The sequence below is a fragment of the Kordia sp. genome (assembly GCF_965283645.1).
Taxonomy (GTDB): Bacteria; Bacteroidota; Bacteroidia; order Flavobacteriales; family Flavobacteriaceae; genus Kordia.
On record NZ_CBDIPG010000001.1, the window covers coordinates 230687 to 288357 of the forward strand.

Annotated in this window: 49 protein-coding genes (2 of these 49 running past the window's edge); 33 read left to right on the plus strand and 16 right to left on the minus strand. The window is 31.7% G+C overall.

Annotation, left to right across the window (positions count from 1 at the left end):
• The 6 genes from ACQ654_RS01055 to ACQ654_RS01080 form a co-directional block, all read left to right on the plus strand.
• Positions 1-17, plus strand: partial view of a cold-shock protein gene (locus ACQ654_RS01055; protein ID WP_430408454.1) — the 3' end only. The gene continues 175 nt to the left of window position 1, outside the view; only the last 17 of its 192 coding nucleotides appear in the window; the start codon falls outside the window, past its left edge; its stop codon occupies positions 15-17.
• Between the two features lie 177 nt (positions 18-194).
• Entirely contained in the window at positions 195-659 is a 465-nt protein-coding gene (locus ACQ654_RS01060) for a cold-shock protein (protein ID WP_430408455.1), read from the plus strand.
• Positions 660-822: 163 nt separating this feature from the next.
• Positions 823-1872: a helix-turn-helix domain-containing protein gene (locus ACQ654_RS01065; RefSeq protein ID WP_430408456.1), complete on the plus strand. Its 1050-nt coding sequence runs from the start codon at positions 823-825 to the stop codon at positions 1870-1872.
• Positions 1873-1970: 98 nt separating this feature from the next.
• Complete coding sequence (locus tag ACQ654_RS01070) at positions 1971-2405, plus strand: nuclear transport factor 2 family protein (RefSeq protein WP_430408457.1); 435 nt, start codon at positions 1971-1973, stop codon at positions 2403-2405.
• Between the two features lie 3 nt (positions 2406-2408).
• A complete protein-coding gene (locus tag ACQ654_RS01075) occupies positions 2409-4568 on the plus strand; it encodes a DUF5916 domain-containing protein (RefSeq protein ID WP_430408458.1) in 2160 nt (719 codons plus the stop codon).
• 442 nt (positions 4569-5010) lie between these two features.
• Positions 5011-5898: an EamA family transporter gene (locus ACQ654_RS01080; protein WP_430408459.1), complete on the plus strand. Its 888-nt coding sequence runs from the start codon at positions 5011-5013 to the stop codon at positions 5896-5898.
• Between the two features lie 7 nt (positions 5899-5905).
• Here the strand turns inward: ACQ654_RS01080 and ACQ654_RS01085 are convergent, their stop codons facing one another.
• Positions 5906-6751, minus strand: a complete 846-nt coding sequence (locus tag ACQ654_RS01085; protein ID WP_430408460.1) for a fatty acid desaturase — start codon at positions 6749-6751, stop codon at positions 5906-5908.
• Between the two features lie 158 nt (positions 6752-6909).
• Between ACQ654_RS01085 and ACQ654_RS01090 the strand changes: the two genes are divergently transcribed.
• Positions 6910-7350 (plus strand): PaaI family thioesterase, encoded by a 441-nt coding sequence (locus tag ACQ654_RS01090; protein WP_430408461.1) that lies wholly within the window; start codon positions 6910-6912, stop codon positions 7348-7350.
• 365 nt (positions 7351-7715) lie between these two features.
• On the plus strand, positions 7716-10637 hold the full coding sequence (locus tag ACQ654_RS01095; RefSeq protein WP_430408462.1) for a S8 family peptidase: 2922 nt from the start codon (positions 7716-7718) through the stop codon (positions 10635-10637).
• Positions 10638-10749: 112 nt separating this feature from the next.
• On the opposite strand, the gene ACQ654_RS01100 is transcribed toward ACQ654_RS01095, so the two are convergent.
• The 3 genes from ACQ654_RS01100 to ACQ654_RS01110 form a co-directional block, all read right to left on the minus strand.
• Complete coding sequence (locus ACQ654_RS01100) at positions 10750-11394, minus strand: thiamine phosphate synthase (protein WP_430408463.1); 645 nt, start codon at positions 11392-11394, stop codon at positions 10750-10752.
• A gap of 65 nt (positions 11395-11459) precedes the next feature.
• Entirely contained in the window at positions 11460-12071 is a 612-nt protein-coding gene (locus ACQ654_RS01105; RefSeq protein WP_430408464.1) for a DEAD/DEAH box helicase, read from the minus strand.
• Positions 12072-12192: 121 nt separating this feature from the next.
• Entirely contained in the window at positions 12193-14226 is a 2034-nt protein-coding gene (locus tag ACQ654_RS01110) for an ATP-binding protein (protein WP_430408465.1), read from the minus strand.
• A 199-nt stretch (positions 14227-14425) separates the two neighbouring features.
• Between ACQ654_RS01110 and ACQ654_RS01115 the strand changes: the two genes are divergently transcribed.
• Entirely contained in the window at positions 14426-16864 is a 2439-nt protein-coding gene (locus tag ACQ654_RS01115) for an FG-GAP repeat domain-containing protein (protein WP_430408466.1), read from the plus strand.
• 63 nt (positions 16865-16927) lie between these two features.
• Here ACQ654_RS01115 and ACQ654_RS01120 read toward each other — a convergent pair whose 3' ends face one another.
• Positions 16928-18700, minus strand: a complete 1773-nt coding sequence (locus ACQ654_RS01120; protein WP_430408467.1) for an ABC transporter ATP-binding protein — start codon at positions 18698-18700, stop codon at positions 16928-16930.
• Positions 18701-19041: 341 nt separating this feature from the next.
• On the opposite strand from ACQ654_RS01120, the gene ACQ654_RS01125 reads away from it, so the two are divergent.
• Complete coding sequence (locus tag ACQ654_RS01125; RefSeq protein WP_430408468.1) at positions 19042-19599, plus strand: porin family protein; 558 nt, start codon at positions 19042-19044, stop codon at positions 19597-19599.
• A 191-nt stretch (positions 19600-19790) separates the two neighbouring features.
• On the opposite strand, the gene ACQ654_RS01130 is transcribed toward ACQ654_RS01125, so the two are convergent.
• Positions 19791-20351, minus strand: coding sequence for a DUF4494 domain-containing protein (locus ACQ654_RS01130; protein ID WP_430408469.1), 561 nt, complete (start codon positions 20349-20351; stop codon positions 19791-19793).
• Positions 20352-20916: 565 nt separating this feature from the next.
• Between ACQ654_RS01130 and ACQ654_RS01135 the strand changes: the two genes are divergently transcribed.
• The 3 genes from ACQ654_RS01135 to ACQ654_RS01145 all read left to right on the plus strand — a co-directional run bounded on the left by ACQ654_RS01135 (position 20917) and on the right by ACQ654_RS01145 (position 25995).
• Entirely contained in the window at positions 20917-22770 is a 1854-nt protein-coding gene (locus ACQ654_RS01135; protein ID WP_430408470.1) for an OmpA family protein, read from the plus strand.
• Between the two features lie 347 nt (positions 22771-23117).
• Complete coding sequence (locus ACQ654_RS01140) at positions 23118-24572, plus strand: FAD-binding oxidoreductase (protein ID WP_430408471.1); 1455 nt, start codon at positions 23118-23120, stop codon at positions 24570-24572.
• 154 nt (positions 24573-24726) lie between these two features.
• Complete coding sequence (locus ACQ654_RS01145) at positions 24727-25995, plus strand: M18 family aminopeptidase (RefSeq protein ID WP_430408472.1); 1269 nt, start codon at positions 24727-24729, stop codon at positions 25993-25995.
• Between the two features lie 21 nt (positions 25996-26016).
• Here the strand turns inward: ACQ654_RS01145 and ACQ654_RS01150 are convergent, their stop codons facing one another.
• Positions 26017-26733 carry a LytR/AlgR family response regulator transcription factor gene (locus ACQ654_RS01150; RefSeq protein ID WP_430408473.1) on the minus strand — a complete coding sequence of 239 codons (717 nt, stop codon included), beginning with the start codon at positions 26731-26733 and terminating at the stop codon, positions 26017-26019.
• Positions 26726-27787: a sensor histidine kinase gene (locus ACQ654_RS01155; protein ID WP_430408474.1), complete on the minus strand. Its 1062-nt coding sequence runs from the start codon at positions 27785-27787 to the stop codon at positions 26726-26728. The genes ACQ654_RS01150 and ACQ654_RS01155 overlap by 8 nt, the downstream gene beginning before the upstream one ends.
• 197 nt (positions 27788-27984) lie before the next feature.
• Between ACQ654_RS01155 and ACQ654_RS01160 the strand changes: the two genes are divergently transcribed.
• The 5 genes from ACQ654_RS01160 (at position 27985) to ACQ654_RS01180 (ending at position 32849) form a co-directional block, all read left to right on the plus strand.
• The gene (locus ACQ654_RS01160) at positions 27985-28350 is read left to right on the plus strand and encodes a MotA/TolQ/ExbB proton channel family protein (RefSeq protein ID WP_430408475.1); all 366 of its coding nucleotides are present in this window, start codon (positions 27985-27987) and stop codon (positions 28348-28350) included.
• Positions 28351-28387: 37 nt separating this feature from the next.
• The gene (locus tag ACQ654_RS01165) at positions 28388-29602 is read left to right on the plus strand and encodes an alpha/beta hydrolase-fold protein (protein ID WP_430408476.1); all 1215 of its coding nucleotides are present in this window, start codon (positions 28388-28390) and stop codon (positions 29600-29602) included.
• A gap of 481 nt (positions 29603-30083) precedes the next feature.
• The gene (locus tag ACQ654_RS01170; protein WP_430408477.1) at positions 30084-30779 is read left to right on the plus strand and encodes a hypothetical protein; all 696 of its coding nucleotides are present in this window, start codon (positions 30084-30086) and stop codon (positions 30777-30779) included.
• Position 30780: 1 nt separating this feature from the next.
• Positions 30781-32466, plus strand: a complete 1686-nt coding sequence (locus ACQ654_RS01175) for a hypothetical protein (protein ID WP_430408478.1) — start codon at positions 30781-30783, stop codon at positions 32464-32466.
• Entirely contained in the window at positions 32463-32849 is a 387-nt protein-coding gene (locus tag ACQ654_RS01180; RefSeq protein WP_430408479.1) for a hypothetical protein, read from the plus strand. The genes ACQ654_RS01175 and ACQ654_RS01180 overlap by 4 nt, the downstream gene beginning before the upstream one ends.
• Positions 32850-32878: 29 nt before the next feature.
• On the opposite strand, the gene ACQ654_RS01185 is transcribed toward ACQ654_RS01180, so the two are convergent.
• Positions 32879-33079 (minus strand): hypothetical protein, encoded by a 201-nt coding sequence (locus ACQ654_RS01185; protein ID WP_430408480.1) that lies wholly within the window; start codon positions 33077-33079, stop codon positions 32879-32881.
• A gap of 138 nt (positions 33080-33217) precedes the next feature.
• On the opposite strand from ACQ654_RS01185, the gene ACQ654_RS01190 reads away from it, so the two are divergent.
• From ACQ654_RS01190 to ACQ654_RS01215, 6 genes are all read left to right on the plus strand, one after another.
• Complete coding sequence (locus tag ACQ654_RS01190) at positions 33218-33439, plus strand: helix-turn-helix domain-containing protein (protein ID WP_430408481.1); 222 nt, start codon at positions 33218-33220, stop codon at positions 33437-33439.
• Between the two features lie 1034 nt (positions 33440-34473).
• Positions 34474-35643, plus strand: coding sequence for a tetratricopeptide repeat protein (locus ACQ654_RS01195; RefSeq protein ID WP_430408482.1), 1170 nt, complete (start codon positions 34474-34476; stop codon positions 35641-35643).
• Positions 35644-35782: 139 nt separating this feature from the next.
• Positions 35783-36166 (plus strand): BlaI/MecI/CopY family transcriptional regulator, encoded by a 384-nt coding sequence (locus ACQ654_RS01200; RefSeq protein ID WP_430408483.1) that lies wholly within the window; start codon positions 35783-35785, stop codon positions 36164-36166.
• The gene (locus ACQ654_RS01205; RefSeq protein WP_430408484.1) at positions 36159-37490 is read left to right on the plus strand and encodes a peptidoglycan DD-metalloendopeptidase family protein; all 1332 of its coding nucleotides are present in this window, start codon (positions 36159-36161) and stop codon (positions 37488-37490) included. The genes ACQ654_RS01200 and ACQ654_RS01205 overlap by 8 nt, the downstream gene beginning before the upstream one ends.
• 96 nt (positions 37491-37586) lie before the next feature.
• Positions 37587-38525 carry a peptidoglycan DD-metalloendopeptidase family protein gene (locus ACQ654_RS01210; RefSeq protein WP_430408485.1) on the plus strand — a complete coding sequence of 313 codons (939 nt, stop codon included), beginning with the start codon at positions 37587-37589 and terminating at the stop codon, positions 38523-38525.
• A 132-nt stretch (positions 38526-38657) separates the two neighbouring features.
• Positions 38658-39458, plus strand: coding sequence for a LytR/AlgR family response regulator transcription factor (locus tag ACQ654_RS01215; RefSeq protein WP_430408486.1), 801 nt, complete (start codon positions 38658-38660; stop codon positions 39456-39458).
• Between the two features lie 44 nt (positions 39459-39502).
• Here ACQ654_RS01215 and ACQ654_RS01220 read toward each other — a convergent pair whose 3' ends face one another.
• Entirely contained in the window at positions 39503-39697 is a 195-nt protein-coding gene (locus ACQ654_RS01220) for a hypothetical protein (RefSeq protein ID WP_430408487.1), read from the minus strand.
• A gap of 247 nt (positions 39698-39944) precedes the next feature.
• On the opposite strand from ACQ654_RS01220, the gene ACQ654_RS01225 reads away from it, so the two are divergent.
• Entirely contained in the window at positions 39945-41054 is a 1110-nt protein-coding gene (locus ACQ654_RS01225) for an acyltransferase family protein (RefSeq protein ID WP_430408488.1), read from the plus strand.
• A 7-nt stretch (positions 41055-41061) separates the two neighbouring features.
• Here the strand turns inward: ACQ654_RS01225 and ACQ654_RS01230 are convergent, their stop codons facing one another.
• The 3 genes from ACQ654_RS01230 to ACQ654_RS01240 form a co-directional block, all read right to left on the minus strand.
• Positions 41062-41724, minus strand: a complete 663-nt coding sequence (locus ACQ654_RS01230; protein WP_430408489.1) for a DUF4386 domain-containing protein — start codon at positions 41722-41724, stop codon at positions 41062-41064.
• A 238-nt stretch (positions 41725-41962) separates the two neighbouring features.
• Positions 41963-42844 carry a hypothetical protein gene (locus ACQ654_RS01235; protein WP_430408490.1) on the minus strand — a complete coding sequence of 294 codons (882 nt, stop codon included), beginning with the start codon at positions 42842-42844 and terminating at the stop codon, positions 41963-41965.
• 4 nt (positions 42845-42848) lie between these two features.
• A complete protein-coding gene (locus ACQ654_RS01240) occupies positions 42849-43331 on the minus strand; it encodes a T9SS type A sorting domain-containing protein (RefSeq protein ID WP_430408491.1) in 483 nt (160 codons plus the stop codon).
• A gap of 236 nt (positions 43332-43567) precedes the next feature.
• On the opposite strand from ACQ654_RS01240, the gene ACQ654_RS01245 reads away from it, so the two are divergent.
• The gene (locus tag ACQ654_RS01245) at positions 43568-45196 is read left to right on the plus strand and encodes a tetratricopeptide repeat protein (protein WP_430408492.1); all 1629 of its coding nucleotides are present in this window, start codon (positions 43568-43570) and stop codon (positions 45194-45196) included.
• A 136-nt stretch (positions 45197-45332) separates the two neighbouring features.
• On the opposite strand, the gene ACQ654_RS01250 is transcribed toward ACQ654_RS01245, so the two are convergent.
• Entirely contained in the window at positions 45333-45968 is a 636-nt protein-coding gene (locus ACQ654_RS01250) for a peroxiredoxin-like family protein (protein ID WP_430408493.1), read from the minus strand.
• Positions 45969-46201: 233 nt separating this feature from the next.
• On the opposite strand from ACQ654_RS01250, the gene ACQ654_RS01255 reads away from it, so the two are divergent.
• Together ACQ654_RS01255 and ACQ654_RS01260 are read left to right on the plus strand one after the other, a co-directional pair.
• On the plus strand, positions 46202-48706 hold the full coding sequence (locus ACQ654_RS01255; protein WP_430408494.1) for a T9SS type A sorting domain-containing protein: 2505 nt from the start codon (positions 46202-46204) through the stop codon (positions 48704-48706).
• 27 nt (positions 48707-48733) lie between these two features.
• Positions 48734-49120: a hypothetical protein gene (locus ACQ654_RS01260; protein ID WP_430408495.1), complete on the plus strand. Its 387-nt coding sequence runs from the start codon at positions 48734-48736 to the stop codon at positions 49118-49120.
• 143 nt (positions 49121-49263) lie between these two features.
• Here ACQ654_RS01260 and ACQ654_RS01265 read toward each other — a convergent pair whose 3' ends face one another.
• Together ACQ654_RS01265 and ACQ654_RS01270 are read right to left on the minus strand one after the other, a co-directional pair.
• Positions 49264-51207 (minus strand): leucine-rich repeat domain-containing protein, encoded by a 1944-nt coding sequence (locus tag ACQ654_RS01265; RefSeq protein ID WP_430408496.1) that lies wholly within the window; start codon positions 51205-51207, stop codon positions 49264-49266.
• Between the two features lie 86 nt (positions 51208-51293).
• Positions 51294-53270 (minus strand): alpha-ketoacid dehydrogenase subunit alpha/beta, encoded by a 1977-nt coding sequence (locus ACQ654_RS01270; RefSeq protein ID WP_430408497.1) that lies wholly within the window; start codon positions 53268-53270, stop codon positions 51294-51296.
• Between the two features lie 347 nt (positions 53271-53617).
• Between ACQ654_RS01270 and ACQ654_RS01275 the strand changes: the two genes are divergently transcribed.
• The 5 genes from ACQ654_RS01275 to ACQ654_RS01295 form a co-directional block, all read left to right on the plus strand.
• Positions 53618-54568, plus strand: a complete 951-nt coding sequence (locus ACQ654_RS01275; RefSeq protein WP_430408498.1) for an isopenicillin N synthase family dioxygenase — start codon at positions 53618-53620, stop codon at positions 54566-54568.
• Positions 54569-54846: 278 nt separating this feature from the next.
• Complete coding sequence (locus ACQ654_RS01280) at positions 54847-55197, plus strand: translation initiation factor (RefSeq protein ID WP_430408499.1); 351 nt, start codon at positions 54847-54849, stop codon at positions 55195-55197.
• Entirely contained in the window at positions 55198-56127 is a 930-nt protein-coding gene (locus ACQ654_RS01285; protein WP_430408500.1) for a DUF1835 domain-containing protein, read from the plus strand.
• Entirely contained in the window at positions 56120-56989 is an 870-nt protein-coding gene (locus ACQ654_RS01290; RefSeq protein WP_430408501.1) for a nucleoside phosphorylase, read from the plus strand. Before ACQ654_RS01285 ends, ACQ654_RS01290 begins: the two co-directional genes overlap by 8 nt.
• A 14-nt stretch (positions 56990-57003) precedes the next feature.
• A protein-coding gene (locus ACQ654_RS01295; RefSeq protein WP_430408502.1) for a substrate-binding domain-containing protein crosses the window boundary here: on the plus strand, positions 57004-57671 show its 5' portion. Its footprint extends 187 nt past the window's final position; the window shows 668 of its 855 coding nt (coding positions 1-668); it begins with the start codon at positions 57004-57006; its stop codon lies beyond the right edge, outside the window.

A 57671-nucleotide genomic window follows, 5' to 3' on the forward strand; every position in this document is an offset into this window, starting at 1 on the left:
ACGTAAAAGTTATCTAAATATATATCTCTATCTTTAAAAAAAAGTCTATCATTTGCTGATAGACTTTTTTATTCTCTGTATCTAAAATATTAAATTTAAAGTAGAATTACACAATTCTATTTCGTAATATAACAAACAAAGTTTATCTTTATAGTATATTATAAACCACATAAAAAAACAATTTAAAGATTCGAATGGCTAAATCGCAACAAACATTTAACAAAACTGAAAAAGAAAAAAAACGATTAAAGAAGAGAGAAGAGAAGCGTAAAAAAATGGAAGCTCGAAAAGCTAAGGCTAAAGAGAGCGGAAAAAAAGGTATTGAATTTGCATATGTAGATCATAATGGAAATCTTACTGATACACCACCAGATCCTTCTCAAAAGGTTGAAATAGAAATAGATTCTATTGAAGTAAGTATACCTAAAACTTTAGAAAGTGAAAAAGAAGTGATAGATCCTGTTCGCAAAGGAAAAGTATCATTCTTTGATTCTTCCAAAGGTTTTGGCTTCATTATCGATGCTGAAAATAATGAAAAATACTTTACGCATGTAAGCGGAACTATTGACGAAATTACAGAAAATGATAAAGTATCTTTTGAACTTGAAAAAGGACAAAGAGGTATGAATGCAGTAAAAGTTACCTTAATTAAAGAATAAGCTTTAAAAAATATATACAAAGCGTTTAAAATGGTGTAAAACTATTTTAAACGCTTTTTTTTGTTTAAAATAATAAATTTTAGAAGACACATATTTTAGCAATCATCTAAATTGAAAATACTCATAATATTTATATATTTGATTCCATCAATTAAAAAACCACATGAACAATCCATTAGTTTTCTTTATATGCTCAATTGGCGTATTCAATGGATTTATAGCTAGTATATACTTTTTATTCTTTAACAAGCAAAAACGTTTTCAAAACTTCTTTTTTGGCTTGCTATTATTAGTGTTGTGTGTGCGAATTGGAAAATCAGTATACACCATTTTTACACCACGTCAAGAACGCAATCTCTGGATTATGCAACTAGGATTATCCGCCTGTTTTTTAATTGGAGTATTTTTATTTCATTACCTAAAAGCTTCTGTTGAAAACAAAAAAGTAATTCCAACTGCATGGAAAATTCACATATCAATACTTGTGAGTACAATAGTAGCAGTCGGAATCATAAAACCGTACATATATCATATTGATCTTTGGTCCGATTATGTTGTTCCGTACATTTATGCAACTTGGGGAATATATTTATTACTTTCAACATACATTTTAAAAGATATCATCAAAAAAGTATTTCAAAAAAACATTCAATGTACAACGTCTGAAGCTTGGTTACTCATTCTACTTTTAGCAAACATGTTAATTTTTGTAGCTTATATAGTTGGTTATTTCTATCTCTATTTTGTTGGAACAATTACATTTTCTGCTGTATTCTACATACTGCTCATATTTTTATTATCAAAAAAGAATCGTGATCTAATATTTCAAGACATTCCAGAAAAATACCAAGCAAAAAAGATTGATAAAATTGAAGAACAAGAACTAATGGCTTCTTTAAAAGATGCAATGAAAATACATCAATTTCACAAAAATTCAAATGTAAAATTGAACGACATTGCGAAGGTTTTACACATATCTTCACACAAATTATCACAATTATTAAACGATAATTTAGATAAAAACTTTGCATTATTCATCAATGAATATAGAGTAGAAGAAGCAAAACAATTATTGCAAGAAAACAATCAATTTACCTTAGAAGCAATTGGTTTTGAAGCTGGTTTTAGTTCAAAGTCAACATTTTATGCAATGTTTAAAAAGTTAGTAGGGAAAACGCCTGCCGAATTCAAAAAGCAAGTTTCAGCTTCTTGATTTGTCCAAAATTATAATATTGGACACTTCAATTATAATCAATCACTACATTTTTTAGCTGTTTTAAGAAGTTTGATCAAATCATTAAATCAAACACTATGAAACAGTCAATTTTACTATTTATTTCGCTTTGCGCGATACAACTTTCTACAGCGCAATCGGAACATGCTTCTTTAGAAAAAACACTTCAAAAATACATCCACGGAAGTTCCTACAATCAATTAGAAATGCTCCAAAATGCATTCACAGAAAATGCTACTTTATACCTAACTGGAAGAGATGGCAATTTTAAACGATATACGCCAAAAGAATATGCAGGTTTTTTCAAAAACAAAGAAGCTGGCGAATTTAATGGTCGTGAAGGAAAAGTACTTTCGATAGAAATTGTGAAAGATATCGCGATTGCAAAAGTAGAAATTGCAGGACCAAAACGCAGTTGGGTTTATATCGATTTGTTTCTATTGAAAAAAATAGAAAACGAATGGAAAATTATTAGTAAAACCGCAACTAGCGTAGACGAAGCAAAAAAGTAATTCATGAAATACATACTAGCATTCCTTTGTTTGTGTGGCTTTATGAAGAGTTTTTCGCAAAAAGCCACCATACATTACATTGATACAAAAATTACTGTTGACGGACAGTTTAACGAAGCTGTTTGGCAACAATTACCCGAATACACAGGATTTTACAACTATTTACCCACAGACATTGGTTTGGCAGAAAATCAAACTTCTGTAAAGCTTTTTCACAATGGTGAATATTTATATGTGCGTGCCATTTATAACGATTCAACAACAGAAACACGCGTAAGTACGTTAAAAAGAGACGTTTCTATTTCATTTAGTGATTCGTTTGTGATGATTTTAGATACACAAAATCAAGAGCAAAATGGTTATCTTTTTGCTGTAAATTCACTTGGGAATCAGACGGACGGTTTGGTCGGACGTGTAAATAATGGTTACAATTTAAGTTTTAGCTGGAATGCAATTTGGCAATCGAAAGCGGTTTTAAACGGAAACAAAAAACAGTACGAACTCGCTATTCCATTAAAATCGTTAAACTTCAACAAAGAAAATCCAGTATTTGGAGTTCAATTTTATGTGCGTGACATTAAAAATAACTCGTGGACTATTTTAAAAAATGTAAAACGAAACTATGCAAATCTCGATTTACGCTTTACAGAAAAATTTACCGTTGAGAATTTGCCCGATATTGCAACATCCCGTTTTACGGTAACACCTTCAATCACAACAAACTATCAAGAAAATGTAACAGCTAAAACTGACGAAACTGTGTTTGCACCTAGTATAGATGTACAATACAATTTGACTTCTTCGTTAAAATTAGATGCGACAATTAATCCAGATTTTTCACAAATTGATGTAGATCAACAAGTAACAAATTTGACACGTTTTGCAATTTTCTTTCCAGAAAGAAGAAACTTTTTCTTGGAGAATGCAGACTTGTTTTCCAACTTAGGAGTTGACGGCGTAAATCCTTTTTATTCCAGAAGAATAGGAGCAGAGAGTAGTATTCAATTTGGTTTGAAGCTATCCGGAAATATTGCTCCAAAAACACGCATTGGTGTCTTAAATGTACAAACTGATCAAGAAAATGAAAATGCTTCTCAAAATTATAGTGTGTTGGTTGGCGAGCAACAATTGTCTGAAAACTTTACAGCAACGGCGTATTTGATCAATCGGCAAGAAACAAACAATTTTGAATTTGTAGACGATTACAATCGTGTAACAGGAATGAATTTAAATTATAAATCAAATAATAACAAATGGATTGGAATTGCCAATGTTGGTAAGAGTTTCAATGACGGAATCAACGCTAAAAATAACTTTTATAATGCAGGAATTTGGTACAATCAACGTGGTTTGGCATGGAATGCACAAGTTAAAAAAGTTGAAGAAAATTACTTGACAGATGTTGGTTTTACACCGCGTTTGTACAATTTTGATGCTATAAACAATGTAGTCGTTCGTGAAGGATATACGCAAACAACTGTTGGGGTTGAATATCAAAAATTTTATGAAAACTCAAAAACGTTGAATTCAGTTCGTTACTTAAATTATAATAATAACACGTATTTTGACGATCAGGGAAATCAAAATCAATCGTCTCATTTTTTAAATGCTGCAGTATTTTTCAAAGATTTATCAGCCGTTTACTATGTAATAAATTACGACGATGTTGATTTAAAATACGGTTTTGATCCTTTAGGAAATGGAGACTCATTGCAGCCAAATCGATATCGTTTTGGAATCTTGAAAGTTGGTTACAATTCTGCCAACAATCAAAAATTTCGATATAGAGTCAATGTGCAAAAAGGAACGTATTACAGTGGAAAACGCACAACTGCAGGCGTTTATTTGAATTATCAACTGTTACCATTTGCCAATTTAGAACTCACACATGATGTCAACCATATAGATTTGAATGAATTAGGAAACGAAACCTTTCATTTATCACGATTTACGAGTGAAATTTTCTTTTCAAATCGTTTAAACTGGACAACGTACGTTCAATACAATACACAACGAGACAATTTCAATATTAACAGTCGTTTGCAATGGGAATACAAACCTTTATCGTATATCTACTTTGTAGTTTCGGATAATTTTACACAAAATTTAGCTCGAAAAAATTGGGGAATTGCGTTTAAAATGAACAAACGATTTGATTTTTAATAAAGTCTATCAAAAATAAAAAGGCACATGCTGCATTTGAATGTGCCTTTTTTCTGTAATGAAAAATAATATAAAAACTGTGGTGATTTTAAAGAAGGTAATTTCTTTATAAAATATTTACCACAATCATCTTGATACTTACTAATGAGATACGCTGAACCTGAAAAGGTTGCGTTGAAATTATTTTTTGATGTACAAATAATTAAAATTCAACTCTCTATATAGAAAACTATGAATTCTTTAAAATATTGTAAATAATATAGTTGCATCTTTTTTATTCCTTCAAAAAACAATGAAAATTTCTTAAAAAACAATATAAAGTCATACAGATGAAGTACATACAAATTTTTAACAATTTTATATAAAATTGAACAATAAGAAAACTAAAATCAAGCATTACAAGTAAAAACTAGATTGTACATTAGCGGCTTATTTATTGTACATGAAATCTATATCTTCAAAAGCACTTATTATACTAGCATTTATTGCTATTTATATCATTTGGGGAAGTACGTATTTGTTAAATAAAATCGCGGTTACAGAGTTGCCTGCATTTTATTTGGCATCTTTTCGTTTTTTATGTGCAAGCATCTTATTGTTTGGTATTGCAAAAGCTTCTGGAAAAAGTTTGAAAATTAGCAGCAAACAATTTTTAAATTCTATATTGGTCGGATTTCTATTTATGGTTTACGGAAACGGCGTTTTTGTATCAGCATTAAAGTACATAGATAGCGGATTTGCCGCGTTATTAGCTTCTACACAACCATTATTTGTATTGTTATTAATGCGAATATTACATGGTAAAAAAATTAAAATGAAGTCCGTAATTGGGATCATTTTAGGAATTATTGGAATGTATTTATTGGTAAGTCAACAAAAATTAGTTGCAGGTGAAAACGCTTTAATCGGCATTATACTGATTTTTACATGTGTTATTGGTTGGAGCTTTGCTAGTGTGTATGTTTCAAAAGCAGATATTCCAAAAAATCACTTGGTAAGTACTGGTTATCAAATGATTATTGCTAGTTTTTTATTAGCTATTATAAGTCTTTTCCTTGGAGAAGCTTGGATTTCACCATTAGTATGGAGTTACAATGTAAAATGGGCAATGTTTCTATTAATTACATTTGGCGGTTTGGCGGCATTTACGGCATTTAATTACCTATTAAAAAAGGTATCTACAGAAAAAGTGGCAACAGCTTCGTACGTAAATCCAGTAGTTGCGCTACTTTTAGGTTGGTATGTATTAGATGAAGAATTGAGTTTGCAATCAATAATAGCGGCTGTTATCTTATTAATAGGCGTATATTTTATTACTTCGAAAAAATAAATTTAGCTCACATTTTAGATTTTAAGCTTAATACATAATGCCAAAATATAGCAAACCCAGACCATGTATAGGTTTTCAAGTATTTAGGATTGATATTATCTTCAATTTCTTTGTGTAAATTGGGAAGCGTAGTCCAGTGTGCTGAAGGATACAGATGATGTGCTGTATGATATCCAAAATTATTTCCTAATTTATTATATCCGTGATGTAGCGAATTGTTAGAATGTGAATATTTACCTTCGCCTGTGTCAAAATGATTTAGATAATCAATATATCGAGTCACAAAATGAACTAAAAAATACCAAGGTAAAATATAATACAACGCCAATTTTTGATTCCACATAAAAAACAAACCAAACACAATAAAAGGAATAAATTGCTCAAAAAAGGCAACTCTATAATTTACAGGTTCTTTCTCATTTTTTAAAATTCCTTTCTTAAATGATTCAACAATTGGTAAAAAAATGATCGGAAAAATAGTTCTGAAAGAATACACAATAGAACCAAGAATTGTAAATTTTTTAATTTCCCAAGCATATCCTTCACCAAAATCTTTTTTATGTGGCACATGATGTCTGTATTTATGTTGAATACGCCAATTATAGGCTGTCATTCCTGTGGTAATTCCCATACATAAATCTAGCATTAGATTAAGAAAAGCATTCTTTGTAAACGGCAAATGCACATGAAGATGCAACAAGTGATTAATATCATTGAGAAACATCCAAATGATAAGCACTATAATTATTTCATAACCTTCGTACAGTCCAAAAACAAATGGACTTATAAAAATAAGTGGAGCTGTTAATCCTCTAACTAACAGTAATATATCTTCTCTGTGATAAGTAATCATTATAAGTATAGGTATTTTAGTTTCTCAAATTTATCAATATAATTTATAGTATAACTACGTATTTATACTTGATTTTCAATCATTAAAGTACTGAATAATAGTTGTATATATGTAAGTTTATTATCTTAGCTAACTATTAAAAATACATTCTAATTCATATGGATATTACTAAAATGACTGGTTTAGAAATCATGAAAGCTTTCGCGGATAAAAGTCTTCCAATGCCAAGTATAGCACGTACAATGCCTATGGAAATTGATACGATTACCAAGGGCGAAGTTGTCTTTATAGTGATGGCAAACAACAATCATATCAACCCATTGGGAAGCATTCATGGAGGATTTTCGGCTACTATTATCGATTCAGTTACAGGATGTGCTTTGCATACAGTGTTAGAAGCTGGCGCGGCATACAGTACAATTGATTTAAATGTAAAAATGTGTATGCCTATTCCTATAAATACGTCACTAAAAGCTATAGGAAAAGTGATTAATGTTACAAACAGTTTAGGAATTTCCGAAGGAAAAATTGTTGATGAAAACGGTACTGTATACGCATACGGAACAGCATTGTTAAAACTACATAGAAAGAAAGCGTAACATAAATTTCAGACTAATTTCAATACCTTCTTCTATAAAAAACGAATCAGTTTTTTGCAACAAATAGTGTTTTCAATTCATATAAAAGAGTGTGATGTATACTATTGAATCCAACTTTTAATTTATTTAAATTGTAGAACTCTTCTTCAAGTTCATAGCTTTTATTTTCATCAATTTAATCGATATATGGTTACACTTTTAAATAAAATAGGAAAAACCCTGTATAAAATAAAGTCATTACACTAAAAACAAGAAGGAAACAACTCTTGATCATCTATGCATAACGATCTAATTTGGTTGAATCAAAATAGTTCCTAACTACTGGAATTACTTTTTGATGATTTTAGTAACCATAAATGAAAAGTATGAAATCAAAAAAGATCAAAAGAAAACCGAAAAATGTAACTGTGGTAATCTCAGTACATAATCCAGGAGGAACGCTTTATGAAAAAGATGCGTTAGTACGCTTGGGAAGAACAAAGTTAAAAAAAACAAAAGGGCAAAATTTTTATCGAGCTGAAATACCAAAGGGAAAATATAAATTATCAGTAACCGCGGGCGATATGCTTGCACCTTCAAGAATACTTGAAGTAACTGGAAGAAATGAAATTATACCTGTATATCTTGGGAAAAAAGGTTGGCCATCGTATCGTATGGGACAAAATCGAGTTCCTTTTCAACCAGAAGAAAAACTAGTAGGATTGATATTTGAAACGAAACCACCTTCTGAGAAAAAATCAAAAGACCTTATAAAAAAAGTATCTAAACAATTTAAACTGCAACCTCTCAAACTTAAAAATGAAAAAGGGACAAACATTGCAGGTGATGGAGCCATATGGATGTTTAAACTAAAAACTGCTAAAGATTATGATAAAATCAAAGCTGGAATAGCAAAACTCTTAGGTAGAGATGTCAGAATTGGGATTCCTGTAGATATGGGGAAAGATCAGATTAAATTAATAGATAATCGTTTTGTCGTAAGATTTAAAGATCATTTGAAACCAAAAGCCATCGATGCATTGATAGAAAAAGCAGGTGGACGTATTTTAAGAGGTTTCATTCAAGCTGGTAATGCTTATTTAATTGAGTTTTTAAAAGGAAACTGGAAAAATCATTTAGACTTAATGGAATCTTGGTATAAAGAAGATATTGTTGTCTATGCTGAACCAGATATTGTAGCAGAAATTGTAGATGATGTATTTCCTGCAGATCCGCCAAATGACACGTTATATGGAACACAAGCCAATTTAACACTACAAAACGCTGATCAAGCTTGGCAATTTCTTAATGGTATTGATCCAAATATTACGTTAGGAAGTACCAATGTAACGGTATGTTCTTTAGATCGCGGAATCGATACTGATCATCCAGATATTGGAGGAAATCTTACCGACGGAAACCCACAATTATCACAATGTTATGATTTTTCTGGGATGCAACCATGTACTGTTCCTGGGTATGCTCCAGATTCAAGCCACGGAATGGGCGTATATGGTATTATTGCCGCATCAACTGACAACAATTCGGGAGTTGCAGGAATTGCGCCTAACACACATCAAATTGGTTTGGAAAGACCTTTAGTAAGTTCGGCTAATTATGGAGATGTACTATTATGGGCGGCTGGTTTTACAACAGGGAATACAACTGCTGGTTGGCCAGTTGAACCAATTGCCAATGGAGCAGATATAATATCATGCTCGCACGGTCAGAATGGATTGGCATTATCTGGTATAATGGACGATACGTTTGAATATTTAAGTACATATGGACGTGGCGGATTGGGAACATTGGTAGTATATTCTGCTGGAAATGGTTCACAATCAATCACAGGAGTTAGAACTTTTGCAACGCATCCGCGAACATTGGCTATCTCTAATTCTATGCAACCAAATGGATTAGGAGTTGAAGTATTAAGAGCAACTTCTAATTTTGGTCCAGAAATAGATATTTGCGCACAAGGTGATAGCGCACCTTCTCTTAACGATGTTGGTGGAACACAAACATTTGGAGGAACTTCTGCCGCCGCTCCAACAGTAGCCGCCGCTGCCGCTTTAATGTTATCTGTTGAACCACAACTTACTTGGATTAACTTGCGAGATATTCTTAGAAATACAGCCGTAGTCATTGATGGCGCAAATGTAGATCCAGTAGGACAATGGGTTGGAGGTTTTAGTCAATGGTATGGTTTCGGAAGATTAGATATTCTTGCGGCAGTACAAGGCGCAAATGATTTTGATACAGGAGCTGTAAATCTTGTCATTAGAGATAATTTATCTGATGACGGATCTGTAGTGCCAACAGGTGGAACTTTTTGGAGAAGTCCAGATATTTGGATTCGTAATGCAGATCCAGCAGTTGAAGGTTTAGCCGATCCAGCATATGGAGTAAATCCGCCAAATCAAAATGCGGTATCTGGCACAGATAATTGGGTACGTGTACGTGTAAAAAATGAAGGAACAACAGCTTCTTCTAATTTTTATGTTCGATTATACTTATCACATTTTGCAGGATCACAATTTGTATATCCAGATGATTTTATTCCATCAGGAAACCCTGGAGATCCAATTCCAAATCCGTTAGTACAAGGAACGTATTTAATAGGAGAGGAGTTTGTAACCACGCAAGCTAGCGGTGATGAAATTATTTATGATTTCCAATGGCCAGCCACAATGGTGCCGCCAGAAACCGTTGGAGGAACTTCTTGGCATCCGTGTCTGTTAGCAGAAGTATCACCGCACACAGGACCAACGCCTTCAGGAAATTTAGTGATAGATAATTCCAATTTAGGACAACGCAATATTACCATTGATTATACAGATGATAGTACGGATGATGTGTATGAAGCAACAGGTGTTGTGGGTAATATGACAGATAAGTCAGCGATGAAACGTTTGGTATTACACAAAGGAAAATTACCCAAAAAGAGTATTATTTGGATGCGATTTTTAGATAAACGTGTTGAGAAAAGTGTGTTAGAATTACTTCGGAAAAATCCATCATATAAAGATTATAATATGAAACTCACAGCGGAACAGAACACTTGTAAAAAGGCAAATGCTTTGGTGAAATCTAAAAATGGACGTACTTATTTTTACACCAGAGATTCACGATTGATCGTAAATGTTCCAATGATTAATGGTAGATTAACACCAGTTGTGATCGGAACAGAGTTTAGCGATAAAGCTGGTAGAGACGGAAAAGAACTAGTACTTATTGAAGAAAATATGTCTAGTTTACAATTAGGAGGATTTGCATTACGCATTGAAAAATCTAGACCTAAAAAATAATAGTAATTGTTATTAAATTATAATTACAAAGCCTGTTTTGAGAACTATAAATACACTCGAAACAGGTTTTTTTAATGTTGTATGTAAACTACCTATTGAAGATATTTTAACTTTATTTAAATGTATGGCGTTGTTCTCTTGTTGAAGACGCGTTTAGCAATTGGTGAAATATTTTTATCGTATTAAAATTGTGTGTGATTTCCCCTGATGCGGCAATTCCAGAAATTCCCGTTGCTAAAATATCTGCAACATCTTCTGTAGTGATACCGCCAACAGCAATAATTGGTGTTTCGGTTTGTAACGCTTCAATAATTGCAGTATATCCATTTAAACCTAAAACCGGAGGCAAGTTGTCTTTCGTTGTTGTAAATCTAAAAGGACCTAAACCAATATAATCAACTTCTTTAGCTAACAATTTCTCACAATCTTGCAATGTATTTGCTGTTCCGCCAATCAGTTGCCAAGTGTACATGTGTTTTCGAGCAATAGTAGAATTGGAGTTTTCATTTTCTAGATGTACGCCATCTGCTTTTACCTCTTTAGCTATTTTATAATGATCGTTAATGAGCAATCTAGTTTGAAAATGAGCGGTAATTTCTCTCGCTTCTTTGGCTAACTTCAATACTTTTTTTTCTGCAACATTTCTAAAACGTAGTTGCACTAGTTCAGCACCAGAAGCACATGCTTTTTGAATGTTTTCTAGTTGTTCTTTTGGAGAATTTCCTTGAGATATATAATGTAACTTAGGTATAATCATGTTTTGGTTTTTTTCAGACGAATACAGACAACTGTGTATTAATTTTAAAGTATTATTTTGAATACTTAAACAGCAACTATTCTAGAATATTCCATAAAATAAGATTCAAAACGCTTTAGTTTAGGATGCATTTTTTCTGAGTAGAGTACATACTGGCATTTTTCAATACTATTGGTAATCTGCATCAGCGCATTATATGCCGATTTTTGAATTAGAAATTCACTATCATCAATACTTAATATCTTTAACTGAGAAATACTTAAACCATTTAATAACAACAACTTATTCATTGTTACTGGCGTGGAAATAAGAATGTCAATACCTTCAAATATTTCTGATTTTTGCACATCAATATGAAGTTGCTCATATCCTACATATACGCGTAACGAAGTATGTTTTGTGAATGTTAAAAAAGTATCATACAATTCTAAGGCTTTTTCCTTATTTTCTACCAAAACGACAGCTCTTGGAGAATTTCCGACTGCTTCACATTTCAATTTTTGCAAGGTTGTAAGTATAAGCGTAGTTGTTTTTCCACTATTTTTTGAAGCCGTACAAAAAACATTGGCACCACTTTTTATCACAGGAATACTGTTGCTTTGAAAAGGAGTAGGCGTTTGTATTTGGAGAGACGCTAACTTTTCTTTTATATCAGAATGTAATTTTTTAAAAGGCATAGGAAGTATAGAGCTAACTGTAATATTTATAATAATTACGACAAATATACTACCTGCAAACGAATAAATAGGAGAAGTTATTTTTTCTATTGTATAAAAAATAATTGAATGGCTCTATTTTTTAAGCTCTCCAAGAGAATTTTATAGTTGCACCAACTCCTTTTTCAGATTCAACAGTAATGACACCATTATTTTCCGCAACTATTTTCTTTACAATAGAAAGCCCAATTCCAGTACTTTCAACTTCATTGTTGACATTTAACTGACTAAACATTTCGAAAATTTTTGTGTGATATTTTGTTTCAATTCCAGGACCATTATCGCTAACAAAGAATACATATTCGTTTGGAAGTTTGGAGAACGAAATCGTAATCACAGCATTGTCTTTGTCGTTGTGCTTAATAGCATTGCTTATTAAATTCTGAAACACATGTGCCAATTCAATTCTACTAGCATAAATTTCAGTATCTACTTCAGGCAGGTGAATTGTATGTTTATTTCCATCATTCACAAAAGAAGTTACTTCCTGTAGCAAATTATTCAAACTAAATACTTCTTTGTTCTTTTTTTCTTTGGTAATTTTTGAATATTCTAAAAGATCGTTAATCAATGCATACATTTTTGTAACTCTGTCTTTTAACAACTGAAAACGATGTTTTACATCTTCATCAATTGTAGTTTCAATGTCTTCTTCAATAAAAGAAACCAGCGTATTTATTGCAATGAGTGGCGCTTTTAAATCATGTGAAACAATGTGATTGAAACTATCAAGTTCAGCATTTGATTTTTCTAAATTGCGTAAATTTTCTTTTAATTCAAGATTGACTTCAGACAATTCTTTTGACTTTTTAGAAATTTCTTCCTTCTGTTCAAGTTCAAATTCCTTTGCTTTTTCAAGTTGATGAAATGAATTAGAAAAACGTGTCATTAACAACATGGAAAGTAGTAAGAATACAACTATGTAACCAAAATTAACGTAAACGATCGTGTTTCCATCTGTACCTAAAAAAATAAAGATATGTGCGTAAAAAATTATAGAAGCTAACAATGTACTTGTCAATAATAATATTGATTCGTGTCGTTTGCTTGTAATCGCCTTGATAATGACATACGTAACATACAACAAGTTAATAATCATTAAGATAAGAAATGGCAACACAAATTTAGTAAAATGTGGAGCAGGTAAGAAAACAACCAAAACTACGAGCAAAACAAAACTATATTTAACGATTTTTAAATATATGTTATGCACAAAATTTGAAAAAATAGTATAGAAAAATAAGCTAGCGGAAGCGCCTGCTAAAAACAGCGTGATGTATTCAATTTTGGTTAAAAATATCCAACTAATCGATTCAAAAATTTCTGCAAAAGGCGCATATCGATCACTTAAAGCCATGTATGCTAGTGAAATACATAGAAAGGCAAAATAGAGTACGGCACGATCTTTATTCCAATAAAATAAAAAGAATAGTAAAAAGAAAAGTCCTATAAAACTTAAGCTTCCTATAAAAATCATGTCTGCTATAACTCGTTTCGATTTTATATTTTGAAGATGATTGCTTGTAGCTAACAACAAAGGTTTGTCAATTCCGCCTTTATTATGATAAAAATTTGCAACATGAATCACAAGTTCAAAATCGGTTTCATGTGTATTTAGCGGAATAATTTGAGAAAAACGTCTGTGTAATGTTTCTGATTTAGAAGTGCCAACACGACCTATTTCTGAGACTATTTTTCCATTAATCCACATTTTAGAAGACGCATATATTGCAGGAACATATATTGAAAGATGCGGCCTGTCTTTTGGTATAGAAAAGGTTAATTTATAAGTGGCATATCCAAAAGAAGGCAGTTTTTCAGTAGCTGTAAGCTCATATTGTGTCCAACTAGTAAGTGCTACTTTTTTATACGGTTGATTCTCAAAATTGTTAGGCTCTATGAGTTCGTTCCAATAAAATGACCAACCAGAATCAAGTGATATTTCAGAATTTTCATGAAAATCAGAAATAACAACGTCATTTTCTTCTTGCTGAAAACCATGTAAATAGTTTGTAGAAAGCATAACTATACTTAAAAAGCATACAAACTTTAAATCTTGATTGTTACACAACCAATTAGTTAGAAGTAGAATTTTTGTTTGCAAGTGTAGGTTCATAATTTCGGATACCCAAAATAGTCATTAAATATGACTTTGAGAAATTGTTACCATTCTTATATCATATTTCTATTTATGTCTGAACTTATGGAATATTTAGTATGGAAATATACCGTGAAAACACCTTTTTATAAAAGGTAAAAACATACATATTAAGCAGCATTAATACCATATTTTTGATAAAATATACTAAAATATCATGGCAAAAACAGTTAGAAGAGTATTTGATGCAGAAAACTTCTTAAATAAATTAGATAAAAACAGAGTTCATTGTAAAAGTAGAACTGCTTATACGAACTTAAATTTTAAACTATATCTAGCAATCAGTTTGCTAATTTTTTTTCTAACTAACAATGTAGCTGCACAAGGTTCCTTTGAACAAATAGCCGTTAAGAATAATGGTGTACAAAATACTCAGAGCCAGTTAGGTAACAATGGTTGGACGTTGCGATCGCAAGATAAAATTGCTCAAGTTGGAAAATTTAATTTTGTAGGTAGAAGCGAATTTATTATTCAAGGTCAGTCAGGTTTTGGAATTATTGCCCTAGATGCTAATAATGAATTTGTGACGATAGTACAGGCTGAAAATGGTACAGCTATAAGAGGTTTTTCTAGGCGACCAAGTTGGACGGTAAGTACACATGACAACGTCCTTGGTGTTGGACATTTTCATCCAAATTACAAATATGATATTTTACTGCAAAATGATTCAAGACTCGGAATTCTAAGTTTAAACAACAATAGTGATTTGTTAACTACACACACGATCGCTAACAATGAATACTTTGAAGGTTGGCGATACAAAAAAACAGATCAAATTTTAGGAATTGGTAATTTTAATAATGATAGTAAAAGTGATTTCATCATTAAAAGTTACAGCCATTTAGGTATTATAAGTGTTGACAATAATGGAAATTTTACAGCGATTACCAGCGGTGTTCGAAACTCGTACTTAGGCAATTCATTTTGGAAATTTAAGCCAACAGATGAAATATTAGGCGTTGGCGATTTCAATGAAGACAATCGCAGTGATTTTATTATAAAAAGTGACACCAATCTATCTATTTTAAGTTTAGATGAACAAAATAACTTTACACGTGTTGCTATAGGAACGAGAGATCAATACTTAGGAGATTCTTTTTGGCGATATAAAGCAACAGATGAAATTTTGGGTGTTGGCGATTTTGATGGTGACGAGCGCAGTGATTTTATCATAAAAAGCCAAACAAACCTATCAATACTTAGTGTAAATGATTCTGGAGACTTTACTAGAGTTACTATCGGACAAGTAGGGCAGTACTTAGGAGATTCTTTTTGGCGATTCAAAACAACAGATCGAATCTTAGGAATTGGCGATTTTAATGGAGATGGACATAGTGATTTTATAATTCAAAGTAATACACACATTGGAATTATTGGTGTAAATGCGGCTGGGAAATTTTTTAGCATTGCAATTATGGGAAGAAATACAGCATTTACCAATACAACTAGCTTTGTAGGATTGAATAATTACAAAGTAACTGGAGATTTTAACGTTGATCAACGTAGCGACTTTATTATAAAAGATAACAATGCTCTAAGGATTTTTACATTTAAACAGGATATAAATAGATTCCTTAATATTGATGATTGTGCTGATTGTACAACAACTCAAAACGACAGACTTATAACAGTTATGGGGGAAATGTTAGGTATCGATGGAGGTGATCCGATAGGTGATTTTATTAGTACTGCGGTAGCTTTAAAACCTGTAGTTTGGGGAAGAAACTGGTATCCAATAAGAGGAACTAGAGAAATATTATGTGGCACACTTGAAAGCTACGGTGTTACAGAAGGTGTATTTGATAACATTAGAGGAGCTAGAGAATTTGATTGGAATATAAATATCAACCCGAATCCTATTTTTGAAAGATTAATAGACGAAGTAAGACCGTACAGAGAGCGATCTGACAATGAGTGGAAAACATGCAATGGAGAACCTTGTATGGAAGCTGAAGTTACACCACCAACAGCCTTAAATGATTTTCATTATTTTATGACTGAAGAAGATAGAACTTTTTTAATAGAAGGAGAACAACAAATTTGCGTGTATGGACCTTGGGTTAGAGAAGAAGTACATGGCAATAGACCTGAAATACATCCTTCAGAATTGCTTTGGTGGGAAAATGCTAATGGGTCAAAAGTAATGGTGATTGTAAAAGACGCTTCTAACCGATTTGGTGAATCTAACAACTTTAAAGATAAGCCTGAAATATTTATTCCTTGGGCAAGTGGTCCAATGGTTAAACAATTTAAAATAGCATTTTCAGTGGAAGTAGGCGCTGAAACCGAACAATATACCTTAGATATAGGCAGAAAACATCTTGCAAATACATTTAAAAATGAAAGTATATCAAAAGACGTATTAGCAGGAAGACGCTATGGACTTGAAAAAAATGGGCAAATTCCTATTCTTGTGATTGAAAGTGTAAAAGCAGATAGATATTTAGGTGTTACCTTTGATTCTGTATGTTACAATGCTGAAACAAATCGTTTGCAAGGATATATATTGGTAAAAGCGCAAATAGGAAATAGAGACGCATTAGGTGCGTTTTTAGAAATAAAATTAACTAAACAAACCACCACCGTCAGAAGGTGATAATGTTCGGTTTTTCTTAATTCTTAAAATTCTACGGCAATAGTGCAAAACATTCATAATCACTTAAATTTTTGCTTGATAGGTGTATAATTCATAATAACGACCTTGCTCAGCAATCAATTGATCATGCGTACCACGTTCAACAATATGTCCGGCTTCAATAACTAATATTTGATCTGCTTTTTTAATAGTACTCAAACGATGCGCAATAACAACGGTAGTTCGGTCTTTAATTAATTCCGCTAAACTCTTCTGAATTAACGCTTCACTTTCGGTATCTAAACTTGACGTCGCTTCGTCTAAAATAAGAATCTTAGGATTTGCTAGAATAGCACGCGCAATAGCTAAACGTTGCCGTTGACCGCCAGAAAGTTTTACACCTCTTTCTCCAATTAATGTATCTAAACCTAAATCAAATCTGTCGGTAAATTCGTTTACATAGGCTGCATTTACGGCATTTATCAACTCAGATTCGGTGGCATTTGGTCTTGGAAACATAATATTTTCACGAATAGTGCCTTCAAATAAAAATTCATCTTGTAAAACCACGCCTAAATATTGTCGGTAGCTACTCAATTTCACTTGCGATAAATCTTGATTATCAATTGTGACTTTACCAGATTGTGGTGTTAAAAATGTAGCTGTTAATCCTGCAATAGTAGATTTTCCAGAACCCGAACTTCCTACCAAAGCAGTTACAGAACCTGCTGGTGCTTTAAAGTTAACGTTGTGCAAGACTTCTTTTCCTTCTTCATAAAAAAATGAAACATCATCAAATTCTAAAGTACCTTTTATAGTTTCTAATTGAATTGTTCTATCTTGATTATCTTCTTCAGCAGTCATATTCATAAGTTCTTCAGTTCTATCCAAACCTGCTAGTGCTTCCGTTAGTTGACTTCCAATATTGCTCATTTGTACAATTGGCGCAACCATAAATGCTAATAGAAAAGTGAATTGTATAAAATCACCAAAAGTCATGGTACCTTGAATCATATAATAACCACCAATACCCATAACTCCAGTAGTTGCGATACCTATTAAAAAGGTTGAAGAACTCGTCATTAGAGCCGTTGCCGTCATACTTTTTTTAACATTCATAAAAATATTGGCGACACCTTTTTCAAAAATCTTGCTTTCTTGGTCTTCGGCATTAAAAGCTTTAATTACACGAATACCAGCTAAAGTTTCCGTTAATCGTCCTTTTACTTCCGCATTAATTTTTCCTCTGTTTCTAAAAATTGGTCGAATATATTTAAATGCCTTTAACGCAATGATTCCAAAAATTGATAAGGGTACAAATGTAAAAAGCGTCATCCAAACGTTCATTTTTAGTAAAATAATTAAGGTTAGAATAGCTGTAAATGTTCCACCAACTAATTGTACCAATCCAGTTCCTATAAGATTACGAACGCCTTCAACATCACTCATAATTCTGGAAACTAAAGCACCCGATTTTGTATCATCAAAAAAACTAATTGGTAACGATAATACTTTCTTTTGCACTTCTGCACGCAATTCACTAATTAAATATTGTGCTTGTATGCTCAACACTTTAGTTAGCAAAAATGAAGTGATTGCTTGTACTAATATAGCTCCAAGAACAACAAAAATTAGTATATACAATTGATTGTAATCTTTTGTAGGCACAACTTCATCCAACAACACTTTGCTTTGTAATGGTATCACAAAACCTGATAAACTTCTTATAATTATCAATAGTAAGCCCAAAAAAACTAAATTTCGCCTTGGCCAAATAATAGTTTTAAAAGCCTGTTTCATGGTGACTCTTGGATTTGATTTATTTTTATTCTTTGCGGTATCTTTTAGATGTCTCATATGTGGTGGAAAGTACTATAATTTGTAAAAGTAAACATTCTAATACGATTAACTATTCAAACTGAAATTTCATGTTAAAAAAACATAAAGTTATAAGAATGAAAAGTATATTATTTGTTTGTTCAACCAATAAAAACCATTCATAGACTATAGAAAATTATTTTAATAAAATTGTTAAAAAAGAGTGTTTTTCATTACTATAAGATAAGTTTAACACCTTTTAACTTACTATTTCTAAGCTATTCGTTAAAAATGGTTAAAAAGGTTAAATCGCCTTTAAAGAGTACATAAAGGTGCATAATATTCTCTTGTTTTGTTTCAAACAAATTAAATTTTAAATAATGAAAAAAATAGTACTTATTACTGTGATGACCGTTTTTGGATTCGCAACTATGAATGCTCAGGATGTTGAATTTGGAGCTAAACTTGGAGCCAATTTTGGATCACTTTACGGCAACAATACTGGAAGTATTGATCCTATACTTAGTGTAATTAATTTTGGTTTTTATTCAGAAATACCTTTGAATGAAAAATTCTCTTTTCAGCCAGAAATAATGTATTCAATTCAAGGTTTTAGCGTTGATGATAAGATAACAAGACTAAATTACCTGAATCTTCCGTTAATGGGGAAATATTATCTAACAAAAAAGTTAAGTGTAGAAGCGGGTCCACAAGTTGGTTTTTTAGTGTCTGCTAAAGGTCCAACGGGAAATGTAAAAGGCAATTTTAAAACATTAGACGTTGGTGTAAATTTTGGTGTAGGATATAAGTTAAATAACGGATTAAACTTTGGCGCTCGATACAACTTGGGATTATCAAATATTAATGATATGAATGGTTCTTCTGATAAATTAAGAAATGGCGTATTACAGGTTACTGTTGGTTATTCATTTTTCTAATTTAGTTTTATTCATTACTCATCAATTTAAACAAAACAAAAGAAAAGTTATCATTGTGAATGAAATGAAGCAATCTGTGAAATTTAAGTTATTAATTCACAGATTGCTTCAAAATTATAATTTTTTCTAATGACGTTATTAGTACCTTTTTAGACAGCTTCTTACATTATTTTTTAAATAATCGATGTCATTTATTCAGTTTCAACTGAAAGAACATCCGCCATTTCTAAATTTTCATCAAAGTTATTCGTTGCTGGGACAGAATCTTTTAATGCGATAAACTTTTCCATTTTTTTCAATTCACTCTCTTCACCTGAAAAATAAGGAAATACATCCATTATTGGAGATTCAGAAATTGCAGGAATGGTATATTCTGCCATCGTGTCTTTCATGGCAATAACGGTATTTTCATACGCTTCTTTTACATCATTTCCTTGTATCAATAAATATTGATTCGATTTACGCTCTTTACCACTTTCTTCATCAAAAGAAATCATGGCAACCTTGCATTTGAACCATCTATCAGAATTCTCAAACGGATGTATTTCAGCATAATTAGCCACTTTAATATTCGTAATCTTAATTTCTTCGCCTTCTCGTAAATAGGCTGCCATTTCTTGCGTTATTCTACTTTCTGCTTCAGTATACGAAATAGCATCTACTAAAAAAGGTTCTGTTTTTAGCTTTTGTTCACCTGTTACTTCATCTAGTTTTCTATATTTCACTTTGCACTCATACCATGTTGCGCTCATATCTTTATATTTTAAGGGAGCCAAATATAGGATTTAGTTTCACTTAAAAAAGTCAAAAATTAGAATAGATATTCACAATGTTAAGAAGGATTTTATAGATGTTTTAATGTGAAGAAGTTAGGGTTTTTATAAATGTAAGATAACTAATGATATTCGTTGTGTGCTATAAAATTGCTATACTCATTTAGATATGTTTCCGAATATGAATGTTTTCGATTTGATAAAAGCGATTTTCTCTTTAAACTTCGTGAAAAAGCGATCAAAAAATAGTCTTATCAAAAAAATATTCAAAATTTGAAAGAATTTAACACTTCTCAAATATCGAAATAAACTCATAAAATATGAGGTTATTGATAATAAAAGTGACTTGTTATTATTAAAAAACTAAGTTAATTCATTAAATTCTTATGAATTAATAAGAACATTCATTTTGAGTTTTGCGATTGCGATAAAATAATTAGCAAATGAGTTATTTTTTGATCTAAATATGTTGTTGATTTGCCTATCGTTTCTACCAAGACTATTTGATTTGTAGTGTAAAAAAAATTAAAAAATTAAAAAAAAAATGAAACAGTATTACACATTTATTACGTTATTATTAGCAGCATTATGGACACAATCATCCTTTTCTCAAGACACAGATAAAAGCTGGTATATTGAAGCAGGAGTAAGTGCTATAGATCTTTATCCAGTAGGAGAAGATATGCCACAAGGAGAATTTCTTGACGAATTTATCAACCTAAATGACCACTGGAATTTTGGATATTATTTAGGAGTTTCAAGAAACCTAACAAACAATTTATCTTTAAGTGCAAGAGGTACAGTTAGTGAAATTACCAAGTATGGAGATTTTGGAATTGTAGATGAAAGTGTATTGGTCGATAATTTAAAATATTATGGACTTGATGCAATGCTGAACTACAGTTTTGGTAATAGAAAGTTACAACCTTTTGTTGCTGTTGGTGGTGGTTATTCATGGCTGGAAGAAGGACCATTTAACACATCAGGTTCAACTTCAGGTGATTTAATTGGCGCAGGAACCGTAAACGGATCTATTGGTCTTAATTATTGGATTAGCGACAAATTTGCTTTAAAACTTCAAACAACATACAAACATTCTTTCAAGGACTATTTGCCAAAACATTGGAACCATAATTTAGGTATTTCTTACAGACTTGGAAAAATGGAAGATACAACAACTGAACCAAATCCAGTTTCAGTGAAAAATTCGCCTTGGTCTTTTGAGGCAGGTTTGAGTGCTGTAAATTTTTATCCTGTAGGAGAAGATGCGCCACAAGGTGACTATTTTGATGAGTTTTTCAATCTAAACGATCACTGGAATATGGGCTTTTATGTAGCAGTTACAAGAAACTTGACAGATAATTTATCTGTTACTGGTAAAACAACATTCCAACAAATAAGCAAGTACGGAGAATTTGGAGAAATGGACGAAAGTGTTTTAGTTGATAACCTAAAATATTACGGCTTAGACGGAATGGTTAACTATAGTTTTGGTCAAGGAAAATTACAACCTTTCGTAGCAGTCGGTGGTGGTTATACATGGCTTGAAGAAGGAACATACAATACGTCTAGTGCAACTTCAGGTGATTTAATTGGCGCAGGTACAGCAAATGGATCTGTTGGAGTTAAATATTGGTTTAGTGACAGAATTGGTATCAACTTACAATCAACTTACAAACATTCATTTAAAGATTACTTACCAAAACACTTTGATCACAACTTAGGTTTGGTATATAGAATTGGAACAAGCGAACCAGCAGCGGAAGAAGATAACGATAGAGATGGAGATGGTATTCCTGATGAATTGGACTTATGTCCAGATACTTTTGGAATCGCTGAATTTGGTGGTTGTCCTGATACCGACGGAGACGGAGTTGCTGACAAAGACGATTTGTGTCCTGAAATAAAAGGTCTTATTGAATTTGGTGGATGTCCTGATACAGATGGAGACGGTTTCCCAGATAACAAGGATAAATGTCCTACTGTAAAAGGAACAGACGAAGGTTGTCCGGCAACAATTGTTGAAACAGTAATTGAAACAGTTGTAGACTCAGCAGTTGGAGAACGAAAAGTATATTTCAATACAGATAGTACAAAACTTGACCTCAATGCTAAAGAAACATTGGACGCAATTGCGGCGAACTTAAAAAGCGATACAACGTATAACATTTCAATTGAAGGTCACGCAGATAGTAGAGGAACTAACAACTATAATGACAAACTTTCTTTGGCTAGAGCGCAAGCAATCAAAACATATCTCGATAGTAAAAACTTGACTAATAGCAATATTACTATTTCAGGTAAAGGAGAAACAGAGCCAATTGCAACAAACAATACAGCAGCTGGAAGAGCATTAAATAGAAGAGTAGAGTTAATTATAAATATTACTGCTAAGTAATTTCAGTTTATTATTAATTGAAAATTGTGCTATCATAGAAATATGATAGCACTTTTTTTGTTTGATAGATGTAGATTCTCATTGAGAATTGCTAATCTTCAATACTTTCAATTTGGAAAAAAGTAGGGTAGCGCGTTGGCATACTGAAGTTTTTAAAAAGTTAATACTGAAAAGTTTCTCTTACTAATAGTGATGGAACATTAGTTATCCAATCCTAGAATAGGAGCGCAGTGTGTTTAGAATGTGTTTTAGTACAATGTTAATTTCTTAATTAAATTATAGCTTAAATCTTGTTAATTCTTTCTACATTTAGATTCATAAATTTACAATTTAACCTGCTCTCAAATATGTCTGTATTCACCATACCAAAAACTACCTACAATAACCTACTAATTGAACTTGAACAAAATGGAATAAAATATGAGGAAACCAAAGGAGATTATTTCCCAGCTTATGCGCAAATGCATAATCATGATGCTGTAATTCCACAACTTATAATTTCTCCAATAAGTGAATGGGGAGTTTCTAAAACATTTTCAATTTTTACGCGCCTGGGAATTTATAACAATACTCCTGTTTCTGTAAAATCTGGCGGACATGGTTACTTTAACGGGGCTTCCTGTGAAGGAATAATGATCAATCTCTCGTTAATGGAACATAGCAATATAATAAACAATACGCTCACCGTTCAGCCTGGTTGTATTGTTGGGCAAATCATATATTTACTCCATAAAAATAAAAAAGCGCTGCCGCATGGTGATTGTTTTGACGTTCATGCCGGCGGACATTTTACCACAGCAGGATGGGACTTCATTCTTTCACGAAAATATGGGCTTGGATGCCAATCGGTCATAGGAGGCCGAATTGTACTTTGGGATGGAACAATTCTAGATGTAAACGAAGCATCACATCCAGAGCTATTGTGGGCTTTAAAAGGAGGAGCAGCGGCAGAAACGGGTGTTGTGACTGAGTTACATTTAAATGTCATCAATGAACCAGAAACTGCAAGTTGGTGTTTGTGCTTAATGACGCAGGAAGAATTGAATATTTGTGTATCCAATGCGGTTTTTTACAAATCATGTTCCTTACCGCGAGAAATTTCGGTTTCATACAGAATACATTTTGAACCAGGGTACGATGGTCCTGTCTGCTCTTTCAATGTTTTCAGTTTATTTTCTATCTCAAAAACAATGGAAATATTAAAAAAAGAACTTGGAAATGAGGTGACTGATATGTTGGAAAGATCAAATAACTGGAAAACTGGCTCTATTTTAGATGTAAGAATGGTAACCGCTTCGGACTATCTTACGGAAAATCCAGAAGCAATTGCCGAAGTAACAAGTGAAAAACTACGCAAATCTCCGCTTACGTATTGGGAAGAAACTTCATGGAAAAGAGAAATGAAAGATTCACATTTTAATACCTTATCAAGCTGGACACTTCAAAATTGCGATTCAATGTTTATAGCGCTTTTAAAAGCCTGTGAAAAAATAAAAGAGCATCCGTTAAGGTGGAAAATGTATATTCTAACCTCGGTTGGAGGCGCTAATATTAAGGAAAAAACCAGCTCAATGCGACTTGGAGAAGTTCTCACACGGTATGAACTCCATTGGGATGATGAATCAAATGAAGAAGATAAAAAATGGGCGAAAAAATTTACAGATGAAATTTATACAATTATGCTTTCAAAAGAAGATAAATCTCCTGGACGTGTTTACAGAGGCGATATTTGGCTACATGAACAAGCCTTTGATGAAGATTTGGAAAAAGTAAAGAAAAAATACGCTTGTGTATCTCGGTAAAATATTAGGATTAGTCAGCATAAAAACTAATTGATCTTTTCTCAAAAAATTACGTTCATAACTTGAATACAATTTTGGTTATAAATCAATAGACAATAAAAGAGAATTTAAGTAACTTGGTGTTTTATCATAATCTTTAAACAAAATACGTTACATGTCTTATTCTCAAAGTCTTTTAGAATTTATTGATCAAAGTTCAACGTCATTCCATGCTGTAGAAAATTTAAAAAATGAATTATTCAAGCAAAATTATACAGAACTAAAGGAAGAAGCCAATTGGTCGTTAGAAAAAGGAGGGAAGTATTTTGTAACAAGAGCAGAAGGATCAATTGTCATCTTCAAAACACCTAAGAAATGGTCTAGTAACTATGCATTTTCTATTATTGGAGCACATACTGATTCACCATGTCTACGAATAAAAAATAATCCTATCTCAACAAAAGAAGGATATCAATTATTAAATATTGAAATATATGGAGGCGTTTTATTGACAAGTTGGTTTGACAAAGACCTGTATTTTGGTGGCAGAATAATTATTGAAAATGAAAATGGTCAGTTAGCACAAAGACTAGTTAAAATAGAAAAAAGAGTACGCATACCTCGCTTGGCAATACATTTAGATAGAGAAGTAAATAAGGAAGGATTTAAACCAAACCCACAAGTGCACATGTTTCCTGTAATTGGACTTGATAAAGACCTACAATTTGAGGATTGGATTAAAAAAGAAACAGGACTTTCTGGAAATATACTTAGTTGGGATTTATTTTTGTTTGATGCAGAAAAATCGAGTTTAGGAGGCATCAATAAAGAGTTTATCTTTGCACCTCGATTAGATAACTTAGCCAGTGTGCATGCATCATTTGAGGCTTTGCAACTAGCAGATTCTGAAAATGAAAACATACAAATGGCTGTCTATTTTCAGCACGAAGAAATTGGTTCAGAATCGCAAAATGGAGCAAATTCTAACTTCTTGGAAGCTACTTTAAAACGCATTCATGGTCATATTTCTTCAAACGAAGAAACCTATTTTCAAACCGTGGCGCGTTCATTTTTTATATCCGCCGATATGGCACATGCGGTACATCCTAACTATGCTGACAAGCATGATCGCAATCACAAACCGCATATTGGTGCCGGACCCGTCATAAAAAGTAATGCCAATATGCGTTATGCAACCGATGCTTTTTCGATAGCGAAATTTAAGCAATGGTGTAACAAGGCAACTATTCCTTTTCAAGATTTTTGCAGCCGTAATGATATTGGCTGCGGATCTACCATTGGACCAATGACTGCAGCGAAACTAGGTATACCAACCATAGATGTTGGAAACCCAATGTTATCTATGCACAGTATTAGAGAAATGTGTGGTGTGAAAGATCATGATGCTATTATAAAAGTATTTACTGAATTTTATAAAAGCTAAACACTGAAGTATGAATACCGATCAAAATTTCTCAAGTTGTTTTAAGGCTTCTTTTTTATAAGACCTACTAATTGGTAGTGCTTGTTTGTTAATTGTAATGTATTCATTTGTAAAGGATTGAATGTAGTGTATAGCAATAATATAGGAGCGATGAATACGTAAAAAAAGCTGTTTAGGTAGTTTGGCTTCAATGGCACTTATCGTTTCTCTAGTGACTATTGTGCGATTTGCTACATGTATTTTAAGGTAATCACTATAACTTTCAATGTATAGAATTGAGTTATAATCAATTTTAATCATTTTACGTTCTGATCGTACAAACATAAAATCTGAAATCTCATCAAAAGACGAGTTTGGAGTAGTTACATTTCCGTAAATATCATAATATCGATCCAATGCATTTTTTAATCTATCAAATGAAATAGGTTTAAGTAAATAATCAACAGCTTTTAGCTCAAATCCTTCTACAGCGTAGTCTCTGTATGCAGTTGTGAAAATAACTTTGACATCACTATTAATAGACTTTGCAAATGAAATTCCTGATATTTCTGGCATATTTATATCCAAAAATACCAAATCAATTTGTTGATGACTAATGTGGTTAAACGCTTCTAGGGCATTACTACAACTAGCAACTACATTGATGTTTTTAAATTTTGACAGGTGCGTAACTATAATTTCCCTAGCGATAGATTCATCGTCAACAATCAAACAAGAAATAGTTGAAATATTAGCCATTGCTTGTTGTTTTTAATTTTAAATACACCTCAAAGTCTTCTTTAGTGTCAGTTATAGATAATTTATGTTTATTTGGATACAGTAATTCTAATCGCTTCTTACTATTTTCTAATCCAATACCATGTTGCGAAGACGTATTTTGAGAATTCGAATTTTTTATTCGGAAATATACCTTTCCTATATCAGTTATAATTTCAATATCAATCTTTAAAACTCCATTTTTAATACTGCCATGCTTGAAGCTATTTTCTACAAATGGAAGTAGTAGCATAGGAGCAATGGTCGTATGTTTTGATGCTAGTTTCATATTCATTGAGACTTCTAAAGTGTCATTAAAACGCATTTTTTCTAAATCAATATAATCTTCAATATGTGCAATCTCTTCTGAAATTAACACCAAAGGTTTTTCGGTTTGATACAATAAATAATCTAACAAGTTAGAGAGTTTTAATATCATATCTGGTGCTTTTTCTGCTTTTTTAAGCGCTAAGCCATACATCGTATTTAAAGTATTAAATAAAAAATGAGGATGTATTTGCATTTTGAGATATTTCAGTTCTTGTTCCTTTAGTTTTAGTTGCGTTTCTAAGATTTTTGCTTCCAATTCAGCATTATTCTTTGATTGTTTCAAATTTAACTTCAATAACTTAAAAGCACTCACAACAATAACAACTAAACAAATACTGGTAATGATAAAAATACTGCTTTTACTCAAAACAGTCATTTTTTCAAATTTAAAATTTGTTAGAAATGCCAATGCAAAAAAGATTGAAAAAACAGCTCCAGAAACTAAAATGATTAAGGTGTAAATACTATAAAGTCCAAATAAAAAATACCGTTTTGTAATTAAATAATCGGGTAGTAATTTATATATAGAAACATAAGTAGCACCAATAGTCACAGGCATTAAAAAAAGTGAGAAGTAAACAACATTCATGTCAAAAGTATTGCCAACTCCAAAAATAGAGGTGAAGAATACTAAAATGAAACTCCAAAATAATATATGACGAAGTGTACGTTGTAGCGGTTTTGTTATTTGTGGTTTTATCTTCACATTTATTTAATAATGCTACAATAATAGCGCATTTTTTGTTCTCAATGTTTTTTTATAGATGAATAACAGGTTTAACCTGAGTTTTAACAATAATGTAGAATCGCTTCTTAAAATGGTTGTTAGTCGCATAACTAACTTTTAAAGCAAATTTCACCTTACGTTTGAATACTTATAAAACACGTTAAAACTTCAAAACTATGAGATTATTAAATCAAGGCGGATCAATAATGTATATTATTTTGGTATTACTAGTACTGTCACTATTTTTTATTGTAAAAGCTTTTGTAAGCAAAACCAAAGACGAATTACATTCAAAAAAAATGATTGGTTTAGCTGTAGACTCAAGTTTATTATCACTTGTTATTGGGTGTTTGGGCGCATTATTAGGAATTATAAAACTGTTTAATATGGCAGAAGTGCTTGGTGAAACAAGACCAGACCTTTTTTCAGCAGGATTAAGAGCATCGCTAGCAAACATTACTTTGGGGTTGCTTTCATTTGTAATAGGAAGATTAGGAATCTTACTCTATAAATGGAGCTTAAAATCTGCAGGTAACAAATAATATAAAACGTATGAAATTAAAATCACTTTGCATCTATATGCTACTAGTACTGAGTTATGCTACTAGTAGTGCGCAATCAAAACAGTTACTAAATATTGGTCAATCCGATACTATATATTCTAAGATTCTCAAAGAGAAGCGAACAATTTGGGTTCAAGTTCCAGAAAGTGCATATTCAAAAACAAATCATCCAAATACCTATCCTGTAGTGTATGTTTTAGATGGTGGCGTACATTTTCTTTCTGTTTGTGCTGTTATCAATCAATTATCACCAGGCGCAGTTCCTGAAATGATCGTTGTTGGAATAGGGAATTCAGAAAATAGAACAAGAGATCTTACACCTACTAAAGTAAAAGAAGCGCGTGGTTCATCAGCATGGGTAAAAGATTCTGGTGGAGGAGCACGTTTTACGGATTTCATTGAAAATGAATTAATTCCATATATAGACAACAAATATCCAACTGCAAATAATAAAACTTTTGTAGGTCACTCATTTGGTGGATTATTAGTTGTGAACACATTCATAAATCGTCCTGAATTATTCAATAATTACATAGCTATTGATCCAAGTTTATGGTGGGATAATGAAGTGCTTACACGTGATATAACAGCTAAATTAGCTAGTGAAAAATACAAAAATAAATCACTATTCCTTTCTATTGCAAATCCTTTACCAGCAGATACTGAAAAAGATATTAATGTGCTCATAAAAGACAATTCGATAAATACGGAAGGATTACGTGCCACATATCGATTCTCAAAAATAGTTTCAGAAGCTACAAATAGTGCTGTAAACTTTAAGTACACGTATTATGAAAATGAAGATCACGGAACTATTCCGCTGATTTCTACCTATGACGGAATGCGATTTCTTTTTTCTTGGTATAAAATGAGTGGAAAATTGGTGGATATCATTAAAAACCCAAATACAACAGCAGCAGCACTAACAACAGGTTTTAATACACGTTTTGAAATGCTTTCTAATCATTTGGGCTATCAAGTATATCCTGAGGAAGAAATGCTAAATAATTTAGGATATATGTTTATGTCTCATTCGCCAAAAAAATCGTTAACATTCTTAAAAATGGCTATCAAGTATTATCCAAAAAATGCAAATGGATACGATTCTTTATCCGATTATTACAGATCTCAAAATGACCTTCAAAATGCTATTTTGTATTGTGAAAAAGCATTCGCAATAAGTGGTGCTGAGTACCATAAAAATAAACTAAAGCAATTGAAAAACAAATAGAACGTACTAGTTTCCAAAGTTTTATATTATTCAAAAAGAATGTGTTGAAAAATAATAAGGATTGATTCTCAATTATTTTTCAACACATTCTTTTCTCTGAGACTACATTTTGGTATAGCGACTAAAAATTGTTCGCTTGTAAGGATACTCAATTATAAAACGACACAAAAGCAATTTTGCATAACGCTAATTATAATAATAACTAAAATGTTTTATAATGTTCTCGCGTTATGTAACTTTGCTTAGGAAAAAAGCAAAGTTTATACTTCATGTTTTTAAAAAGTTATTACTAAAAGTTTCTCTTACTAAAGGTAATGGAACAATTTTTTTGCGACGAGTTTACACTGAGTTTGTCGAAGTGTAGGAGGGAAGCGGAATAGTTGTGGAATGAGAATACTATTGAATGTTTTTTGTATTCTTAATTTCATTATCGATATAAAACTCTATTTTTGAATAAATTGTAATATTATAGCGATAACAAATGGAGAATAACTATATAAAATTTAATAAACTTTTCAGTGAATTTCAAAAGAAATCCCGTACAGTTGATAATTATAATGATTATGAAGCTTTCAAAGATATGAAAATAATTTTAGGAGATTATGTCGAAATTTACGATAAGAGAGCATATAAATATTATGATTTAACTGTATCAAAAGTTAAAAAAATGCTTTCTAGTTTTGATGTTTATATGACTAGAGACCTTTTATCATTTTTCATAAAAAAACTAGTTCTTAATGGTAATACAGATAAGGCTAAAGAAATGATAAAATATTTAAATGAAGTTGAAATAAAATGCTCTTGGTCAGATTTAATAAAAGGTAAAAATAAAAGAAAAAATATTCTTAAACTTATTCATAGATGTAGTGCATATAACTTATGGACTTTAATTATCAGTATAACTATAATAATACTTTTTTCTATTTTAATTTTTTCTCCTGCTCATTTTGAATGTATGGAGTTATTAGAGATTCAAAAAAAACAAATAGTTTCTTCAACATTTTTTAATGACTTATTTAATTTAATGTTATATATTTTCGACACAGATTATAAAATGGGCATTAAACCTTTAAATGGTCTTGGAGTACTACTTATTATTTCCTTAAAATCTTTATTTATAGTAATAATTTTTAATTATTTAGTACGAGAGTTAATGGACAAACTTAAAATTTCATAGAATGACTATAGAAGAAATAGATTATGATATTAGAAAGTTTAATTCTTTTTTATTGAGGATCATATTAGGAATCTTACTCATTTTAATTTATCAAAGAAATAATAACTTTTTTGAATCGATAATATATCTTATTAGCGGAATTTCCTACATAGTTTTGCTATTTATGAACTACAGGTTTACTAACAAAAAATACAGAGGAAAAATACGTTTGATTCTTGATTTAATCCTAATTGGAATATTTTTATTCAATAAAAATTTAAGCTTAACAATTAATTATTTACCGTATATAATATTACTATTCAATATTAACAGTCATTCCAACAAAAAAAATAACATTTTATTTTTCATATTTCTTTTTCATATATCTATTTATATTTCAAGTAACTTTAGATTTATAATTACATTCCATTTAATTCCTTTACTTTTTTATGTCTTTATATTTTTTGTTTTTATTCGTAAATATTTCAGAGAGCTTAATGAAAAAGTAATAGATACTGTAGGTGATTTATTTATTGAAAACGTTAATGAAAAGACGAATCATCATATTTTAGAAAAAATTAAAAAACACTTAAATAAAAGGAAAACATTAGGTAATTTTTTTTCAATAGAAAACATATACTTATTTACAGTTTTAAATGAAAACCTTGTTTTAATTAAAGGCTCGGAATTTGTTAAAACTGATCCAGTACTGGTTAAAGATGAAAAAATAAATCTTTTGAATTTTATTGAGAAAAAAAGAAACAGTATATATGCAAGTAAGGAAATAGTAATTGATGGTTTTGAATATAATAATTTAATATGGCTCAAACACAAAATAAAAATGCAACAATATGTCTTCTTGTTAACATTTAAATCTCCAACAGGATTTATAACAGAAGCAATAATATCAAGTTTGAGACCTATTTTTGAGTATGCAACTAGAATATTTTATGTTACAAATACTTTAACCACATTAAAAAAACAGCAAACAGAAATTATAAAAGAAAAAGTTACACATGTTTTGGATGCTCAAAATGCATTACATTTTGTAAAGAATAAACTATCTCCGATAACGAGAACTATTGACTTGATAGATAGACTATATAAACCAAAAGAAGAATTGTCTGAAAGCAACAAAAATTATATAATTAAAAAGTTGAAGAATAATAGAAATAATGAACAGATAAAAGAGATTTTGAGGAAGGCAGAGGTTCTCATAAAAGGTGTTGATAATCTATTGAATCATGAGGATATAATAGTCTCAGTTAAGAGAATTATTGATGTATTAAGACAAAATTGGTTACACCATTTTAATTCTACAGAAGCAATTACTGTTGATATTGAAGACATCTCCAATTTAAAAATTAGTTTTAATTCAATGTTATATGATTTTGTTTTTACAGATATCATTGAAAACTTGAATAAATACTCAGATGAATTTAAAAGCGTAGTTGTTACTCAAGAAAATAATCATAGTATCACAATTTATTTCGTTAATTCTATAAAAGATTTCACAAAGAATTATGAAGACTTAAAAAAAATTAGTGAGTTATATAACCATGAAAATAATGATGAAATTTATAAAAGAAATACTCACGGCTTAAGTTTTGTTCGTCTTTTATTAAGGCGTAAAATGATTACTAATAATATAAGTATAGATAAATCTAAAAAAATGTTTACCTTTAAAATAACTATAGAGCTGCTATGAAAATTTTAATATTTGAGAATGAAATACAGGGAATTAAAGAATCATTTGATGATGTGAATCATCTAGATTTTAATGGTGAATTAGTATTTGAATATTATGAAAAGTCGCAAACCTTTACAAGATTTGACTCTCTAAATGAGTATCATATGGCTTTTATAGATATAGATTTATCTACTAATAGTGAAAAAGATGGTTATGCTATTATTAATGATTTTATTAATAATTATGATTATAAAACTATAGTAGTTATGACAGGGCACGAAGTTAAAGATAAACTTAAAATAAAAGGATGGGGATATTTAAAAGTGTTAGAGAAACCAATTTTTTTAGATGAACTTAAATCTTTAATTGATATATATTTTGAGGAAAGTACGACCTCATAAATTTTTTGAAACATTAGACGTAATTTATTTTACTCAAACTTCCCAGTACCATAATTAACTCGTCTCTTAAAATCAATAATTTCATCTTTTAGTTTCTTATTAGCATTCTCAATAAGTTCATTTTGGAGTTTCATAATCTTTAGTAAATCGTGAACTGCATTAAGATTGTCTAATTGCGTATATACGATTCTTTCTAAATCTGCTTTTGTATATTTTGGAAATCCGCTCATGGTATAGAATTTGATTATTATTGTTTAGTAATTCTATACAAATATGTAGAAAAAACACCTAAATTCAAAATTATTGTTTTAAAATTTTACACAAGTGTATATACTTTCTATATTTATGTATTAAAAATAAGTACACACATGACTAAATTAGGATTGTATTTAGCGAAGAAATCAATTAATAAAGCTGAAGTTTCCCGAAAAACAGGAATCAGCAAATCTCGTATAAGTCAATTAGGTTCAAATAAAACAACAAAATTAAGAGTTGATGAATTATATCTAATTGCTTTAGCTATTGACGTTGATCCTTGTGATATCTTCAAAGAAATCTGCCAAGACCTTAAATTAAAAGACGAAGAATAAATTTCAATCGAAAGTCTAGCGACCTCAGAAAACTTTGGTCAAAACAATAGGCGAGTGAGCGTTCATATTTTAGAGATGAAGCAGTTTTTTTGTTGAATGTTCTGTATTGTATTTGAAACTTACAATAATCTAAATAATTCTACACGTTTCTAAAATATAGCGAACGAGCCGTAATTGTTTCCAAAGTATTCTGAAGTCTTGATTTTTGTTTCTTTTTATCAAGAAAAAGACAAAATAAAAAACTATAAAAGATTCTCATTAAACTCAAAAGCTATTTAACATAACGAAAAGCCAAAAAAGGTTTTTATGAAAACGAACAGTTAGCATAGTTATATAAAATTCTTCGTAGAAAATTTTTATAAGTATGCGGCAGGTTAACGTAAAAGGTCATAAAACTTTTTCTAACGAAATGCTTCTAACATATAGAATGCTTGTATAGAATTTCTAAAGCAGCTTTTGTGCGGCTGGAAAGCGTCGGCAAATTGTGTGTAGAAAAAAATGCCAAAGCATTTTATTTATACTAAGCAATAAAGCGTTTGCGCGCGGCAATTTTGCATAACGACAAATTATGGGACAAAGAATTATGTAGCGAAGCGTTCCGATTAAATAAGGTTCATAACCCAAGCACAATGATTCTAGTAGCAACTACAAAGGTTCTGGGATATTTAGCATAATATCATTATGGTTTACAAATACGCTGATTATCCTACTTTACGATATATAGTATTTGTACCATAATTTACATTATGTTAAACAGTTATTTGTGAAATACTAATAAAACAAACTTCTAATACTCTTCTTCCATATTTGCTATAATGTATAACCTTCGCACAATCTTCATAAGCATGAATATTTTACAATACTGATATAGAATTGATATTAAACCATACTTAATAACTTATGTACGTCTAAAACTTTTAAATTATTAAAAAATGATTTACTCTGAATTCTATACACAAGAGTAATTTTGAAATCATTCTTTTCCAAATCATATTCCAAAAAATGACATAACTTTACACATCACAATTCAATTGATGTCGCAAGAATATATTTTTACGTTACTCTTTTCATTACTCGCATTTCGGATGTTAGTCATAGTATTTCATGAGTTTGGTCATGCCGTTGCCGCATTATTTCATTCAGATGAAAAAGTGAGCGTTTATATTGGTTCGTACGGAAATCCTGAAAAATCGTTTCATTTTCAAATCAAACGATTGGAATGCTTTATAAAGTATAATATATTTACCTGGAAAGGCGGATTGTGTATTCCACATGGGAAAAATATTTCCTGGAAAGGCAACATGTACATAAGTCTGTTTGGTCCGTTAACAACGCTCACAATTGGTGTTCTTGCTGGTACTTCACTCCTTTTGTTTGAAAAATTTAGCTTGTCAACTATGCTAATTTTTGCCGTAGCGTTTTCCACTATTCTGGACTTTATTTTTAATATCATCCCACGAAAAACTCAAATCAAATTACACAATGGAACATTCGCAAATAATGATGGAAAACAATTAATGCACCTCTGGAATATTAGAAATGTTTTTGATACGTACAGAAAAGCTTCAAATCATTATGTTGCAAAAGAATATAATGAAGCCGCTGTATTGTTTGAAAAATGCATTGCTCCTGTTGCTAAAAATCGTGAAATTTATAAATTGACGATTGCTTGTTATTTGAATGGTAAAAATTATATAAAAGCTATTGCATTAAACGAAACATATACTGAAATTTACCATAATTCTTTTGATTTGTATGATATGGTAACTATTGGCGTCATTGAAATTTATAAAGAAAATTACACCAAAGCGTTAGAGTTATTTGAAGAAGCACTCGAAATAAGTCATGAAAATCATATTATACTTAATAATCGTGGGTATGTTTTAGGTTTGTTAAATCGACATGAAGAAGCCATTAAAGATTTGGATAAAGCACTTTTAATAAATGAAAATTTTGCGTTTGCTTGGGACAATCGTGGGTTTTCAAAAATAATGCTTGGACAGCTTGAAGAAGGCTATACTGATCTTCAAAAATCACTTGAGTTGGACGATCAAAATAGTGAAGTTTACCGTAATATTGGTATCTATCATTTTAAGAAAAAAGACTATCAAACAGCACTTGAATTCTACCAAAAAGCAGTCAAAATAGATGCTGAAACTCATAAAATCCAAGCATATATTGCTGAAGTCACATCTAAACTATAAAATTAACAAAACCTTTCAAATTACTTAAAATCAGTTGATTAAGTCTTCATTTCTTGTTTTAAAATAGACCACATGACTATAAATATAGTTTTATGACTATTTATATAGTTATATTGAAATATTCTTCTATATTTGCAACATGAACGAGTTAACAAAAGCTGAAGAACAAGTCATGCAATATGTATGGAAACTAGACAAAGCGTTTCTAAAAGATATTGTAGAACAATTTCCAGAACCTAAACCTGCTTACACGACTATTTCTACAGTTGTTCGTGTATTGGTAAAAAAGAAATTCTTAATTTTTGAAACGTACGGAAAAATTCGTCAATATGCACCTGCAATTTCAAAAGAACGTTATTTTTCGCAACACATGAAACAAGTTATTGGAAACTTTTTCAATGGTTCTACACGTAAATTTGCCTCTTTTTTTGCAGAAAGTGATACGCTAAATTTAACCGAATTGGAACAAATGAAAACGATGTTAGAAGAAAAAATAGAAATCTTAAAGTCAAAAAATGAATAGCTTTCTCTTATATCTATGTCAAGTCAGTTTGGTGTTCGGCGGCTTTTATGTACTGTATAAATGCTTGTTTAGCCGATTCACGTTTCATGCTACCAATAGAAGTTTATTGCTAGCAATTGTTCCTTTGTCAGTACTATTGCCATTTAGTGGTGAACTGTTTCCAGAAATACAAAATTTTAATCTTGACATTCTTGTATTACAAGAATTTACGATACTTACTAATTTTGAATATTTTGCAGAAGATGCAACAATTACAAGCAATGAAACTATAAATTACGGATATATCTTTTTTATCATATATATAATTGGTGTTGTCATTTATTTAACCCGATTTATGGCTACAACGTATGCATTAATCAAGTTGAAAAGAAATGCCGAAAAGGTTGAATTTAATGGTATAACGCTTTACATAGCTGCTGTTCCAGAAGTATTTTCATATTTTAATTGGATATTTATTCCAAAAACGGAAACTTCATATTTTAACAAATTAATTATCACACATGAAAAAGCACATGTTCAAAAATTACATTCATTAGATGTACTTTTAGCAGAATTATTCATCACATGTTGCTGGTTTCATCCACTCGCCTACTCGTATCGAAAATCTTTAAAATCAATTCACGAATTTCAAGCAGATACTTTTGTATTAGATCAAAAAGTAAAAAAATCAACATATTTAGAATTGCTTTTAGAAAGTCTTGAGCCAAAAAACACAAATCCTGTCTACAATTATTTTTCACATCCAACACTCAAAAAACGAATAGAAATGATTACCAAATCACAATCAAAAAGCAAATTAAAAATCACGTATTTACTAGTAATTCCACTAATTGCTCTCGCTTTTATGGCGTTTAAAAATACTGATGAAACTTCTATTTCGAATGAATTTCTTCCAACGGAAATTGAAATAAAAGCAACGAAAACACCATCTTTATTTCCAGTTCAGAATGGAAGTACAAAAAATATTTCTTCCAAATTTGGTACAATTAGAAAACATCCGAAATTAAAAAGTAAAACGTCACATGGCGGAATTGATATCAGAGCAGTACGTGGAACACCTGTAATAGCAACAGCTGACGGCGTTATTGTAAAAGCTAAAAAAGAAGGCAATTGGGGAAATATAATCGTAATTTCTCATGCAAATGGTTTTGAAACTTGGTATGCACATCTAAAAGGTTTCAATACAACTGAACGCACAAATGTTAAAAAAGGTGACATCATTGGCTATGTTGGAAACACAGGTTTATCAACTGCACCACATTTGCATTATGAAGTGCGTCAACATGGAAGACGCTTAGATCCAATGCAATACATCACTGAATAACTTACAAAACTCAATACAATTAATTCGCTAGGATTGCGTTATACAATGCAGATCCCTAAAAATCTATTTCGTAAAACTAAATTGAATACTACCACAATGAAATCATTTTATTTGTTCGTCTTCTCGCTTTGTAGCATTTGCGCGTACAGTCAAACACAAGACAGCTTAGAAGTTAAAAAAGAATCAAAAATCACGTTAGAAACCGCATTCCCTGTTATTTCACTTGCGTTGAATGCGTCGTTAGAGGAATCAAAAATTTCAAACGATAGTATTCTTACAAAAGATTGGATTGCTGAAAACTGGAATACAAAAGTCTTTAATCCGTATAAAAATACACGAAAAAGCTATCCATTACACATTACTTTTGACGATAGCACATACGCCTCTCCTATTCCACGTAAAAAAGTAATAACGTCGCGTTATGGTTGGCGAAATCGCAGAGCGCACAACGGAATCGATATCGATTTAATTACTGGCGACAAAGTAATGTCGATGTTTGATGGAGTTGTTCGGTATGTGAATAGACATTCTGGACATGGAAAAACAGTTGTTGTACGTCATTTTAATGGTTTGGAAACCGTTTACGCACATTTGTCACGACAAATGGTAAAGGTGAATGATACCGTGAAAAAAGGGCAAATTATAGGAAAAGGCGGAACTACAGGAAACGCTCGCGGAAGTCATTTACACCTAGAAATACGATTTCAAGGAATTCCAATTCACCCAGAATATATATTCGATTTTTCAAATGAAGACAATATAGTTCGTGCAAATTCAATTTGGATAAACGACAAGTGGACAACGGCTTACAGACACAATTCGAAGCGAAAATCGAAGGTAGATCTTTGTACAACTGAAGAAGAAGCTTTGCAAAGTAAGGCCAACGAAAAGAAAGTTTACACCGTTAGACGCGGCGATACGTTATCGAGAATATCTAGCAAATACAATATTTCCATTGCTTCGTTATGCAAAGAAAATTCTATTCGCAGAACAAGTACTTTACGAATTGGACAAAAGTTGGTTGTAACACAATAAAAAATTAAAAGTTCATGCGTTAGTTTATATTTTACAAAGTAAATTAGCGCATCAATTTTTTATACTTTGTTACCAAAAATTATACAATATTTTAAAGAACCGTATCCTTACCTCTATAGAAACCGGAAGCGATTGCTTATATTTCTTGGCTTGCTGAGTATTTTGAGTTTTCTATTTTCATATACGTTTGATCCTTTTGAAGTAAATGTTGACGAACACAAAATAGATTACATTTGGATTTTATTTATTCATGCATTTTATCCGTTACCAATTGCATATCTGTATTTTACAATCTTAAATTGGATAGTAAAAGATGATTCTCGCTGGACATTAGGGAAAGAATTACGCTGCTTGTTAATAATTCTTATTATTATCGGAATCGTAAGTTTTCTGATTAGAGATTTAATTTATGATAATCCAAACAATTGGTCCTTACAATATCTTTTTGAAGAAATTAGAAATTCTCTCTTGGTTGGTGGTTTATTATTAATTATTATGCTTCCGCTGAATTTAGAACGTTTGATATACAAACATAGTAAGAGTCTTAAAAATCTAAAACTTAGAACACCGACTGCGAAAATTGAGCAACAATTGATTCAAATTTCTACAAAAACGGAGCAATACCAACTAGACATACAACAATTTCTATTTGCAAAAGTTGAAAGTAATTATACCGAAATTTATATTTATGATGGTTCAGAAGTCAAAAAAGGCTTGTTTCGCATCACATTAAAAGACTTGGAACAACATTTACAACAGTTTCCACATATTTACAAAACGCATCGTTCCTACTTGGTCAATTTGCACAAAATAACGACTTGTGTTGGCAATGCACAAGGATATCAATTATCATTAAAAAACTATTCAAAAACGGTTCCTGTATCGCGTTCTAAGCTTACTACTTTTAATGCGTATTTTTCAAATAAAACATAAAAAAGCGAACCGAAGCTCGCTGAATTTTGAATGAATATTGCATACTAATCTGGCGGTGCCATATCGCAATTATAAACGCTATTGCAAGGATCGCAGGTTTCTGTTTGTCCATAACCACACAATTCTGGTTCTGTCCAATAACAAATTGTTCCTGTGAATCCACCTTTCGCAGTAAATATTTCTAAGTTAGAAATTGACTTTTTGTTAAGGTGTAATGATTTTAACTGTTTCTTTTTCATAAAGTTAAGTTTTATTTTCGAAGTAATTTAAAAATTAATAATAGCTTTTCTGTACGGGAAAACCGTAGTTAACGTTTATATAACAATTCTAGTTACTCCTGAAAAGTTGCGCTGCGCTGATTTGAAATGCTTGCACTAAGCGAATTCGAAGTGTGTATTTCGTCACTTTCCCTTGCAAACAGTCACATTCAAAGAATTTGCATAAAAATCGTTTGTATGTTTGTCGCATCAAAAAACGAACACTTTTATGACAACAAAAATCCGCAGATACGATTTAGATTGGTTGCGCGTTATTGCAATTTTGGCAGTATATTTTCATCATGTTGGAATGCCGTTTAATGGTGATAATTTTCATATTATGAACAATGAATCGAGCAAATTATTAGATGATATTATGGTTTTTTTTGAACAATTCAGATTGCCATTATTATTTCTAATTTCTGGAACAGGAACTATTTTTGCCTTTTCAAAACGTACTTGGATTCAGTTTGTAAAAGAACGCGCTATCCGATTGTTGATTCCACTTGTTTTTGGTGTGCTCATCATCGTTCCACCACAAACATATTTTGAAAATAGAGCTGCATACACTTCTTATCTTGATATTTATAAAAGTGCTGATTTTGGCGTGAATCATCTTTGGTTTATTGAAAATCTATTTTGGATGTCGCTGATTCTAATTCCGTTCATAGTATTCTTGAAATCATCAAAATCAAATAGATTGATAGAGCTATTTCAACGCTTTACTTCTAAAAAACTAGGATTATTTCTAATCGTCATCCCATTAATTTTCATCTTAATTGTATCAAAAACCTATTTCCCTGATGATAGTAAAAGCTTGTTAAATCTGTCGTCAACACTTTATTACGGCTTCTTTTTGATTATTGGAATGTTGTTCGCTTCCGCAGCATTGACTTGGACACATTTGAAGCAATACCGCAAGCTAAACTTCGTACTATTTTTAGTAAGTTCCATCATTTTCTACACGTACTATTTGATGCCACACGAATTGCTTGTCCCCTATTTATCAAAAAATATACTTTGGAATCTTTGGTATGTAGTCTGTTGTTTGGTCGGTTGGACATTTGTAATCACACTTTTAGGGTATGCACAAATTTGGTTTAACAAAAAAAGTACATTGGTACAAAAACTCAACGAAGCTATTTATCCGTTTTACATTTTGCATCAAACCATACTTGTTGTTTTTGCATACTACATTATTCAACTTGATGCGAATATTGCTGTAAAAATAATCTTGTTACTCATTACTTCTTTTCCTGTAATTGTATTGATTTACAGATATTTAATCTATCCGTTTACATTAATGCGTGTATTATTTGGAATGAAGAAAAAGCAGTAATGTTACTTTATTCTTTTGGCAATTTAAATCCTTTGAGTAACAACCAAACTGGAAAAATTAATTGAATTAAAGCCATCGGAATCATCATATTCATACTAATACCTTGTCCTAAAATAGAACTTAAAATCTCAATAAACATTAGCAATACGGCAACTATCCCAAAAATGGAGATCGCTCTCGGAATCAATCGTGTAGTATAAAATGTGTAATACAATACAAACCCTGGAAAACATGAAACTAATAATGAAAAATAGTGTGTCCACGCATGTCTTTCATACAATAAAGTTCCCATGAGTTCAAATGAATCAACTGCGTTATTTCCGCTTTTAACATATGCTTTACTTACGTCTAACAGTGATAGCACACTTATGTTATCAATACATATCATTACACAACTAAGTATGCACAAAGCCAAATAAGCTAAGGCTATTTTGTAACTATAGTGTTTAAAAATTGGAAATAGCAATACAGCAATAACAATTGAAATTAGTCCGCTCACAATACCGAATAAAGTTGAAATTATAATCTCATTTGTGTTTGCGGCAGTTGCTGTGAGAAAATCATCTGCAAAAAGTGAACTTTGCAAAAATTGATACATGGTAACGCCTACAGCGAAAGTTAACAACAATAGTATCCCTACTATTTTTGCCGTTTTTTGGTTTGAATTCATTGTATTATTTTTTTGATTGATGTATAGTGTGACGCACTAATACTCATAAAGTTACAACAAAACATACAATATCATATTTCTTTTCAGTTTTATAATCGCTTTTGCTATGACTTTATTTTTAGGAAAATCAGTACAAGTCTATAAGAAACAAACACGAACAAAAAAAGACACTCGTTTCGGAGTGTCTTTTAACTAAATGTAACCTACAATTAACTAGTTCTAAATATAATTTAGAAAATTAATTTTTTACATAATATTCAAAAGAAAAAGTAGCACTAATACTTCCCCACGATAGGTATATTGTATCGGGAGAATCTTGAAACATACGGAATTCGAAAACTTGTCCTGGTGTTACAGGAATATATTGTGTAGCTAAGTTAAATCCGTATTTAGAATTGAATTGATTATACGTTGGATATGATTGATTTGCTAGGTTAAACGGCGTACCATCTTGGTAAATTGCCAATGTAGACATACTATCGGCAGTTCCTGCTTCGTAAATAATACCTGCATTAATTTTGATATGTGTAACACCTGCAGGAATGGTTATTTGTGTATTGTTTGTACCACCTATACTATTCATATAGTTATCAGAAACGCCTAACCAACGTAATGTGGTCAATGTAAAACTGGGAACTTCATTGTTTGGATTTGGGTTTGGAGTTCCATCATTTTTTCCTCTTGCAGCTCCTAAATATTTAAAGGTGTCTTTGGTACTTTCACTTTCTTTTGCATGCAATGCATACGGAACACTCAATAGCTGACTTGTTCCTGTAATTGTGTATGAAGTTCCGCCTGTTGGATCTGTTTCAGTTTTAACAAAATAAGTTCCAGAACCCCAATCAATCGTATTAAACGTTCCTGAAACTACTATTCCTGTTCCTATTTCTAAACTTACCAATCCATTGTCATTGGTTGTTGGTGTATGTGTCTCCACATAAACAGCTGATCCGGAAGCATTACTTTGTAAAATACTAATTTGCATTCCAACTGTTTGGTTCGCTATTAATGTATTTGTAATATCTCTCACAACTGCTTGATAACTCATCTTTTCAGGAGTTTGTGCATATATATTTACTGTTAGCAATAAGGCAAATAAAAGTGTAATGTTATTTTTCATGATGTTATTTTTTTATGATTTTGAATGTCTTTACTTTTTTACTTTTTTCAACTATTGAAATGAAATAGGTTGCTACAGGCAATTGTTTCATTGGAATTTTAGTAGTATCGCCTGTAAGTTTTTTAGAAATTAATAATCTACCTGAAATATCACTGATTTGATAGCTTAATCCTGCGACATCCATATTTTTCAACCGAAGATTTATAAAATCTGTTGTTGGATTCGGGAATGCAATTGCTTCTAATTGAATAGCAATTACTTCAATTCCTAACGTGGTAGAAATCTCAAACGACTGTTGCACACCTTGCGCAGTTGAGCCAGTAGCTCCCGAATTGGTTTTATAAAACAATTGACCAACGGAAAAGCTAGTGTTTCCTGTTGCTCCTGTTGCATTTCCGCCACCAGCGTTCACAGATTGTTGCGCGCAGAGAAATCCTGTTCCAAAGAGGAAGCAAAAAGTCATGATCTTTAATTTCTTGTACTTCATAAGTTTTGTTTAGTGTGAGTATTTTTTGTTTTAAATGTGTTTAGAAGTTCAATTGAATTTCATATCATTTTTACAAATTATAATAATGATGTAAAAGTAGTTTCACATGCCTATGAATCACTATTTTAGCATACGTACTTGCTACGTAGCACATACGCAATGGGTACGTAGTAGGATTTTATCTCACAAAATTTTAAGGATGTAACCTATAAAGAACTTACATTAGCTATATGAAGATGAAACACATATACGTATGCTTTCTAGTTTGGTTCGGAATTGGCTCTAATTTGCTGTTTTCTCAGTCAAATATTGCAGACGTAGCCGTTATTATTGATTCTATAAAATCACTAGAAAACCAACCATTGAAACGAATTGCGTATGTGGCCGCTATTGATCATCTGTATATAGAAACATATTCTCCAGAATTATTTACATACGTAAAACGTGAATTTGACGATTCAGATAAAATAACAGATTTAAATATCAAATATGATTTATATCATTTAATGGAAGCTGTATATTATGCTTTTAGTGATTACGAAAAAGCAGCTCCAATTGCGTATGATTTATTAACTATAGCAAAGCAAACAAAAAGACCTAAACATTTATACTTTGCCTATTCATCAATTGCTGCAGATGAATCTGGATTGGGAAATAATTATAAAGAAATTGAGTTTTTGTTATTAGCACATGAACATGCAACTTATCGTAAAGCGATTGAAGCGAAATCTTATATTGAGTTGAGCACAGCTTTTATGGCATTGGATGATTTTAGCAAAGCAGAAAAATACATTTTAGATGGTGTAAAAACTGCTAAAGAAAGTGAAGATTTGTCATTTATCACCTATTCATATGCGGTAATGTCTTCGTATTATTATGAAATAGATGCGTATGAAAATGCATTGAAATACATTGCAAAAGTAGATTCTATACTGTTGCTAAATGAAGAATTATCAGATTCACGAGATTTTGTAGAAACCACTATCAATGCGGGATTAATTTATTCAGAAAGAGGAGAATTTGATAAAGCCAAAAACTATTTAGACAAAGCGCTCAAAGTATCAAAAAGAGCAAATGATTTAGATACACAAGCACAAATATATGAAGCCTTTTCAGACCTTGAAGAATACAAAGAAAATTATGCCAAAAGTCTCGAATATTACAAAGAAGCTACACTTTTAAGAGATTCAGTCTATACAAAAGAAGCTCAGACACAAGTAAACACATTAAAAGTAACGTACGAATTAGATAAAAAAGATGCTGAAATTGTTATTGCAAAAAAAAATGAAGAATTTTCTAGAAAACAAACTTGGTATCTTCTCGGTATAGGAATTACGTGTATTATCATTTTACTATTACTACTACTCTACTCAAAATCAAAATTAAAATCGTCAAAAATAGCTGCAGAATTAACGAATAAAAAGAATGAAATAAATAAAATAGAAATTGAAAACCTGGCTTCAGAAGTACAATTAAAAAATAAGGAATTAGCCGATTTATTTCTATATCAATACGAAAAAGCACAGTTGCTCACAGAGGTTATTGAAAATATAGATCGTTCCAACGATTCACTAAAAGAAAATTTACAAGAACAACTTAATAAAAATGAAGATTGGACAAATTTCAAACTACATTTTGATAAAGTACACGAAGGTTTCTTCCAAAAATTAAACGAATTAGCACCAAATTTAACTACAAAAGACATTCGGTATTGCGCCTACATCAGAATGAATCTTACATCTAAAGAAATTGCCATCATGCTTGGAATTTCACATCGAACTGTGCAAGGAATTCGTGGCCGTGTTCGTAAAAAACTTGGTTTGGACTCAAAAGAAGATTTAGTATTATACTTGATGAATTTGTAAAGCTATTACGAATGTTATTGTGAGATATTTTGAATTCACAATAATTTGTAAATCAAAACCTTAACTGGTGTATTACATCATTTCCTTCATAACAATGACTTTTGAGAAAGTCTTTGTTGTATAATAAATATAACGCTTAAAGCGCATTCAATATATCTTGAGGATCTGCTCTGAGTTTGTAATCTTCTTCTAAAAAGTGATACGAAATAGTTCCATCTTGTTCCACCACATACGTTGCTGCAATTGGTAACTCTTGGTTTCCATTTCCTTGATTTGTAGCCAAATCAATTCCGAACTTTTTATATAATTCTTGCAAAGCTGTTGGTAATTTATATACCAAATTCATACTGCGGGCAACTATCATATCAATATCCGATACTACCTCAAACGTCAATTCGTTCTTCTGTTTGGTTGTTAAAGAATTATCTGGCGTTTCGGGTCCAATAATCACTAGCTTAGCTCCTTTTGCTTCAAATAGAGGAACTGCTTGTTGCAATGCGCGTAATTGAATATTACAATACGGACACCAATTACCACGATAGAATGCAATAATTACTTTGTGTTCTTTTAGTATTTCATTGATACGTACTTCGTTTCCTAAAGCATTTCCTAAAGTAATATCTGGAAGTTGATCGCCTGTTTTAAAAGCTTTTTCAATCATTTCACTTGCAACCAAGGAATCAATTGCCTGTTTCATAGTGTCTTGTGCAACGCCAGGATGCCGTTTTACACTTGCGGCTGCAAATTCTTTTAACTGTGTTGTTAAGTTCATATTTAATTTTTGTTTTTAGACCTTACAATTTCACGAACATTACAAACAAACTTGAAATATTTTAAAATGAACATATTCGTAAATCTATTTGTATCAAAATTGAAGTATTGAATTCCTTGTAAAAGTCATAAAAAATTACAGATTCAATTAATTTTAAAGATAAAAAGTAGGGTCTTTTCAATATAAACTGTTTAACTCCAAAGAAATTGCTAAACCTAAAACTAAACAACTACATGAAAAGAAAACTATGTTTAACACTGACAGGCATCTTTGCCTTAGGCTTCTCCTCACTAACACACGCGCAAAACTGGCGTGCTTCTACTCTTGACGAAAACAGTAATTATTTCGAAATTGTAGAACAAGAGAATCTAGTATTAGCTCCAATTAGAAATAATACAGATAGAAAAAGTAAGAAAAAAGTAAAACAATTTGAACGTTGGGCGGCTTTTTGGAAAGATCGTGTATTACCTAATGGTAAATTTATGCCTGCTTCGCACACCGCAAATCTTTGGTATAGCGAACAAGAACGACAAGGAAATGCCCCAGAAACAGTTGCAGATGTACCTTGGTCACTTTTAGGACCAGTAACACCACCTGTTTCAAATATTGGATTTTACCCAGGAATGGGACGTATTAATGCGATTGCTTTTACAGGAAACGACACAAATACAATGTACATAGGATCGCCAGCCGGAGGAATATGGAAAACTATTGATGGAGGAGCAACATGGACTCCACAAGGAGATGAATTTCCAAATATGGGAATTTCAGATATTGCTATCAATCCAACAAATACAGATATTGTATATGCAGCAACAGGTGATGCCGACGGTTTTCAGAACAGATCTGTTGGTGTCTTAAAAACTACAAATGGTGGTGCAAACTGGGCAATAACTGATTTGTCATTTACATTGGGACAAAATGATATCATTTCAAAATTATTAATTGATCCAAACAATGTAAATACAGTATTTGCAACCACTAGAAATAATATCAAAAGAACAACTGACGGAGGAACAACTTGGGCAGATGTGTTTACTGAAAATGGTGCTGTCTTTAATGATATAGGTTATAAAGAAGGAAGTAACTCTATTATGTATGCTACTTCAAGAAGCGGACGTTTTTACATTTCAACTGACAATGGGACAACTTGGACAGTGGCTTCAAGACCCGCTTTTAGTCGATTAGATTTTGCAACGACTGCAGCAAATACAGATTTAATTTTATCAATTGACAATTTTGGAAGAATTAGAAGATCTACAGATCAAGGAACGAGTTGGACACTAGTTGGAAGTATTGGTGGATACAGTTCTCAAGGTGGATACAACATTACCTTAGCAATTTCTCCAATAAACGAAAACTTAGTATTAGCTGGTGGTGTTGATGGATGGCGTTCTACAGATGGTGGTGCAACTTGGGAAAAATATTTAGATGGATATTGGCAAGCAGGAAATCCTTATTTCTATGTGCATTCTGATCATCATGATATGAAATTCGTACCTGGAACCAATACAGCAATCTCTGTAAATGATGGTGGAATTTTTATGGGAAATGCTCAACTTGACGATGCTTGGGCAGATTTATCTTCAGGAATTGCCATTACACAGTATTATAACGTTTCTGGCACACCACAAAACGCAAACTTATTAATTGCTGGTGCACAAGATAATGATATCGGTCAATATGATGGTGTTGATTGGATTGGAAGAAATCCTGGAAGTGATGGCGTTGAAGGTTTATGGGATTATTCTAATAGTGATATTGCTTGGACGTGTAGTCAGGCAGGTACAATGTTTAGAACAATCAACGGATTTACTTCTTCGCAGTTTGTTCCTACTCCTAACGGAGCACCATTTATATGGGAATTGGAGATTCATCCAACTGTTCCAACAACAATATTTGGAGGTTTTGGAGACATTTACAGATCAATAAATCAAGGAAATAGCTGGGTAAATTTAAACTCAGGTGTTGGCGCTATCGAATTTATCTCTATTTCACCTTCAAATCCAAATGTAATTTATGTTTCTGGACAAGGTGGTACTGTAAAGAGAACAGATAATGGAGGTGCTAATTGGGTAGTACTCAATTTACCACAAGGAGGAAGAGTAAAAAGTATTGAAGTACATCCAACAAATCCTGGCGAAGTGTACATTGCGTATTCTGGATATCAAGCTGGAAAAGTATACCGATCAACTAATAGTGGATTCACTTGGACAAATATTACAGGTTCATTACCAAACATTCCAACACATAAAATTTTATATAAAACAGGAACTATGGATGGCGAATTATTCCTAGCAACTGATTTAGGAGTGTATTACAGAACTGATTCTGCTGGCGATTGGGAACGTTTAGGACAAGGATTGCCAAATGTAATTGTAAACGATATTGAAATTCATTACGCAACAAATATGCTTCGTGCGGCTACCTTTGGTCGTGGTGTTTGGGAAGTTGCTATTGATGAAGCTTCTTTATCTGTTGGAGAAACGCAGTTACCACAAAATTCAATACAAGTATATCCGAATCCTACGGTAAATAAGAATTTTACAATTTCGTTACACAATCTATCAGGAAATAAAAACATTATTATATACAACTTAATTGGTTCGGTTGTAAAAGAAATTAATACAACTTCCAATGAAGAAAAAGTTAATCTAAGTGGTTTTGCCGAAGGTTTATACATGGTAAAAATCATCAATGATGGAAAAAGTATTACAAAGAAAATTGTTGTTAATTAAATGAAGCGGTTTTTAATATTATGCGTATTGACTCTCAATATAATGGCGTGTGATGAAGGTATAAAGCTACTATCTTCTACAAAACAAACCATTATACAAGGCGTACATACAACAAAGCCGTATACTAACTATCTTTTTGAGATAACACTAATAAACGCTGTCGATCTTCGTGTCGATAGCGTTTATATTTATGATAATGCGAAGCGTTATAAAGTAAATCATGTACTTTCGAAATACAAAAACAACAAAAATTACAAGTTAAATGCTTCTTTAAATGAAGGAAATTATATAGTTTTTGAGAATGAAAACAATTCGAATTCAGAAAACAAAGCTGTAATTTATTACCAAGCAAACAGAAAGAATGGCGAATTAAACATAACTACATTCAAAGAAGAAACAATAACACGAAGGTAGCGCCTTCGCTCCTATTTACTATTACTAAACGAAAATCCTAATTATATTATATGATTGGGATTTTTTATGTTTTAAATTGTTTTGATAGACCAAATGAATGGTTTAAAGCTTTTTTTGCGATTTAAGATTATAGTAATTTTTATTTAATTTGTAGGTAATTGTTCTTGTATTGAGTAAGTACTGAAATTCAAAAAGTTTCCAGGATGGGTCAACACGTTTTGTAAAATAATAGGTGTATCGGGTAATACTCCTGTATATTGAACATTTCCGTTCATATCAACATCAATTTCAGTATATCCAGTAACACTGTAGGTAGGAAAATTTAAAAAATTCCCAGCATCATTTAATACGATAGATAATATACTTGGTGTATCTGGATCTGTTCCTAAATATTGTATTATACCATCTCCGTTAGTGTTTCCTGTCCACATACCTAAAAAATCATTTGATATACCAAGGTCACTCTGAGCATTTGTTCCATAAGTAATTTGGTTAGCTGCATTAGTAAAATCAATTGTTGTCGCTGTTGTTCTCAACGGGATACTATTTTCATTCATAACTCCCAAATGGCTACGGTGTTTTATTACCACATGATAATTATTTATACTTTGATTAAAAGCTAATGGAGAAAAACCATCAACTCCTACTATGTCTCCATCGCGTTGTACTAAAGCAGATTGACTATCTACAACTATAGTATTGTCAGTTTTATCTCTTAATTCTACCCAAATCCAATCAACAATAGCATCATTTCCTGTTACTGCAAAAACACTTGCATTACAAGTAACTCCATCTGAATAAGGACTTGTTATTGGTAACATACCAGCTACACGTAAATCATCACGCATTAACATTCCTTCTCCAGGATTAGGATTTATATATGCTCCTTGTAGAAAGATTTTAGCTTCAAGCTTTAAAATTTCTCCACAATAAGTATTACTAAAAGTTGCCTGAGGATCAATAAAAGTCCAGTTATTAGTACTGTAAGTTTCATCATCAACTAAAATACAAGCTAGATCAGGATTACCATTTGCCGAAAACGAAATAATATTTGTATTGTTTCCATTTTTAATATTTACATTTCTTAGTAAACTAGCCAGAAGTTGTACATTTTCTAGTGCTGGATTGTTGGTTAAATCTATGCTAGTTATTGGATTAAAAGCGCACTGAAAATTTGTAAGTAATATATTATGAGAAACATCTAAACTAGTAAGTTGATTCAAGTTGCTTATAAATTCAATAAGCAACGTATTTTGGGTAAGATCAATAGCTGTTATTTGGTTACTCCCACAGAGTAAACTTCTGATTTTTAAGTTATTTGTAACGTCCAAACTAGTTAATTGATTAGCGCCGCAATTTAAATTTTCAAGCAATAAATTTTGTGAAATATCTAAATTTGTTAATTGGTTGGCAGCACATTCAAGTCGCTTTAGTGATGTATTAAGTGTGACATCTAAATTTGTAATTGGAGTGTAGGAATTATTGAAAATCAAGACTTCAAGCGCGGCATTGCTTGAGACATCTAGGTTTGTTAAGTTACTACGACTGCATCTTAGTATTTTTAAAGTTGTATTCTGAGAAATATTTAAATTTAATAAGGTAATACTAGAACAGAGAATAGTTTCAAGACCTAGATTTTGTGAGAAGTCTAAACTCGAATATGGATTCCCTTCACAATCTAAATATTTAAGATTTACATTTTGAGATAAATTAAAATTAGTTAATTGATTAACAGAGCATGATAAGGTTTCAAGATTTACGTTTTGTGAAAGTGGTAAATCAGTTAGTTGATTATTTGAACAATTCAACTCTTTTAAACTAGTAAAGTCTTCTATACCTGTTAAATCAGATATATTTCTGTAATTAATTGCTAAAACTTCAACAGTATTAATATTTGCAGTTGTAACTAAATTGTCATTAGCAATTCCATTGCCCATACTACTAGGATCTCCCAAAGCAACAATTTGACCATTGGCATTACGAGTTTCCAAGTAATTTTCAAAATTCGCGTCTGGTATTGAAGTTGTTTGCGAAAATAGAATGTTAAATACTGATAAGAATAGAAGTAGTAATAATTTTACTTTCATGTTTTATATTGTTTTCGCTTCTTTCAGAGAAGACTTTATTATAGTTGATAAATCTAAACCTTCAACAATCAAAAAGAAAAGTGCTATTAATACGCCAACACATCTTTCAACACATCTTCAAACTCGTTTTTAGCCAAATATTGTTGTTCTAAGCCTTGATCAAACGGAATTGGTGTTTCCATACTTGCCAAACGCTTTACAGGTGCATCAAGGTATTCAAAACAATTTTCCATAATCATCGCCGAAAGATCGCTTGAAATACTTCCAAACAATGAATCTTCTTGTAAAATAATCGCTTTTCCTGTTTTCTTTACAGAAGTATATATCGCTTCAGTATCTAACGGTTGCAGCGAACGTAAATCGATCAAGTCAGCCGAAATATCAGGGTTTTTGTCCAATGTATCCAACGCCCAATGTACAGCCGCTCCGTAAGCAATAATCGTAATATCATGACCTTCTTTCAACAAAGAAGCTTTTCCTAAAGGTAACGTGTAATAATCAGTTGGTACATCTTGATACACACTTCTATACAAAGCCTTATGTTCAAAGAATAATACCGGATTTGGATCATTTATCGCGGAAGCTAACAAACCTTTTGCATCTTTTGGAAATGCCGGATATACCACTTTTAAACCTGGTGTTTTGGTAAACCAAGCTTCGTTAGTTTGTGAGTGAAATGGTCCAGCGCCAACGCCAGCTCCACAAGGCATTCGTACGACAACATCTGCATTCTGATTCCAGCGATAGTGTGATTTTGCTAATAAATTTACAATTGGGTTGAATCCACTTGACACGAAATCAGCAAACTGCATTTCCATTACGGATTTCATTCCGTTTATCGAAACTCCATACGTCATCGAAACAATAGCCGATTCACAAATTGGTGTATTGCGTACACGTTCTTTTCCAAACTGTTCTACAAACTGATCTGTAATTTTAAAAACACCACCATATTCAGCAATATCTTGTCCCATAATAATCAAATCATCATGACGTTCCATTGATTGTTTCAATCCTTGCGAAACGGCATCTACAAAACGTATATTTTCATTTTCTGAATTAGGCGTAACTTCTTCAAATAAAGAATCTTGATACACATCACTTAATTCATTACTTTTAGTAGAACTTATTTTATCTTCATCAAATGCAAGTTGTAAATTTTCGTTGATTTCATCTGTAATTTCTTTTCTATAAATATCATCAATTTGCGTTGTAAGTAAACCTTCAAATATCAAATGATTGCGAAACATATTGATCGGATCTTTCGCCGCCCATTCATCCATTAATTCTTGCGGAACGTACTTTGTACCACTCGCTTCTTCATGACCACGCATTCTAAAAGTTTTAAACTCTAATAAAATTGGTCTTGGGTTTTCCCGAATACTTTGTGCCAATTCAGAAACCTTTGTATAGACTTCCAAAATATTATTTCCGTCAATAATATGCGATTCCATTCCGTATCCGTTGGCTCTGTCGGCTAAATGCTCACAATTATATTGTTCGGAAGTTGGTGTAGAAAGTCCGTAACCATTGTTTTCAATACAAAATAACACTGGCAAACTCCATACAGAAGCAACATTCAGCGCTTCATGAAAATCTCCTTCACTTGTTCCACCTTCACCAGTAAAAACGGCACATGCATGCTTATTTTCTTTCAATTTATTAGCTAACGCAATTCCGCTTGCAACGCCCATTTGCGGTCCTAAATGTGAAATCATTCCCACAATATTAAACTCTTGCGTACCAAAATGAAAACTACGATCGCGTCCTTTGGTAAAACCATTTGCTTTTCCTTGCCATTGAGAAAATAAACGGAATAAAGGAATTTTTCGTGTGGTAAATACGCCTAAATTACGGTGCATTGGCAAAATATATTCGTCTTCGGTAAGTGCTGAAGTAACACCAACGGCAATTGCTTCTTGCCCAATTCCGCCAAACCATTTTGAAATTTTTCCTTGACGAAGCAAGATCAACATCTTCTCTTCTACCATTCGTGGTTTAAGCATCTTCTTATATAGTGAAATCAACGTATCGTTGTTCAAATTTCCCTTCTTGTATAACATGAATTTGTGTCTGGTTGGCGTAAATATAGGTAGCCATTGATTATATATTCAAAAATGATCAAAAAAAACGGTTCATCAAAATACATTTTAAGAATTTTTGAAATTGTTAATAACTCTCTTTTTCGGACAGTATTTTTTTAGCTACATTTGTAACTACAAGCGATTAACTGCTATAAAGTTATTAACAATTGGTTTTATCTTAATCTCTATACTAGAACGATAGATCCTATGTTTTACAAATACTAAAAATTGAATTACATGAAACGAGCATGCTCAAAATGTTATCATCGAAGGAAATGATTAATTGCGAAGAGCTTGTGACCAATAAAAATAATACATATAAACACATGAAAAATATTCCAAGTGTAAATCTTCAAGATTTCTTATCTGATGATCCTGTCAGAAAACAAAAATTTATTGATGAAATAGGAAAAGCCTATGAAGACATTGGGTTTGTAGCCTTAAAAGGTCATTTTTTAAGTGATAAATTAGTGGATGATTTATATGATGAAATCAAAAACTTCTTTAGCTTACCGTTGGAAACAAAAAGTAAATACGAAATTGAAGGTATTGGCGGACAACGTGGATATGTATCATTTGGGAAAGAAAGTGCCAAAGGTCGTAAAGTTGGCGATTTAAAAGAATTCTGGCATTTTGGACAATATGTAGAAGATAATGATGCCTTAAAAGAAGAATATCCAGATAATGTACAAGTAGACGAATTACCTAAATTTAACAAAGTTGGTAAAGAAACCTACCAAATGCTTGAAAAAACAGGGATTTATGTACTAAGAGCATTGGCTTTACACTTAGGTTTAGATGAATTCTACTTTGATAATTTCATCAAAAATGGAAACAGTATTCTTCGTCCAATTCACTATCCACCAATTACGAGTGAGCCAAAAGATGCTGTTCGTGCGGCTGCGCATGGAGACATTAACTTGATTACGTTATTAATGGGATCACATGGAAAAGGATTGCAAGTACAACGTCATGATGGCGAATGGTTAGATGCAATTGCCGAACCAGATGAATTGGTTATTAATGTTGGTGATATGTTATCGCGTCACAGTAACAACAAGCTAAAATCTACAATTCATCGTGTTGTAAATCCGCCAAAAGAACTTTGGGGAAGCTCACGCTACTCTATTCCATTCTTTATGCATCCAATTAGTGAAATGCCGTTAGATTGCTTAGACAATTGTATTGATGAAGAAAATCCTAAGAAATTTGACGATATCACAGCAGGACAATTCCTAAACGAACGTTTGATTGAACTTGGTTTAGTCAAAAAATAAAATAATAGAAATTTTTCCTAAAATTATATACAAGGCTGTCTTGAAAGTTTTAAAGGCGTCATTCTGAACCTGATTCAGAATCTCATTACACTGATTTTCAATGATGATGAGAAACCGAATCAAGTTCAATTTGATTAAAATTTAAACTTTTTAGATAGCTTTTTCATTTAAGAATAAGGATTTTCTTAGTAAGAATGATCAAGTATTAAAAGCACTCATCATATAAATTGTGTATATTTAATATAACAAACAAATTACAAGTAGTAGCATACAATACAATGGCAAAGAAAAAACTAAGTAGTTTAGAAGATTTAGGAGGATTTGTATTCTCAACAAATGATGATTTTGAACTAGAAAATAATAACGCAGACGAAACACTTTCCCCAAAAGAACAAAAACTAGAAGCGCATTTTAGCAACAAAGGTCGCGGTGGAAAAATTGTAACAGTCATCAAAGGTTTTGTTGGATTGGAAGACGATTTAAAAGCATTGGCGAAACTCCTAAAAGTAAAATGTGGTGTCGGCGGAAGCATCAAAGACAACGAAATCATTATTCAAGGGAATTATCGTGATAAAATCATTCAAATTCTACAAAAAGAAGGATACAATGTAAAACGTGTTGGTGGATAAATGACGCAAAAAGTATTACATATTATTAATGGTGATAGTTTAGTATCACGACTTCACGATATTGAAATTCATGACGATCAATTGGTTTGGCGTGAAATGCTATGTGAAGGAAAAACAATATTTGATCTAGCTTCAGACGATTTCAAAAACACACGTGTCTCCTACTTAACACAATTTGGAGCAACTGAAGAAACCTATACAACATCATTTTTACAACCATTATTAGAAACAAATTACGAAGCATACGCGTCTATTGTATTATGGTTTGAATATGACGTATTTTGTCATATTAATATGATTGCGGCAATAAGCTATTTAAAAGCGAAAAAACTAGACATTCCTATCTATTTAGTCAGTAGCGGTTGGATACCGCATGAAACAAACTTAAAAGGCTTAGGTGAATTGACAAATAAACAGTTGCAACATCAATACGATGAGAAAATTCTACTCACAAAATACGACATCATGTTAGCCAACGAATTATGGCGAATGTATTGTTCTAGTAATCATGTAGCTTTCAAAGAATTCATCACACACAAATCTTCTTTTCCATATCTGTCTAACTGCATCAGTGCGCATTTAAAACGTTTTCCAGATGTCACTAACGGACTAAACATTCTGGAAACAAACATATTAAACATCATCAAAAAAGAAAACATAAAAAGTATACATCATCTTACTGGTTACGTATTACAATATCAAGGATACTATGGTTTTGGTGATTTACAAATAAAAAATATAATTCATAAATTAGCTTCCTTTTTTAACATACAAAAAGAACAAATAATCCTTAACAGACAAGGACATTTAGCGTTAGATCATATCAAAAGTTTTTATGATCAAGTAACGGATGATACTACTTTTGGTGGTTGTAAAAAATATGAATTTTGTTATCATCCTACACAACAAATATTGACAAAACATGAGTAAAATAGCCGAATCAGAATTGATCTTAAATCCAGATGGAAGTATTTATCACCTAAATATTCTTCCAGAAGATATAGCGTCAACTATTATAACTGTTGGTGATCCTGACAGAGTTTCTTCCGTAAGTAAATACTTTGATACAATTGAAGTTGAAAAAGGAAAACGCGAATTTGTTACACATACAGGAACCTACAAAGGCAAACGAATTACTGTAATTTCTACAGGAATTGGAACTGATAATATTGACATCGTTTTTAATGAATTAGATGCCTTGGTAAATGTTGATTTTAACACACGCCAAGTAAAAAGTACACACAAACAACTAGACATTATACGTATTGGAACTTCTGGTTCTATTCAAGAAAACATTCCGTTAGATGCTTTTCTAATTAGCGAACATGCTATTGGTTTTGACAGTTTACTACACTTTTACGATAGTGAACATGTGCAAGATACAAACGTTGCTGAAGCATTTGTAAAACATGCAAATTGGTTTGAGAAAAAATCAATGCCGTATGTTGTGAAAGCTAACAAAGACTTAGTCGACCAATTAGCGTCTGAACAAACAGTTTTAGGATTTACGGCAACTAATGTTGGGTTTTATGGTCCGCAAAGTCGTAAAATACGCTTGAATGTTCAAGATGAAGGATTAAATGACAAACTAGCTTCTTTTAATTATAAAGGAAAGCAAATTACAAACCTAGAAATGGAAACAGCAGGAATCTATGGTTTGGCAAGTTTACTAGGTCACAGAGCAATATCGATGAATGCAATCATTGCAAACAGACCGTTAGGACAATTTAGTAAAACGCCAAAACAAACTGTAGAGCAGCTAATTCAGTACACTTTAGGTAAATTAGTATAATACAAAAGCCTCAAATGAAAAAAATAAATATTGGTGGAGTTCCTGAGCATTTCAACCTAGCTTGGTATCTCACACTCAAAGAACGTGCCTACGAAAAAGAAGGAATCAGTCTTCGTTGGAAAGATTATCCAGGCGGAACTGGTGCCATGTGTAAAGCACTTCGAAGTGAAAAAATTGACATTGCTGTAATTCTTACTGAAGGAATCATAAAAGATATTATTGATGGAAATCCTTCAAAAATTGTACAAACTTTTGTGCAAACACCACTAATTTGGGGAATTCACGTAGCCGCAGATTCAAATTTTGAAACAATTGACGATTTACAAGGCACAAAAGCTGCCATTAGTCGTTATGGTTCAGGTTCTCACTTAATGGCGTATATAAATGCTGAAAACAACGATTGGGACACCGAAAACCTTGATTTCGAAATCATCAATAACTTGGAAGGTGCTATTAATGGCTTAAACAAGGGAAAAGGTGATTATTTCATGTGGGAACACTTTACCACAAAACCTTTGGTAGATCAAGGAATATTCAGAAGAATTGACGATTGCCCAACGCCTTGGCCGTGTTTTGTAATTGCTGTTAGAAATGAATTGTTAGCCGAAGATGAAGAAACGGTTAAAACTATATTACAGATTATTAATGAAATGACTGCCAATTTCAAGCAAATACCAAATGT

Bases quoted from the DNA above. Each gene is read 5' to 3' on its own strand.
- ACQ654_RS01060 (WP_430408455.1), top strand. From the start codon at position 195: ATGGCTAAATCGCAACAAACATTTAACAAAACTGAAAAAGAAAAAAAA.
- ACQ654_RS01065 (WP_430408456.1), top strand. From the start codon at position 823: ATGAACAATCCATTAGTTTTCTTTATATGCTCAATTGGCGTATTCAAT.
- ACQ654_RS01070 (WP_430408457.1), top strand. From the start codon at position 1,971: ATGAAACAGTCAATTTTACTATTTATTTCGCTTTGCGCGATACAACTT.
- ACQ654_RS01075 (WP_430408458.1), top strand. From the start codon at position 2,409: ATGAAATACATACTAGCATTCCTTTGTTTGTGTGGCTTTATGAAGAGT.
- ACQ654_RS01080 (WP_430408459.1), top strand. From the start codon at position 5,011: ATGAAATCTATATCTTCAAAAGCACTTATTATACTAGCATTTATTGCT.
- ACQ654_RS01085 (WP_430408460.1), bottom strand. From the start codon at position 6,751: ATGATTACTTATCACAGAGAAGATATATTACTGTTAGTTAGAGGATTA.
- ACQ654_RS01090 (WP_430408461.1), top strand. From the start codon at position 6,910: ATGGATATTACTAAAATGACTGGTTTAGAAATCATGAAAGCTTTCGCG.
- ACQ654_RS01095 (WP_430408462.1), top strand. From the start codon at position 7,716: ATGAAATCAAAAAAGATCAAAAGAAAACCGAAAAATGTAACTGTGGTA.
- ACQ654_RS01100 (WP_430408463.1), bottom strand. From the start codon at position 11,394: ATGATTATACCTAAGTTACATTATATATCTCAAGGAAATTCTCCAAAA.
- ACQ654_RS01105 (WP_430408464.1), bottom strand. From the start codon at position 12,071: ATGCCTTTTAAAAAATTACATTCTGATATAAAAGAAAAGTTAGCGTCT.
- ACQ654_RS01110 (WP_430408465.1), bottom strand. From the start codon at position 14,226: ATGAACCTACACTTGCAAACAAAAATTCTACTTCTAACTAATTGGTTG.
- ACQ654_RS01115 (WP_430408466.1), top strand. From the start codon at position 14,426: ATGGCAAAAACAGTTAGAAGAGTATTTGATGCAGAAAACTTCTTAAAT.
- ACQ654_RS01120 (WP_430408467.1), bottom strand. From the start codon at position 18,700: ATGAGACATCTAAAAGATACCGCAAAGAATAAAAATAAATCAAATCCA.
- ACQ654_RS01125 (WP_430408468.1), top strand. From the start codon at position 19,042: ATGAAAAAAATAGTACTTATTACTGTGATGACCGTTTTTGGATTCGCA.
- ACQ654_RS01130 (WP_430408469.1), bottom strand. From the start codon at position 20,351: ATGAGCGCAACATGGTATGAGTGCAAAGTGAAATATAGAAAACTAGAT.
- ACQ654_RS01135 (WP_430408470.1), top strand. From the start codon at position 20,917: ATGAAACAGTATTACACATTTATTACGTTATTATTAGCAGCATTATGG.
- ACQ654_RS01140 (WP_430408471.1), top strand. From the start codon at position 23,118: ATGTCTGTATTCACCATACCAAAAACTACCTACAATAACCTACTAATT.
- ACQ654_RS01145 (WP_430408472.1), top strand. From the start codon at position 24,727: ATGTCTTATTCTCAAAGTCTTTTAGAATTTATTGATCAAAGTTCAACG.
- ACQ654_RS01150 (WP_430408473.1), bottom strand. From the start codon at position 26,733: ATGGCTAATATTTCAACTATTTCTTGTTTGATTGTTGACGATGAATCT.
- ACQ654_RS01160 (WP_430408475.1), top strand. From the start codon at position 27,985: ATGAGATTATTAAATCAAGGCGGATCAATAATGTATATTATTTTGGTA.
- ACQ654_RS01165 (WP_430408476.1), top strand. From the start codon at position 28,388: ATGCTACTAGTACTGAGTTATGCTACTAGTAGTGCGCAATCAAAACAG.
- ACQ654_RS01170 (WP_430408477.1), top strand. From the start codon at position 30,084: ATGGAGAATAACTATATAAAATTTAATAAACTTTTCAGTGAATTTCAA.
- ACQ654_RS01175 (WP_430408478.1), top strand. From the start codon at position 30,781: ATGACTATAGAAGAAATAGATTATGATATTAGAAAGTTTAATTCTTTT.
- ACQ654_RS01180 (WP_430408479.1), top strand. From the start codon at position 32,463: ATGAAAATTTTAATATTTGAGAATGAAATACAGGGAATTAAAGAATCA.
- ACQ654_RS01185 (WP_430408480.1), bottom strand. From the start codon at position 33,079: ATGAGCGGATTTCCAAAATATACAAAAGCAGATTTAGAAAGAATCGTA.
- ACQ654_RS01190 (WP_430408481.1), top strand. From the start codon at position 33,218: ATGACTAAATTAGGATTGTATTTAGCGAAGAAATCAATTAATAAAGCT.
- ACQ654_RS01195 (WP_430408482.1), top strand. From the start codon at position 34,474: ATGTCGCAAGAATATATTTTTACGTTACTCTTTTCATTACTCGCATTT.
- ACQ654_RS01200 (WP_430408483.1), top strand. From the start codon at position 35,783: ATGAACGAGTTAACAAAAGCTGAAGAACAAGTCATGCAATATGTATGG.
- ACQ654_RS01205 (WP_430408484.1), top strand. From the start codon at position 36,159: ATGAATAGCTTTCTCTTATATCTATGTCAAGTCAGTTTGGTGTTCGGC.
- ACQ654_RS01210 (WP_430408485.1), top strand. From the start codon at position 37,587: ATGAAATCATTTTATTTGTTCGTCTTCTCGCTTTGTAGCATTTGCGCG.
- ACQ654_RS01220 (WP_430408487.1), bottom strand. From the start codon at position 39,697: ATGAAAAAGAAACAGTTAAAATCATTACACCTTAACAAAAAGTCAATT.
- ACQ654_RS01225 (WP_430408488.1), top strand. From the start codon at position 39,945: ATGACAACAAAAATCCGCAGATACGATTTAGATTGGTTGCGCGTTATT.
- ACQ654_RS01230 (WP_430408489.1), bottom strand. From the start codon at position 41,724: ATGAATTCAAACCAAAAAACGGCAAAAATAGTAGGGATACTATTGTTG.
- ACQ654_RS01235 (WP_430408490.1), bottom strand. From the start codon at position 42,844: ATGAAAAATAACATTACACTTTTATTTGCCTTATTGCTAACAGTAAAT.
- ACQ654_RS01240 (WP_430408491.1), bottom strand. From the start codon at position 43,331: ATGAAGTACAAGAAATTAAAGATCATGACTTTTTGCTTCCTCTTTGGA.
- ACQ654_RS01245 (WP_430408492.1), top strand. From the start codon at position 43,568: ATGAAACACATATACGTATGCTTTCTAGTTTGGTTCGGAATTGGCTCT.
- ACQ654_RS01250 (WP_430408493.1), bottom strand. From the start codon at position 45,968: ATGAACTTAACAACACAGTTAAAAGAATTTGCAGCCGCAAGTGTAAAA.
- ACQ654_RS01255 (WP_430408494.1), top strand. From the start codon at position 46,202: ATGAAAAGAAAACTATGTTTAACACTGACAGGCATCTTTGCCTTAGGC.
- ACQ654_RS01265 (WP_430408496.1), bottom strand. From the start codon at position 51,207: ATGAAAGTAAAATTATTACTACTTCTATTCTTATCAGTATTTAACATT.
- ACQ654_RS01270 (WP_430408497.1), bottom strand. From the start codon at position 53,270: ATGTTATACAAGAAGGGAAATTTGAACAACGATACGTTGATTTCACTA.
- ACQ654_RS01275 (WP_430408498.1), top strand. From the start codon at position 53,618: ATGAAAAATATTCCAAGTGTAAATCTTCAAGATTTCTTATCTGATGAT.
- ACQ654_RS01280 (WP_430408499.1), top strand. From the start codon at position 54,847: ATGGCAAAGAAAAAACTAAGTAGTTTAGAAGATTTAGGAGGATTTGTA.
- ACQ654_RS01285 (WP_430408500.1), top strand. From the start codon at position 55,198: ATGACGCAAAAAGTATTACATATTATTAATGGTGATAGTTTAGTATCA.
- ACQ654_RS01290 (WP_430408501.1), top strand. From the start codon at position 56,120: ATGAGTAAAATAGCCGAATCAGAATTGATCTTAAATCCAGATGGAAGT.